Source organism: Streptomyces luteoverticillatus (assembly GCF_003970715.1).
GTDB classification, from domain to species: Bacteria; Actinomycetota; Actinomycetes; order Streptomycetales; family Streptomycetaceae; genus Streptomyces; species Streptomyces abikoensis.
The window spans coordinates 7,101,869-7,159,187 of record NZ_CP034587.1; the positions used below are offsets into that span (position 1 = coordinate 7,101,869).

45 protein-coding genes and 2 pseudogenes (2 of these 47 cut by a window edge) are annotated in these 57,319 nt (G+C 74.1%); 24 read left to right on the plus strand and 23 right to left on the minus strand.

What is annotated here, in order from left to right:
• Positions 1 to 1,132 carry the 5' portion of a lantibiotic dehydratase gene (locus EKH77_RS31640; RefSeq protein ID WP_126917603.1) on the minus strand. 2,066 nt of this gene lie to the left of the window's left edge, so the window shows 1,132 of its 3,198 coding nt (coding positions 1–1,132); the start codon lies at positions 1,130 to 1,132; its stop codon lies off the left edge, out of view.
• Between the two features lie 96 nt (positions 1,133 to 1,228).
• On the minus strand, positions 1,229 to 1,357 hold the full coding sequence (locus EKH77_RS34495; RefSeq protein ID WP_276319252.1) for a hypothetical protein: 129 nt from the start codon (positions 1,355 to 1,357) through the stop codon (positions 1,229 to 1,231).
• Between the two features lie 254 nt (positions 1,358 to 1,611).
• Between EKH77_RS34495 and EKH77_RS31645 the strand changes: the two genes are divergently transcribed.
• Together EKH77_RS31645 and EKH77_RS31650 are read left to right on the plus strand one after the other, a co-directional pair.
• On the plus strand, positions 1,612 to 2,526 hold the full coding sequence (locus EKH77_RS31645; protein WP_126917604.1) for a nuclease: 915 nt from the start codon (positions 1,612 to 1,614) through the stop codon (positions 2,524 to 2,526).
• Positions 2,527 to 2,650: 124 nt separating this feature from the next.
• Complete coding sequence (locus EKH77_RS31650) at positions 2,651 to 3,202, plus strand: hypothetical protein (protein ID WP_126917605.1); 552 nt, start codon at positions 2,651 to 2,653, stop codon at positions 3,200 to 3,202.
• On the opposite strand, the gene EKH77_RS31655 is transcribed toward EKH77_RS31650, so the two are convergent.
• The gene (locus EKH77_RS31655) at positions 3,195 to 4,433 is read right to left on the minus strand and encodes a hypothetical protein (protein WP_126917606.1); all 1,239 of its coding nucleotides are present in this window, start codon (positions 4,431 to 4,433) and stop codon (positions 3,195 to 3,197) included. The two genes, EKH77_RS31650 and EKH77_RS31655, sit on opposite strands and share 8 nt — an antisense overlap.
• Positions 4,421 to 5,281 (minus strand): alpha/beta fold hydrolase, encoded by an 861-nt coding sequence (locus EKH77_RS31660; RefSeq protein ID WP_126917607.1) that lies wholly within the window; start codon positions 5,279 to 5,281, stop codon positions 4,421 to 4,423. The genes EKH77_RS31655 and EKH77_RS31660 overlap by 13 nt, the downstream gene beginning before the upstream one ends.
• Before the next feature lie 225 nt (positions 5,282 to 5,506).
• Here EKH77_RS31660 and EKH77_RS31665 point away from each other — a divergent pair, with 225 nt between their 5' ends.
• The 13 genes and pseudogenes from EKH77_RS31665 (at position 5,507) to EKH77_RS33270 (ending at position 27,728) form a co-directional block, all read left to right on the plus strand.
• On the plus strand, positions 5,507 to 6,376 hold the full coding sequence (locus tag EKH77_RS31665) for a universal stress protein (protein WP_126917608.1): 870 nt from the start codon (positions 5,507 to 5,509) through the stop codon (positions 6,374 to 6,376).
• Between the two features lie 125 nt (positions 6,377 to 6,501).
• Complete coding sequence (locus EKH77_RS31670) at positions 6,502 to 13,464, plus strand: type I polyketide synthase (protein WP_126917609.1); 6,963 nt, start codon at positions 6,502 to 6,504, stop codon at positions 13,462 to 13,464.
• Complete coding sequence (locus EKH77_RS31675) at positions 13,461 to 17,978, plus strand: type I polyketide synthase (protein ID WP_276319253.1); 4,518 nt, start codon at positions 13,461 to 13,463, stop codon at positions 17,976 to 17,978. Before EKH77_RS31670 ends, EKH77_RS31675 begins: the two co-directional genes overlap by 4 nt.
• Positions 17,975 to 18,295 carry an acyl carrier protein gene (locus EKH77_RS31680; RefSeq protein ID WP_126917610.1) on the plus strand — a complete coding sequence of 107 codons (321 nt, stop codon included), beginning with the start codon at positions 17,975 to 17,977 and terminating at the stop codon, positions 18,293 to 18,295. Before EKH77_RS31675 ends, EKH77_RS31680 begins: the two co-directional genes overlap by 4 nt.
• A 35-nt stretch (positions 18,296 to 18,330) precedes the next feature.
• Positions 18,331 to 19,083, plus strand: a complete 753-nt coding sequence (locus tag EKH77_RS31685) for an alpha/beta fold hydrolase (RefSeq protein ID WP_126917611.1) — start codon at positions 18,331 to 18,333, stop codon at positions 19,081 to 19,083.
• On the plus strand, positions 19,080 to 20,273 hold the full coding sequence (locus tag EKH77_RS31690; protein WP_126917612.1) for a glycosyltransferase: 1,194 nt from the start codon (positions 19,080 to 19,082) through the stop codon (positions 20,271 to 20,273). The genes EKH77_RS31685 and EKH77_RS31690 overlap by 4 nt, the downstream gene beginning before the upstream one ends.
• 5 nt (positions 20,274 to 20,278) lie before the next feature.
• A complete protein-coding gene (locus EKH77_RS31695) occupies positions 20,279 to 21,349 on the plus strand; it encodes a class I SAM-dependent methyltransferase (RefSeq protein ID WP_126917613.1) in 1,071 nt (356 codons plus the stop codon).
• Between the two features lie 28 nt (positions 21,350 to 21,377).
• Positions 21,378 to 22,583, plus strand: coding sequence for an alcohol dehydrogenase catalytic domain-containing protein (locus tag EKH77_RS31700; protein ID WP_126917614.1), 1,206 nt, complete (start codon positions 21,378 to 21,380; stop codon positions 22,581 to 22,583).
• 377 nt (positions 22,584 to 22,960) lie between these two features.
• Entirely contained in the window at positions 22,961 to 24,181 is a 1,221-nt protein-coding gene (locus EKH77_RS31705; RefSeq protein WP_397614005.1) for an MFS transporter, read from the plus strand.
• Positions 24,182 to 24,359: 178 nt separating this feature from the next.
• The gene (locus tag EKH77_RS33265) at positions 24,360 to 24,518 is read left to right on the plus strand and encodes a hypothetical protein (RefSeq protein ID WP_164737672.1); all 159 of its coding nucleotides are present in this window, start codon (positions 24,360 to 24,362) and stop codon (positions 24,516 to 24,518) included.
• A gap of 23 nt (positions 24,519 to 24,541) precedes the next feature.
• The gene (locus EKH77_RS31710) at positions 24,542 to 26,293 is read left to right on the plus strand and encodes a glycoside hydrolase family 15 protein (protein ID WP_126917616.1); all 1,752 of its coding nucleotides are present in this window, start codon (positions 24,542 to 24,544) and stop codon (positions 26,291 to 26,293) included.
• Positions 26,294 to 26,475: 182 nt separating this feature from the next.
• Positions 26,476 to 27,333: pseudogene (locus tag EKH77_RS31715) on the plus strand (glycosyltransferase family 2 protein); the annotation flags it as partial.
• Between the two features lie 227 nt (positions 27,334 to 27,560).
• Positions 27,561 to 27,728, plus strand: a complete 168-nt coding sequence (locus tag EKH77_RS33270; protein WP_164737928.1) for a hypothetical protein — start codon at positions 27,561 to 27,563, stop codon at positions 27,726 to 27,728.
• Positions 27,729 to 27,737: 9 nt separating this feature from the next.
• On the opposite strand, the gene EKH77_RS31720 is transcribed toward EKH77_RS33270, so the two are convergent.
• The 4 genes from EKH77_RS31720 to ctaD form a co-directional block, all read right to left on the minus strand.
• On the minus strand, positions 27,738 to 27,980 hold the full coding sequence (locus EKH77_RS31720) for a Rho termination factor N-terminal domain-containing protein (protein ID WP_240667648.1): 243 nt from the start codon (positions 27,978 to 27,980) through the stop codon (positions 27,738 to 27,740).
• A 2-nt stretch (positions 27,981 to 27,982) separates the two neighbouring features.
• A complete protein-coding gene (locus EKH77_RS31725) occupies positions 27,983 to 28,954 on the minus strand; it encodes an SDR family NAD(P)-dependent oxidoreductase (RefSeq protein WP_126917618.1) in 972 nt (323 codons plus the stop codon).
• 93 nt (positions 28,955 to 29,047) lie between these two features.
• Positions 29,048 to 29,308, minus strand: a complete 261-nt coding sequence (locus EKH77_RS31730) for a hypothetical protein (RefSeq protein WP_126917619.1) — start codon at positions 29,306 to 29,308, stop codon at positions 29,048 to 29,050.
• Positions 29,309 to 29,335: 27 nt separating this feature from the next.
• Positions 29,336 to 31,021 carry an aa3-type cytochrome oxidase subunit I gene (gene ctaD, locus EKH77_RS31735; RefSeq protein WP_240667649.1) on the minus strand — a complete coding sequence of 562 codons (1,686 nt, stop codon included), beginning with the start codon at positions 31,019 to 31,021 and terminating at the stop codon, positions 29,336 to 29,338.
• Between the two features lie 179 nt (positions 31,022 to 31,200).
• Between ctaD and EKH77_RS31740 the strand changes: the two genes are divergently transcribed.
• On the plus strand, positions 31,201 to 31,647 hold the full coding sequence (locus EKH77_RS31740) for a pyridoxamine 5'-phosphate oxidase family protein (protein WP_240667650.1): 447 nt from the start codon (positions 31,201 to 31,203) through the stop codon (positions 31,645 to 31,647).
• Between the two features lie 28 nt (positions 31,648 to 31,675).
• Here EKH77_RS31740 and EKH77_RS31745 read toward each other — a convergent pair whose 3' ends face one another.
• Genes EKH77_RS31745 through EKH77_RS31755 form a run of 3 tightly spaced genes read right to left on the minus strand, consistent with a single transcriptional unit; the run spans position 31,676 to position 34,481 of the window.
• Entirely contained in the window at positions 31,676 to 32,893 is a 1,218-nt protein-coding gene (locus EKH77_RS31745) for a cytochrome P450 (protein WP_126917620.1), read from the minus strand.
• 15 nt (positions 32,894 to 32,908) lie between these two features.
• The gene (locus EKH77_RS31750; RefSeq protein WP_126917621.1) at positions 32,909 to 34,276 is read right to left on the minus strand and encodes an NAD(P)/FAD-dependent oxidoreductase; all 1,368 of its coding nucleotides are present in this window, start codon (positions 34,274 to 34,276) and stop codon (positions 32,909 to 32,911) included.
• On the minus strand, positions 34,266 to 34,481 hold the full coding sequence (locus tag EKH77_RS31755; protein ID WP_126917622.1) for a ferredoxin: 216 nt from the start codon (positions 34,479 to 34,481) through the stop codon (positions 34,266 to 34,268). Before EKH77_RS31755 ends, EKH77_RS31750 begins: the two co-directional genes overlap by 11 nt.
• 149 nt (positions 34,482 to 34,630) lie before the next feature.
• Here EKH77_RS31755 and EKH77_RS31760 point away from each other — a divergent pair, with 149 nt between their 5' ends.
• The gene (locus EKH77_RS31760; RefSeq protein WP_126917623.1) at positions 34,631 to 35,959 is read left to right on the plus strand and encodes a hypothetical protein; all 1,329 of its coding nucleotides are present in this window, start codon (positions 34,631 to 34,633) and stop codon (positions 35,957 to 35,959) included.
• A 400-nt stretch (positions 35,960 to 36,359) separates the two neighbouring features.
• Here the strand turns inward: EKH77_RS31760 and EKH77_RS31765 are convergent, their stop codons facing one another.
• Positions 36,360 to 36,902, minus strand: a complete 543-nt coding sequence (locus EKH77_RS31765) for a KR domain-containing protein (RefSeq protein WP_126917624.1) — start codon at positions 36,900 to 36,902, stop codon at positions 36,360 to 36,362.
• 142 nt (positions 36,903 to 37,044) lie between these two features.
• On the opposite strand from EKH77_RS31765, the gene EKH77_RS31770 reads away from it, so the two are divergent.
• From EKH77_RS31770 to EKH77_RS31780, 3 genes are all read left to right on the plus strand, one after another.
• Entirely contained in the window at positions 37,045 to 37,683 is a 639-nt protein-coding gene (locus EKH77_RS31770) for a DUF1707 SHOCT-like domain-containing protein (RefSeq protein WP_126917625.1), read from the plus strand.
• 184 nt (positions 37,684 to 37,867) lie between these two features.
• Complete coding sequence (locus EKH77_RS31775) at positions 37,868 to 38,233, plus strand: hypothetical protein (RefSeq protein ID WP_126917626.1); 366 nt, start codon at positions 37,868 to 37,870, stop codon at positions 38,231 to 38,233.
• A 275-nt stretch (positions 38,234 to 38,508) separates the two neighbouring features.
• Positions 38,509 to 38,748, plus strand: a complete 240-nt coding sequence (locus tag EKH77_RS31780) for a hypothetical protein (protein ID WP_126917627.1) — start codon at positions 38,509 to 38,511, stop codon at positions 38,746 to 38,748.
• On the opposite strand, the gene EKH77_RS31785 is transcribed toward EKH77_RS31780, so the two are convergent.
• The 3 genes from EKH77_RS31785 to EKH77_RS33275 all read right to left on the minus strand — a co-directional run bounded on the left by EKH77_RS31785 (position 38,724) and on the right by EKH77_RS33275 (position 40,858).
• Positions 38,724 to 39,290, minus strand: coding sequence for a TetR/AcrR family transcriptional regulator (locus EKH77_RS31785; RefSeq protein ID WP_126917628.1), 567 nt, complete (start codon positions 39,288 to 39,290; stop codon positions 38,724 to 38,726). The two genes, EKH77_RS31780 and EKH77_RS31785, sit on opposite strands and share 25 nt — an antisense overlap.
• A 76-nt stretch (positions 39,291 to 39,366) precedes the next feature.
• Positions 39,367 to 40,719, minus strand: coding sequence for an amidase (locus tag EKH77_RS31790; RefSeq protein ID WP_126917629.1), 1,353 nt, complete (start codon positions 40,717 to 40,719; stop codon positions 39,367 to 39,369).
• A complete protein-coding gene (locus EKH77_RS33275; RefSeq protein WP_164737929.1) occupies positions 40,706 to 40,858 on the minus strand; it encodes a hypothetical protein in 153 nt (50 codons plus the stop codon). The genes EKH77_RS31790 and EKH77_RS33275 overlap by 14 nt, the downstream gene beginning before the upstream one ends.
• A gap of 110 nt (positions 40,859 to 40,968) precedes the next feature.
• On the opposite strand from EKH77_RS33275, the gene EKH77_RS31795 reads away from it, so the two are divergent.
• The 3 genes from EKH77_RS31795 (at position 40,969) to EKH77_RS34200 (ending at position 44,773) form a co-directional block, all read left to right on the plus strand.
• A complete protein-coding gene (locus EKH77_RS31795; protein ID WP_126917630.1) occupies positions 40,969 to 41,877 on the plus strand; it encodes an MBL fold metallo-hydrolase in 909 nt (302 codons plus the stop codon).
• 135 nt (positions 41,878 to 42,012) lie between these two features.
• On the plus strand, positions 42,013 to 43,719 hold the full coding sequence (locus EKH77_RS31800; RefSeq protein ID WP_126917631.1) for an amidohydrolase: 1,707 nt from the start codon (positions 42,013 to 42,015) through the stop codon (positions 43,717 to 43,719).
• A gap of 55 nt (positions 43,720 to 43,774) precedes the next feature.
• Positions 43,775 to 44,773 carry a helix-turn-helix transcriptional regulator gene (locus tag EKH77_RS34200; RefSeq protein ID WP_240667651.1) on the plus strand — a complete coding sequence of 333 codons (999 nt, stop codon included), beginning with the start codon at positions 43,775 to 43,777 and terminating at the stop codon, positions 44,771 to 44,773.
• Between the two features lie 80 nt (positions 44,774 to 44,853).
• Here the strand turns inward: EKH77_RS34200 and EKH77_RS31810 are convergent, their stop codons facing one another.
• The 8 genes and pseudogenes from EKH77_RS31810 to EKH77_RS31845 form a co-directional block, all read right to left on the minus strand.
• Complete coding sequence (locus EKH77_RS31810) at positions 44,854 to 46,299, minus strand: glyceraldehyde-3-phosphate dehydrogenase (protein ID WP_126917632.1); 1,446 nt, start codon at positions 46,297 to 46,299, stop codon at positions 44,854 to 44,856.
• Positions 46,300 to 46,390: 91 nt separating this feature from the next.
• Positions 46,391 to 47,538: pseudogene (locus tag EKH77_RS31815) on the minus strand (substrate-binding domain-containing protein).
• Between the two features lie 49 nt (positions 47,539 to 47,587).
• A complete protein-coding gene (locus EKH77_RS31820; RefSeq protein ID WP_397613993.1) occupies positions 47,588 to 48,631 on the minus strand; it encodes an ABC transporter permease in 1,044 nt (347 codons plus the stop codon).
• Positions 48,628 to 50,247, minus strand: coding sequence for a sugar ABC transporter ATP-binding protein (locus tag EKH77_RS31825; RefSeq protein WP_126917633.1), 1,620 nt, complete (start codon positions 50,245 to 50,247; stop codon positions 48,628 to 48,630). The genes EKH77_RS31820 and EKH77_RS31825 overlap by 4 nt, the downstream gene beginning before the upstream one ends.
• Before the next feature lie 37 nt (positions 50,248 to 50,284).
• Positions 50,285 to 53,146 carry a SpoIIE family protein phosphatase gene (locus tag EKH77_RS31830; RefSeq protein ID WP_126917634.1) on the minus strand — a complete coding sequence of 954 codons (2,862 nt, stop codon included), beginning with the start codon at positions 53,144 to 53,146 and terminating at the stop codon, positions 50,285 to 50,287.
• Positions 53,147 to 53,212: 66 nt separating this feature from the next.
• A complete protein-coding gene (locus EKH77_RS31835; protein WP_126917635.1) occupies positions 53,213 to 54,133 on the minus strand; it encodes a cyclase family protein in 921 nt (306 codons plus the stop codon).
• Positions 54,130 to 55,266 carry a PP2C family protein-serine/threonine phosphatase gene (locus EKH77_RS31840; RefSeq protein ID WP_126917636.1) on the minus strand — a complete coding sequence of 379 codons (1,137 nt, stop codon included), beginning with the start codon at positions 55,264 to 55,266 and terminating at the stop codon, positions 54,130 to 54,132. Before EKH77_RS31840 ends, EKH77_RS31835 begins: the two co-directional genes overlap by 4 nt.
• Before the next feature lie 44 nt (positions 55,267 to 55,310).
• A complete protein-coding gene (locus EKH77_RS31845; protein WP_126917637.1) occupies positions 55,311 to 56,372 on the minus strand; it encodes an AI-2E family transporter in 1,062 nt (353 codons plus the stop codon).
• Between the two features lie 352 nt (positions 56,373 to 56,724).
• Here EKH77_RS31845 and EKH77_RS31850 point away from each other — a divergent pair, with 352 nt between their 5' ends.
• Positions 56,725 to 57,319, plus strand: the 5' portion of a protein-coding gene (locus tag EKH77_RS31850; protein WP_126917638.1) for a transglycosylase SLT domain-containing protein. 62 nt of this gene lie beyond the right edge of the window; the window shows 595 of its 657 coding nt (coding positions 1–595); it begins with the start codon at positions 56,725 to 56,727; the stop codon falls past the right edge of the window.

Genomic DNA, 57,319 nt, shown 5'->3' on the forward strand with positions numbered 1-57,319 from the left:
GGCGCAGATGAGCCGGGCCCGGCCGGGCCGCGGCCAGCCGCCACAGGGTCTCGGCCGCCCGTTCCGCCTCGGCGCGCACGGCGGGCGGCAGCCGGACGTCCACGTCGAGGCCCAGGTCGACCTGGAGGAGGTGGTCCGAGGGATGGAGGGCGGCCATCCGGTGGCCGGCGGCGTCGCGGGCCCCACGGCCGCGGCCGAGCGGCGTCGCCGCGTAGTCGGCCAGTTCCTTGTGAACCGCCGACAACTCGGCGGCGATGAGGGCCACGGGGCCGGGGAGCGGTTCGGCCGCGCGATCCCGGGCGGCCAGCAGGTCCAGCACATGGCCGAGCGGATCCGCGCCGTCCAGCGGCGGGCGGAGCTCCGTCAGCAGCACTTCCGATCCGACGAGGTCGACGAGGTGCCGCTCCACGGTGGCGGCCGACACCCCGGGGTAGGCGGCGAGGAGGTCGGCGACCAGATCACCGAACGGCACGGGCAGGGCGGCCCGCCGCATGACGTGGCGCACCACCGCGCCGGCCCGTACCGACACCTCCTGGGTGACCGGCCGGGTTCCCGCCCCGGGGGCCGGGACGTAGGGGACGACCAGCCGGTCACCCCGTACGAAGCACAGGTCGTTGAGGACGACGCGCAGCGGCCGCAGCACGGCCGGCTCGCGCTCCAGCCGCGCCACCACCTCGGTAAGCCAGCCCATGTCGGGCCGCACCGCCTTGCGGTGACGCTCGCCCCAGCGGACCCCGGCCGTCGCCGGCCCGTCGGCGAAGCCGATGGCGGCGACCCCCGCCATCGTGCCGAAGGGCGTGGCCCGGCCGGACATCCGCAGCCGGTACCGCGCCAGCGCCCGCACCGCGCGCCGCAGTTGCTTGGCGCGCACCGGCTCTCCGGCGAGCACGGCGTCGAGGGTCCGGCTCAGGGAAGGACTCGCCAGCGAGACCGCCTCCCTGAGCCGGTCGTCGGCCGCGGCGGTGCGCAGATGCTCCCGCAGTTCCGCCTCGTCGCCGCTGTCGCAGGGCTCCTGGGGGCCGCCGGACGGTTCCGGCGGCCGGATCGCGGCGCGGAACAGCAGGGTGTCCGCGCAACGGAAGGTCGACGGACCGGGGATGTCACTGCCCGGTTGGGCCGTGGGTGCCGCCACGGGGAGCCTCCAGAGTGGTGCGGGGGAACGAGTGAGGCGGCCCTTGGGGGTCGGGCCGCCTCACTCGTGGATCCTGTTCGGACGCAGGACCGACCGTCAGATGGTGGTCTTGCAGTAGAACGGCCAGGAGCCGGTCGCGGCCTGGACCGCGGCGGCCTGCTCGTCCTCGCCGGTGGCGGCGATCTCGATGACGTCCAGCTCGAACAGCTCGTCGAAGTTGTTCATGTCGACTCCATTCACTTCGTGTGCGACGCTCCCCGTCTCCGGGGCGGCCCCGGGGTTCTTCCCGGCGACTGACATCAACGTACGGAGCGCCTTTCTACGGCTTATCTACGTGGCGTCGACGCCACGTCCACGCCCCACCCGGTCTTCCAATGGCGGTCGCGCCGGAGCGGTCGCAGCATGGAAACGAGCCGGTTCGCTTCTTCCGCAAGCGCCTCGCGAGGCAATGGCCCGTCCCGGAGTCCATGGGAGACGCCATGCCCATGCTGCTGATCAAGGGAAATTTTCACCTTTCCGGCCACACCAGACCCGACGGGGACACCGTCCCGTTCATCCCGGACTACGTGGGCGAATGGAAGCTCGTCCAGGGATGCCACAAACCGGAGCCGGCGGCGGACGGCCACGTCGACGTGCGACTCGAGGGCATCGACGCGCTGGAGACCCACTACTCCGGCAACTATGGAACGGAGGAGCGCCAGCCGAGGAAGTTCGCCGACGCCGCCACGGACGCGATGCTGACGTGGCTCGGATTCACCGACATCCGGCGCACCCTGGACCTCCAGACCGGTCACGAGACCATCTCCGCCACTCCCGACAGGGTCCCGGGCTACATCCTCACCCGCGGCAGTGATGTCTTCGGCCGCTGCGTGGCCCTGGTCGTCCCCGGCCCCCCGGTGGGAGCCAGCGGATACGAGATCGACGTCAGGGCCACGCTCCTGGAGAAGACGGCCAACCAGCACCTGCTCGCCGAGGGACTGGCCTACCCCACCTTCTACTCGGGCTTCCCCGCCGAGCTGCGCCGCGCGATGACCGCCGCCGCCCTGACGGCGAAGGCCGACCCCGGCAAGGGCATCTGGAACATCACCTCCGACACGCTCGGCGATGTGACCCTCACCGGGGCGAAGGTCACCGGGATGGCCTCGATCACCGACAACGGCGCGGTGATCCTTCCCAAGCTGTTCCGCAGGCTGAAGGAGTACCTGTCGCTCGGCAACACGTCGCTGGCCTGCTTCCCCGCGTACCTGGGCGGCGCGGCGGACAAGTTCCGCGTCCTGTCGGCCGACCACGAGTCCAAGCTCATCACCGGCCTCCACAACGTCGTCGAGATCACCAACGGCGAGACCGTGAAGATGACCCACCCCTCGGAAGAGCTCCTCTTCGACGAGAAGTGACCGGCCGCGCGGGCCCTCGGGGCGGCGCTCGCCCTCTCACGGGCGCCTGCCCATGAACGGACCCCACTCCGGTCACTCCCGCACGCCCGTGTCGCGGGCGTCCGGGCAGGGGATGCCACGGACCATGACCGTTGAGAGATCACGCCGGCGTTCACGTACCCGTGCCCTGGCGGCGGCGACCGCCGCCCTCGCCCTGGCGGCGACGCCCATGGCGTCCGCCTCGGCGCACGGCCACGACCGGCGGTCGGTCCTCCTGCAGTGCCAGGGCACCGAGTCCGTCTCCTACAGCCCCGGAGTCACCTTCCGGCCACGGCACTTCGACGTCACCACCGACGGACGGTTCGTGTCGTGCGTCGACGTGGGAGGGAAGGTGCGGAGCGGGTCGTACCAGGAGACGTTCGGGCTGTTCGCCGGCTGCGACGACCTTCTTGAGGGCTTCACGGCGCGGCGGACCTTCCGCTGGAGCACCGGCGACACGAGCGTCGCCGACATCAGCGGCAGCAGCACGGAGGTGGCGGGCCAGGTCGTCACCACGATCACCGGCAAGGTCGTCAAGGGCCGGTTCAAGGGCCGGACCGCCGTCGAGATCATCACCCTCCCGCAACCGGGCGTGCTGCGGTGCCTCACCACCGGCTTCACGGGCGCCACGGGAGTGACGACGCTCACGATCACGTGAGGCCCCGGCCGCCCGGCCGGAAGATCCTGGCCACCACCGAGGAGACGGGCTCACCTCCGAGAACGTCCTGCAACTCCCTTACGCCGAGCCGTCGCTGCGTCGGCGTGAGCGAGAGGTACCGCTCGACGCGTTCGTTGAAGGAACGCCGGAACGCGGCATAGAGGTCCTCGTCGGTCCGTACCCGGCCCGCGATCCTCACCAGGGCCGCGGTGCCGGCGAAGTCCTCCTCCGGTACGTCGTCGTACGGCACGACGTCCGAGAACCGGTTGGCGGTCCGCCCGAAGAGCGTGCCGCCGAGACGTCGCACGGTGAAGACGTGGGCGTAGTGCTGCTCGTGCAGTGCCAGCGGCAGCCGGTCCAGGGCCAGCGCCTCGTGGAGCGCGGTCAGCCCCGGTGCCATCAGGTACGCGGGGGTGTTCGCCACCTGCCGCAGCAGCTCGCGCCGGGGCAGGCAACGGAAGGTGGTCTCCCGGCCGGCGGACGAGACGGTTCGCCCCCGCCGTCCGGCGAAGGGGCCGCCGCAGACCAGCACGCGCCGGAACCTCGGCCAGTCGCGCGGCAGGTCCTCGAGCCGGCGCTCCAGCAGCAACAGATAGTCGTTGTGCGACTCGAAATCCAGCAGGAAGTTCCTGAAACCGCCGACATTGACCAGCAGGTCGTACTCCGGGGGCGCCGCACCCGGCGCCGGCAGGCCGGTGTGATCGATGATCGCGCCGGTCAGGTGCACGGCGGGCCCCGATCCGAGCGCGGCGAACTCGGCAAGGCGTGCGTCGATCCCCGGGAAGTTCTGCACCACGCTGTCGGTGGCGAGCAGATGCGCGGCCACGATCCGCTCGTGCGGGGAGAGCTCACGGAGGTGGGCGTCAGCCGCCGCGTATCCGGAGCGCGGCAGCCCCTCGCACAGGTCGCGGATCCGGGCCAGTGGCCGCCCGAGCCGCCAGAAGCCGAACAGGCTGTCCACCATGACCACCGGCCGTCGCGCCACCACGGCCCGCAGGGCCAGGTCCGCGTCCATCGCCGACACCACATGATCGCTGGACTCCAGGAGCGCGCTGACGGCCCCGGACACCGGCCGGATGTCGTCGAAGGCGTCCGGGTTGGCCCGCGCGAAGGACGCCGCCACACCGTCACCCACGAACACCCGCTCGTGGCCGGCGAGCAGCCGTGAGACCGCGGCGAGTTCGGCGACCGGACCGAACCCGCAGTTCTGAGCCCCCATCACGATACGCATGCCGGCGCCCCCGGACCTCCGGCCCCGCCCCGGTCCGCGCCGCCGCCCGCCGGCCGGGCGGCGAAGACCTCGACGAGGCGCTCCGCGAACGCCCCCGGCTGTCCGGCGTATCCGGCGTGGCCGCCCGGGAACAGTGCGGGCCGGTGCCCCAGCCGGTGCGCCAGGGCCACCGCAGGGCGGTGGATGACATACGTACGCGAATCGTGGCCGCCCGCCATCGTGACCCGGTCCGCCACCGCCGCGAGCGCGGCGGAGTCGGGCACGAACCGTGTGGCAGGGCGCATGACATGAGTCAGGAAGAACGCGGAGTTGTCGCGCTCCTCGGGCAGCGCCGGCGCGGGACGGCCGCCGAAGAGCGCACTGAGCCTGTGCAGGGCCGACGCCACGCCCTCGCGGTGGAACGTCCGCAGGACGTCGTCGACGAGCGCGTGGTGCTCCTCGGCGTCCGGCAGCAGGCCCAGGGCGGGCGGCTCGTGCGCCACCACCGCCCGCACCCGCCCCGGATGACGTGACACGAGCTCCAGCCCCACGAGAGCACCCAGGCAACTGCCGAACACGAGGACCGGCTCGCCCGCCGGGAACAGACGCTCCAGCAGGCGGAACGCGTCGTCCGCGTGCACCTCGACCCGCTGCTCCACCGGCGGCCCCTCGAGCACACTGCGGGAGATGCCGCGCGGGTCGTAGCCGACGACGCGGAAGCGCGCGGCCAGCGCGGCGGCCAAGCCCTCGAACACGGCCGCGTCGCTGTTGCCACCGGTGATGAGCAACAGGGGCGGCCCCGCACCCCGTACCTCGTAGTACAGCCGAGCGCCCGGCACCGCTAGCGTCCCCGTCGTGAGCGTGTCCATCGCACTCCAGGTGAGTACCGACAGCGATACCGGGCCCCGGGCATGAGCCCGCTTCCACAGGGCAGGGCGTCGCCATAGGCATGCCCGGACGCACCGCTCCCATACCCCGGGCCCCCTGCCCCCAGGCCGCCCCGTGCGCGATGCCGGTGAAGGCCGCACGCTGGAGACAGAGCACTCTGGAGGCAGAGATAGAGCAGGCCAGGACGGACCGGAGGAGGTCTCCTGATGGTGGGAAGCCGGCAGGCCGTGCTCGTGGAGGTCTCCGACCGGCCCCTCGGCGAGCACGCCGTGCGCTGGGCGGCCGACGAGGCGGCCCTCCGGAGCCTCCCCCTGCGGCTGCTGTACGTCCAGGCGGGGGCGGCGATCACCCTCCCGGACGCGGAACCCGAAAGCCGGGCCCACACCTGGGCGACACATATCCACGCGCGGGGGGAAACGCTGCTGCGCGAAGCACGCGACCAGGCGCTGCGCCACCACCCCGGGCTGGAGATCGACACGGAGCTGGCCTCCGGGCGCCCCCCACGGGTCCTGCGGGAAGCCGCCCGGTCCGCGAGTCTCGTCGTCCTGCCCACACCACGCCACGCCGTGGCGGACTCGCTCTTCACGCCCCGGGACGAGGCCGACGCCCTGACCGGACACCCGGCCTGCCCGGTCGTGCTCGTCCGGGAGCCGCTCCCCGGCGTGCCGGACGACGCGCCCGTGGCGGTCGGGGCGGACGGCTCGCCCTCGGCCCGCCCAGCCGTCGACCTGGCCTTCGAGGAGGCGTCCCTGCGCGGGGTCGGCCTGGTCGCGATCCTGGTCCGCACGCCCCGGGACGCGGGGAGGACCGATGCCCTGGCGGAGGCCCGGGCGGACCTCTCGGAGTCCCTGGCGGCGCACCGGGAGCGGTACCCGGGTGTCGCAGTCCGGCAGGACGTCCTCGTCGGCGACCCCGCGGCGATGCTCGCCTCGGCGTCCCGCCACGCGCGCTGCCTCGTGGTCGGCACGCGCAGAAGAAGCGGACTCAGGGAAGCGCTGGTCGCTTCGACCAGCCGTAGCCTGATCCACGGCACCGACTGCCCGCTGATCATCGCCCCGGCCCCGTCGGCGCCCTGACGCGTCGTGAGGCCACGGGTCGCGGACGACCCGACGGGCGCCCGCCACCGCCTCGCGTCCCCCCGACTGCGGCCGCGCGCCCCGCCGGACGCCCTTACCGCCGACCGATCTTCCGTGCCACGGTGATGAGAGTCGACCAGTCGTGCGCGTGGTGGGGAGACGCCTCCGTGGTGCATACCGTCATCGGTGTCAGTCCCTTCGGCGAGCCCGACGCGCGCATCGCGGCCGCCGTCTGCGCGGCAGGCGGGCTCGGAGTACTCGATCTCGGACGCGGCGACCGCCGGGCACGGGAGGCACTGGGGCTGATGCGCCAATGGGCGCACGGCGCCTTCGGGGTGCGGGTCCAGGACGAGTGCGCGCTACGGCCGGAGGAGGTGCTCGGCCCGGACGCCGAGGGGGGACCGCGCACGGTCCTCCTGGCACCCGGCGTGCGATGGCCCGTGGACCGGGCGCGAAAGGTGACCGTGCTCGCCGAGGCACGCTCGCTGGCCGAGGCGCGCGCCGCCGTACGGGCCGGGGCGGCCGGCGTCATCGGCCGGGGGAGCGAGTGCGGCGGACCCACCGGCGAGCTGTCGACATATGTGCTGCTCCAACAGCTCCTGGCGGACGAGGACTTGGGCGTCCCGGTGTGGGCGTGCGGCGGGATCGGGCCCCGCACGGCCGCCGCGGCCGTGCTCGCCGGAGCCGCCGGAGTCGTGCTCGACGTACAACTGGCGCTGCTGGCGGAGGCGGCCACCCCGTCCTGGCTCGCCCGCCTGCTGCGCTCGTCGGACGGCACCGGCACCACCGTCCTCGACGGGCGGCGCGTGCTGGACCCCGGCCACCCCGCCCTTCAGGCCGCGCCGCGCGGGCGCGCCGTGCCGTTCGGGCAGGACGCGTTCCTCGCGGAGAGATTCGCCCGCGACCACCGGACCGTGGCGGTCGCCGTACGCTCCCTGCGCGCCGCCGTGGACGAGGCGCTCCAGGACCCCGGCGCACCACGGCTGCTGCGCCCCGGCTCGGCCATGAGCCGGGCGCTGGGCACCGCCCTCCCGGTCGTCCAGGGGCCGATGACGCGCGTCAGCGACCAGGCGCGGTTCGCGACCGCAGTGGCGGACGAGGGTGGGCTCCCGGTCGTCGCGCTCGCCCTGGCCGGCCCCGGCAGCACACGGTCGCTCCTCAAGGAGACGGGCGCCACGCTCGGCGGCCGGCCGTGGGGCGTCGGCATCCTGGGCTTCGCGCCCGAGCCGGTGCGCGCCGCGCAACTGGAGGCCGTGAAGGAACTGCGCCCCTCCCACGCCGTCCTCGCCGGCGGCCACCCGGCACAGGCGGCCGCGCTGGAGGCGCTCGGCATCCGGACGTTCCTCCAGGCCCCCTCGCCCGGACTGCTCGGGCAGTTCCTGGCCGCCGGCGCGCGGCGGTTCGTCTTCGAAGGCGCCGAGTGCGGCGGCCACATCGGGCCGCGCAACGCCTTCCCGCTGTGGGAGGCCCAGCTCGGCGTCCTGACCGACTTCCTGGACGCGCGGAAGGGCGACGGGCCGGCGGGCGTCGAGGTGCTGTTCGCGGGCGGAGTGCACGACGCCCGGTCGGCGGCCATGGTGGCCGCCCTGTCCTCGGGTCTCACCGAGCGCGGGGTGGCGGTCGGGCTGCTGATGGGCACCGCGTACCTCTTCAGCCGCGAGGCGGTGGAGTGCGGCGCGGTACGGCCGCTCTTCCAGCGCACGGTCGCCGCGGCGGAGCGCACGGTCCTGCTCGACGCCGCCCCCGGGCACGTCATCCGCTGCGCCCCCAGCCCGTACACCGACGCGTACGCCGCCCACAAGGAGGAGCTGCGCCGGGAGGGGGTCTCCGGGCGGGAGGCGTGGGACCGGCTGGAGCGACTCAACATCGGGCGGCTGCGCGTCGCCAGCAAGGGCGTCGAGCGGGTGGGCGAGGCGCTGCGGGAGGTGGACGAGCGGCGGCAGTTGGACGAGGGCCTTTTCATGGCCGGGGAAGTGGCGGTGCTGCGGCAGGCCGTCACCACCGTGGCCGAGCTGCACCGGGACGTGACGGACCGCGCGGCGGCCTTCTACGAGCGGAGGTCCGCATCCCCGGCCGGGGACCGGCCCCGCACGGCAGCCCCGTACGTGGCGGACAGGCCGCCCGTCCCCGAGCCGCTGGACGTCGCGATCGTCGGGATGGCCTGCATGTTCCCCGGCGCGCCCGACCTGCCGGCGTTCTGGGCCAATGTCCTCGGCGGTGCCGACGCCGTCACCGAGGTGCCCCCGTCACGCTGGGATCCGGCGCTGCACCACGGCGAGGGCGCCCGGGCAGCGGACGTCTCGGCGTCCAAGTGGGGCGGCTTCCTGCCGGGCATCGCCTTCGACCCCCTCCGCTACGGCATCCCGCCCTCCTCGCTCGCCTCCATCGAGCCGGTGCAATTGCTGGCCCTGGAAGCGGCCCGGCGCGCCCTGGCGGACGCCGGGTACGAGCACCGGGCGTTCCCGCGCGACCGTACGTGCGTCGTCTTCGGCGCGGAGGCGGGCAGCGATCTGTCCCACGCGATCACCCTGCGGACCGTCCTGCCGTCCTATCTCGGCGGGCGGCTCCCGAAGGAGCTGGAGGAACGGCTTCCGCGACTGACCGAGGACTCGTTCCCGGGAATGCTGGCCAATGTCGTCTCGGGCCGCATCGCCAACCGGCTCGGGCTCGGCGGGGCCAACTTCACCGTCGACGCGGCCTGCGCCTCCTCGCTGGCCGCGCTCGACGCCGCGTGCAAGGAACTGGTGACGGGAGCCGCGGACGTCGCCCTGTGCGGGGGAGCCGACCTGCACAACGGGATCAACGACTACCTGCTCTTCTCATCGGTGCGCGCGCTGTCCCCCACCGGCCGCTGCCGTACGTTCGACGCCGACGCGGACGGCATCGCGCTGGGAGAGGGCGTCGCGTGCCTCGTGCTGAAGCGGCTGGCGGACGCGCGCCGCGCCGGGGACCGGGTCTACGCGGTGGTCAAGGGCGTCGGCTCGTCCAGCGACGGCCGGTCGCTCGGGCTGACCGCGCCACGGCCGGAGGGGCAGCGCACGGCCCTGGAGCGGGCCTACGCGCAGGCCCGGATCTCCCCGGCCCGCGTCGGCCTGCTGGAGGCCCACGGCACCGGCACGGCGGTCGGCGACCGCACGGAACTGGGCGTGCTGTCGGAGGTGTTCGCGGCGGCCGGCGCGGAGCCGGGCGGGTGCGTGGCCGGTTCGGTGAAGTCGCAGATCGGCCACACGAAGTGTGCCGCCGGCCTGGCCGGACTGATCAAGACGGCGCTGGCGCTCCACACCGGGGTGCGGCCGCCGACGCTCCACCTGCGGCGGCCCGATCCGGCGTGGCGGCCGGACAGCAGCCCGTTCGTCTTCCACGACCGGGCGCTGCCCTGGGCGGCGGAGCCGGCCGCCGAGCGCGTGGCCGGGGTCAGCGCCTTCGGCTTCGGCGGCACCAACTACCACGTGGTGCTGGAGGGCGGCGACGACGTGCCGCCGCGGCGGCACGTCGGTGGCTGGCCGGCGGAGCTGTTCCTCTTCCGCGGCGACGCGGCGATCGAGGACCTGCTGCGGCTGGCGGAGACGAACGAGGCCCACGCGATCCGTGGCTCCGACGACGCGGAGGCGGTGTGGCGGCCGTGGCGGCTGCGCGATCTGGCGCTGACGGCGGCACGCCGGGCGGCGGACACGGCGGCCGGGCCGGTCACCGCCGCGGTGGTCGCGTCGTCCCCGGCCGAACTGCCAGGGCTGCTGCGGGCCGCGCTGGCCGGGCGGCCGGGGCCGGGCCTCCTCCTGCCCGGACCCGAACGGGTCACGGGAGAGACGGCCTTCCTGTTCCCGGGGCAGGGCAGCCAACGGCCCGGCATGCTGGCCGACTTGTTCGTCGCGTTCCCGGAGACACGCCGGCATCTGCGCGGCGCCCCGGTGGCCCGGATGTTCCCACCGGCCGCGTTCGGACCGGACGAGCACGAGACGCGGCGGCGCCGGCTCGCCGACACGCGCGACGCGCAGCCGGCCCTCGGCGCGGCCTGCCTGGCCGTCCACGACGTGCTGGCCGAGCTCGGGATCCGCCCGGCGATGGCGGCGGGGCATTCCTACGGGGAGCTCGTGGCGCTGTGCGCGGCCGGTGTGTTCCCCGCCGACGCCCTGCCGGAGCTGAGCGCGCTGCGGGCCGGGGCGATGGCAGCGGCGGCGGGTGACGAGCCGGGCACCATGGCGGCCGTGACGGCGGGAGCGGCGGAGGTCGAGACCGTGCTGGAGGCCGCCGGACTGGCCGGCCGGGTGGTGGTCGCCGCCCGTAACTCCCCGGCCCAGACGGTCGTCTCGGGCCCGGAGGAGACGGTGCGGCTCGGGGTGGCGGCGCTGGAGGACGCGGGCTTCGGGGCCCGCCGGCTCGATGTGGCGTGCGCCTTCCACAGCCCGGTGATGGAGGAGGCGGCGACCGCGTTCGGCACGGTGCTCGCCGAACGCCCCTTTCGAGCGCCGGAGTTCCCCGTGTGGTCCAACGAGACGGCGGCCCCTTACCCGGCGGACGAAGCCGGTGCGCGGGCCCGGCTGACCGGGCAGATCACGGCGCCGGTGCGGTTCGCCGAGCAGATCGAGGCGATGTACGCGGCCGGTGCCCGCGTCTTCGTCGAGGCGGGCCCGGGGACGGCCCTCACCGGGCTCGTCCGCGCCACGCTCGCCGACCGCCCGCATCTGGCCGTGCCCTTCGAGCCGCACGCCGACGCGGGGCTGCGCGGGCACCTGGAGTCGCTGGCCCGGCTTGCCGTGTCGGGCGGCGTACCGGTCGACGCGGCGGCCCTGTTCGCGGGGCGGGACGCGGTCGTGGCCGATCCGGAGCGGCTGCCGGAGCGGCCGGGGTGGATCGTGGACGGCCATCTGGTCCGGACGGCGGAGGGCGCGGTCCCGCCGGGAGGGCTCAGGCCGGCGCGGCGGCTTGGTGGTCCCGGGCCGGAGCCGGCGGCCGTGGGGCGCGCCGCGAGCTCCGGCCCGGAGGTCGGGGCCGGCGAGGCGTTGCTGAGGGAGTTCCTGCGCGGCAGCCGCGAGGCGGTGGCGGCGCAGCGGGACGTTCTGCTGGCGTACTTGGGGGATCAGCGGCGAGGCGACGGCGTGGTCCCCGTGACCGTCCCCGCGCCCGCGTCGGTGCCGGCCGTGGCCGATGTCCCCGCCGCGTCCGGGCGCCGGCTCGCGGTCGGCCGGCCCGACGTGCTGGGCACCGTGCTCTCGGTGATCAGTGAACGGACCGGCTACCCACGGGAGATGATCGAGCCCCATCTCGATCTGGAGGCCGATCTCAGTGTGGACTCCATCAAGCGGACCGAGATCGCGGGCGAGCTCGTGCAGCGGCTGGCACGGGCCGGGCTGGAGCTGCCCTCGGCCGCCGACACGGACGTGGAGGCACTGGCCCGGGCCCGCACCGCGGCGGAGATCGCCGAATGGCTGTCGGCGCGGGCGGGGGAGCGGCCCGCGTCCGGTCCCTCTGCCGGGCCGGTGGAGGCAGGTAGTACCAGTACGGCCGGTACCGCTCCCGGGCGGTACGTCCTGCGCTCCGTGCCCCTGGACGACGCGCCTGCGGCGGACGGCTCCACGGTGCTGCGGGACAGCCGTTTCCTCGTCCTGGACAGCGAGAACGGCCCCCTGGCGGGGCCCCTCGCCGAGCGGCTGGGGCATCTGGAGGCGCACGTCACGCTGTCCGGGGGCGACACGGCGGCTGAGGATTCCGGACGGACGGACGGGGTGATCCACCTCGTCGGCCCCGGCGAGGAGGCGGCGGGCTCCGTGCTGCCGGACACTTTCCCCCGCTACCAGGAGCTGCTGCGACGCGGGCCGCGCTGGCTCCTCTGCGTACGCCGGGCGGACCCCGGCGACAGGGGTGACGCCGGACTGGGCGGCTTCTTCCGTACCGTGGCGCGCGAATACCCGGCGACGACCGCCCGCGTCGTGTCCGTCCCCCGGGGATGGGCCGCCGCGCAGGTCGTCGACGCGGTCGTCGGCGAGCTGCTCGCACCGGACCGCGCACCCGTCGTCGAACGCGCCGAGCGCGGGCGCCGCCTGGCCGTCGCCGAGCCCCGGGAGGCCACGCCGGGCTTGTCGGCGGCGCGGAGCGCGTCGGAGGCGTCGGGCGTGCCGGCGGCGTCTGACTCGCTCGCCGCGCCGGGCCCGGTGGCCACGCCTGACGGGTCGGCCGCCGATGGGCCAGCCTCCGCCCGGCAGGAGCCTGCCAAGTCGGCCGTCGGTCGGCTCGGGCTCGGGCCCGAGGCCGTCGTGTTGTTCGCGGGCGGTGCGCGTGGGATCGGGTCGCGGTTCGCTGTCGCCCTTACCGCCGCCTCCGGGTGCCGGGTGGAGCTGCTCGGCCGTACCGGCGACATCGACGCCGCGGAGCCGCCGGGCACGGCGGGCGTCAGCGGCCGGACGGCGCTGCGAGCGGCACTGGCCGCGCACGGCGGACTCGAGCCGGCCGAAATCGAGCGTGAGACACGCCTGATCACGGCCCGGCGCGAGACCGCCGCGACCCTCGACCGCATCCGCGCCGGAGGCGGACAGGCCGGCTACCGCACCATCGACCTGCGGGACGCGGAGGCCGTCGAGCAGGCGGTCAAGGAGACCCACGCCCGCCACGGGCGGATCGACGGCGTGGTGTACGCCGCCGGGATCGTCGAGGACAAGCTCATCGCCGACAAGGACCCGGCCTCCTTCCGCCGCGTGTACGAGACGAAGACGGAAGGGGCCCGCGCCCTGCTCACCGCGCTGCGCCGGATCCCCGAACCACCCCGGTTCGTCGTGCTGTTCGGATCCGTCGCGGCCGTCTCCGGCAACCGCGGCCAGGCCGACTACGCCGCCGCCAACGACGCGCTCGCCGTCCTGGGCCGGCGATGGCGGCGGGCCACGGGCGCCCGCGCGCTCACGGTGCACTGGGGGCCATGGGCCCCCGACGCCGAACACGGCGGGATGGTCGGCCCCGAGCTCGCCCGTGAGTACGCGCGGCGCGGCATCGGCCTGATCGCCCCGGAGGAGGGCGTCGCGGCACTGCTCGGCGAACTCGCGTGGGGCGACGACGACACGGACGAGGTCGTCCACGCCGCCCCGGGGTGGCAGCCGTGACAGCGGAACAGACGAAACAGACGCCCGTGGCCATCGTCGGCATGGCGGTGACCCTGCCCGGCGCGGACGGCCTCGAACAGTACTGGCACAACCTCGTCACCGGCGTCGACGCCGTCTCCCAGGTCCCCGAGGGCCGCTGGGACCAGGAGGCCTACGGGCCGGACGCCATCTACTGCCGGCGCGGCGGGTTCGTCGACGACCGGCTGGCCGGCTTCGACCCCGCCGCGTTCGGCATCATGCCCGGCGCCGTCCCGGCCACCGAACCCGACCAGCTCATCGCCCTGCACACGGCCGCCGCCGCCCTCGCGGACGCGGGCGGCCTGGCCGCGACCGACCGGACCCGCGCCGGGGTGGTGCTGGGCCGCGGCGGCTATCTGACGGCCGGTCTCGCGCGACTCGACCAGCGGGTGCGCACGGCCGGGCAGCTGGTCCGCACGCTGCGGGAGCTGCTGCCCGAGCTCGGCGAGCAGCGCCTGGCACGGGTCCGCGCCGCCTTCGAGGAGGCGCTCGGACCGGACGACCCCGGCTCGGTCATCGGGCTCGTGCCCCACTTCGCCGCCTCGCGCGTCGCCAACCGCCTGGACCTGCGCGGCCCCGCGTACACGGTCGACGCGGCCTGCGCCTCGTCGCTCCTGGCCGTCCGGCAGGCGATCACGGAACTGACCGCCGGACGCTGCGACGTGATGCTGGCGGGCGGCGTCCACCACTGCCACGACGTGACGCTGTGGTCCGTCTTCGCCCGGCTCGGAGCGCTGTCCCCGACACAGCGCATCCGCCCCTTCCACCGGGAGGCGGACGGGGTGCTCATGGGCGAGGGCACGGGCATCGTCGTCCTCAAACGGCTGGCGGACGCCGTACGCGCCGACGACCGGGTGTACGCCGTGGTGAGCGGGGCCGGGGTGGCCGGTGACGGGCGCACCGCGAGCCTGGTGACGCCGGACCCCGACGGCCAGGTGCGGGCGGTGCGGCTCGCCTGGGAGGCGGCGGGCATGGACCCCCGCGCCCCGGGTTCGATCGGCCTCCTGGAGGCCCACGGCACGGGGACGCCGCAGGGGGACGCCGCCGAGATCGCCACGCTGCGCCGGGTCTTCGGCCCGCCGGACGGCGCGGACGCTCCCGACTCTCCCGGCGCTCCCGACGCGGTGATCGGCTCGGTCAAGTCGATGATCGGCCACACCATGCCGGCGGCGGGGGCGGCGGGCCTGATCAAGGCCGCGCTGGCCCTCCACCGGCGGACGCTCCTGCCCACCCTCCACTGCGAGGACCCCCACCCCGACCTGCTCGCCACCCGCTTCCGCCCGGCCGCCGAGGCGCGCCCCTGGGAGGCGGAGACCAGGCGGGCCGGGGTCAACGCCTTCGGCTTCGGCGGCATCAACGCCCACGTGGTGCTGGAGGAGTTCCGCCCGCCGGCCGGTCCGGCCCGCGCCCCGCTCGCCCCTCGCGCCGGTGCGGTGACCACGGCCGTGACCGAGCCCGAACCGGTCCTGCGCCTCGCCGCCGGCACCCCCGAGGAGCTGCGCGCGCTGCTCGACGCCGACGACCCGAGTCTGCGCGTCCCGAGCACGGGCACGGGAGGCGCGCGGCTGGCGGTGGCCGGGCCGAGCGCCGAGCGGCTCGCCCTGGCCCGGAAGCTGGTCGCGCGCGGCCGGGCGTGGGGCGGCCGGCGCGACGTGTGGTTCGCGCCCCGGCCGGTGCTCGGTCCGGCCGGCGGTGGGCGCACCGCCTTCCTCTTCCCCGGCCTGGAAGCCCGTTTCACGGACCGGGGCGACGACCTCGCCCGCCACTTCGGGCTGCCCCGCCCCCGCTGGGGGACGGCCCGCGTCGGTGACGTGGCGGAGCACGGCGCCGCCGTCGTCGACAGCGGACGGCTGCTGGCCGCCGTGCTGCGGCGATGCGGTATCGAGGCCGAGGCCCTGGCCGGCCACAGCGTCGGCGAATGGGCGGCGATGGGCGTCGGCGGCATCTTCGCCGATGGCGAAGTGGAAGGGTTCCTGCGGACGTTCGACCCCGGAGCGCTACAGGTCCCGGACCTGGCCTACGTGACCTTCGGAGCGTCCGCCGCCCGGGTCGCGGCGGCCCTGGCGGGGGTGCCGGAGGTCGTCCTCTCCCACGACAACGCGCCCCACCAGACGGTCGTCTGCGGCCCGGCGCGCCACGTGGCGACCGTGACCGAAAGGCTGCGTGCCGAGGGCGTGACCGGCCAGGCGCTGCCCTTCGCTTCCGGTTTCCACACACCCATGCTGGCGCCCTACCTCGGGCCGATCCGGGAGACGATGGAGCGCTTCACCCTCCACCGGGCCACGGTGCCGGTGTGGTCGGGCACGACCTGTGCCCCCTTCCCCGACGAGCCCCCGGCGGTGCGGGACCTGTTCGTCCGCCACCTGCTGGAGCCGGTCCGTTTCCGCGGCCTCGTCGACGCCCTCCACGCCGCCGGGTTCCGGGCCTTCGTCCAGGCCGGCGAGGGCCAACTGCCCGCCCTGGTGGGCGACACGCTCGGCGAGCGCGAGCATCTGGCGGTCACGGCGGTGCACGCCCGCCGGGGCGCCCTGCCCCAGCTGAGCCGGGTCGTGGCCGGGCTGTGGGCGTTCGGCGCGGACCCCGACTTCCGCGCCCTGCCCACCGGCGGACGGACCGGCACACGAGCCGATGTACGAGCCGGGGTGCGGCTGGCGCTGGACGCCGGTCCCGTGTCCCTGAAGCCCGCGACACGGGACCGGCTGCGTACGGCCCTCAGCGGATCCCTCGGCGGACCGGGCCGGCTGGACGCGGTGGCCGGGCGTTTCCCCGAGGCGGGGGAGCTGCGGGACCTGCTGGCCGAGACGGCCGACGCCGCCACGGCCGTCTTCACGGCACTGGAGACGCCCCGCGCCCCGGCGATCCCCGCTCCGATGCCCGCTCCGAGCGCGGAGCGCGACACGACGGACAACCGCGATGCGGCGGACGTCGTCCACCGCCGCTCGATACGGGTGAGCCTGGACACCATGCCCTACCTGGTGGACCACTGCTTCTTCGCCCAACGGCCCGGCTGGCCCGACCTCGGCGACCGCTGGCCCGTCGTGCCCGCCACGACGCTCGTCCGGCACATGACCGACGCGGTGGCGGCGTCCGGAGGCGGCACGCCGGTGGCCGTCCGGGACGCCCGGTTCCTCGAGTGGCTCGCCGCCGAGCCGCCCGTCGACGTACCCGTGAACGTGGCCCCGGACGGGCGACGAGCGGACCGCCGGCACGTCGAGCTCGGCCGGTACGCGCGCGCCGACGTCGAGACCGCGCCCCGCCACCCGGCACCACCCCCCGCCTGGCCCGTACCCGCAGGCGAATCCGTGCCCACGGTCTCGGCCCGGCGGATGTACGAGGAGCGGTGGATGTTCCACGGCCCGCTCTTCCGTGGCGTCACCGCCGTCACCGCGCTCGGCGACCGGCACGTACGCGGCGTACTCACCGCCCCGCCGGCCCCCGGCGCGCTCCTCGACAACGCGGGGCAACTGCTGGGCTACTGGCTCATGGCCACCCGTGCCGACCGCACCGTCGTGCTGCCCGCCGGGATCCGCGACATCCGCTACCACGGCCCGGAACCGGCCCCCGGCACGCGCGTCGACTGCCACATTCGCATCACCTCGCTCACGGAGACGCTACTGGCGGCCGACCTCCAGCTCGGTCGCGACGGCATGGTCTGGTGCGAGATCCGGGGCTGGGAGGACCGCCGGTTCGACTCGCCGGCCGTCACCGAGGGCATCCGACGGCGGCCCGGGCACAGCACCGTGGCCCAGGCGCGGGACGGCGGCTGGCACCTGGTCTTCGACCACTGGCCCGATCCCGCCTCCCGCGAGCTGACGGTCCGCAACCTGATGGGCGCCGCCGAGCGCCGGGCCTACGCGGACCGGCCGCCGCGCGGCAGACGGCAATGGCTGCTCGGCCGGATCGCCGCCAAGGACGCCGTCCGCCACCACCTGTGGCAACACGGCGCGGGGCCGGTCTTTCCCGCCGAGATCCGCGTCCGCAACGACGCCGACGGACGGCCGCACCCCGAGGGCGTCCACGGCCGGGAGCTCCCGCCGCTCGATCTGTCGCTCGCCCACTGCGAGGAGGCCGCCGTCGCCCTCGTCCGCCCCGTCGGCGCCGCGCCCGTCGGCATCGACATCGAGGAGATCACCGAACGGCCGGCGGCCACCCGCGACGCCGTCCTCGCCGACGACGAACGGGCGCTCCTCGACCGGCTCGGCGGCGGGCCGCGGGCCCTCACCCGCGTCTGGGCGGCCAAGGAGGCCGCGGCCAAGGCGGAAGGCACCGGGCTGATGGGCCGGCCGCGCGACTTCCGGGTGCGCGTGGACGAGGCCGGCCGGACGACCGTGCGCGCGCCCTCCGGCCGCGTCCACTCCGTGTCCTTCGCCGAGACGGCCAACCCCTCCGGCCTGCGTCCCCGGCGGTACGTCGTCGCCTGGACCGAGGACGCCGCCCGGACCGGGGACGGGGCCGACGACCACCGCCGGCAGCACCAGGAGGAGAACCCCCCGTGACCACCACCCCCACCCCCGACGCGTCCGCCCCGGCCCACGGCCCGGACGAGGCCGAGGTCCTCACCGCGCTCACCGAGGCCATGTCCGCCGTGCTCGACCCGGTCGAGTTGGAGGCCACGCCCCTCACCATGGACACGCGGTTCGTCGAGGACCTGGACCTGGAGTCGATCGACCTGGTGACGCTCACCGGCCTGCTCGGGAGCCGGTACGGCGACCGCGTCGACTTCCCCCGGTTCTTCGCCTCCCTCGAACTGCCGGAGATCATCGGGCTCTCCGTCGGGCAGGTCGTCCGCTACGTCGCCGGTTGCCTGCGGTGACGGCGGTCCGCTCCCCACGGCTGAACGTGACCCGCATGGGGCGGCCCGGCGGGGACACCGTCGTCCTGGTGCACGGCATCGCGATGGACAACCTGGCCAGCTACTACTTCACCGTCGCCCCCGCCTGCGCCGCCGCCGGGCACCAGGTGGTGATGTACGACCAGCGCGGGCACGGCCGCAGCGAACGCCCCGCCAGCGGCTACCGCCTGGAGGACTTCACCGGCGACCTCGCCGCCCTCCTCGACGGCCTGCACCCGTCCGGCGACGTCCACCTCGTCGGCACCTCCTTCGGCGGCACCGTCGCCCTCGACTACGCGCTCCACCACCCGGGCCGGCTCGCCAGCGTCCTCGTCGTCGAGTCGGAACCCCCCACCCCGGCCTGGGCCGAGAAACTCGGCGGAATCCTCGCCGACGCGGCGCGGCGGCTGCGCGACGAGCGGGCCCTGCCCTGGCTCGCGGAGCACTACGGCGGGCACGAGGCCAGGCTGGGCCGCCGCTCCTGCCCGCTGCTGCACGGAACCACGGCCGCCGAGGACATCGCGGCCAGCCGCGTCCCCGCCGAGGACCGCTGGCGCACCCTCGGCGTGCCCGTCCTCGCCGTCTACGGGGGCACCTCCGACCTCGCGGAGACGGCGCCCCACCTGGAATCCCTGCTTCCCGACTGCCGCACCGTGCGCGTCGACGGGTACGGCCACTCCGTGCTCGTCGAAGCGCCCCGGACGGTCGCCGGAATCCTGGTGGACTGGCTCGGCTCGGGGCACCGGGCCGGGGCGGCGGTAAGGACATGAGCGGCCCAGGGGAGAGGCGCTTTCTCTTCGTCGTGCCGCCGCTCGTGGGACACATCAATCCGGCCGCCGGCGTCGCGGCCGAGCTCGCCGGGCGCGGCCACCGGGTGGGCTGGGCCGGCTGCCCCGAGCTCATCGAGGAGTGGGCCGGGCCCGACGCGCGGACATACCCCTGCGCGACCCTCCGCGAGGTGCGCAGACCGCCGGCACTGCGCGGCTTCGCCGCGCTGCGCTTCCTGTGGGAGGACTTCCTGGGGCCGCTCGCCACGGCCATGGCGCCCGGGGTGCGGGAGGCCGTCGCGGCCTTCCGCCCGGACGTCATCGTCGCCGACCAGCAGGCCCTGGCCGGCGCCCTGACCGCCGAACGGCTCGGTGTCCCGTGGGCCACCTCGGCCACGACCCCCGCCGAGTTCTCCGCCGCGCTCACCACCACGCCCAAGGTCGAGGAGTGGATCGCGGGGCTGCTCGGCGGCCTGCGCGCATCCCTCGGCGACCCGGCGCACACCCACGACCCGCGCTTCTCCCCGCACCTCGTCCTGGTCTTCACCACCGGAGCGCTGGCGGGCGAGCCCCCCGTCCACCGGCCGCAGAGCCGCTACGTGGGACCCGCCCCGGCCACCCGCACCCCCGGCGTCCCCTTCCCCTGGGAGTGGCTGGACCCGGGCCGGGCCACCGTGCTCGTCTCCCTCGGCACCGCCAACACCGATACCGGCGACCGTTTCCTCACCGAGTGCGCCGCGGCCGTACGCGCGCGGGCCCGCACCGCCCAGGCGGTGATCGCGGACCCGGGCGGGGCACTCGGCGGGATGTCCGACGGCGACGTGCTGGCCGCGCCCCGGCTGCCCCAGCTCGCCCTGATGGAAAGAGCATCCGCCGTCGTCTGCCATGCCGGGCACAACACCGTCGCGGAGTCCCTGTGGCACGGGGTGCCCCTCGTCGTCGCGCCGATCCGGGACGACCAGCCCGTGGTCGCCACCCAGGTCACGGCGGCGGGCGCCGGCGTCCGGGTGCGCTTCGGCCGCGGCGACCGCCACACCATCGGTGCCGCGCTGGACGACGTCCTCACTGACCCCCGGTACCGGGCGGCCGCCCACCGCGTCCGCGACTCCTTCCACGCGGCCGGAGGCAGCCGGGCGGCGGCAGCGCACCTCGAACGACTGGCGGCCCGCGCCGCACGACCCGAAAGACGGTGAAACCCATGGACCGACGCGCCGAGGCCGCCCGCCTCCGCCCCGCCTACCAGCGCGAACTCGCCCAGGGCACGGAGCGCTTCCACCACCCCCGCCGTGCCGACTGCCCCTGGTGCGGGTCAGCCCGGCTGCGTACCCGGCTGCGCACCGTCGACCTGCTCCAGCGAAAGCCCGGCACCTTCGTCCTCGACCAGTGCCGCGACTGCGCCCACTCCTTCCAGAACCCCCGGCTCACGGCGGACGGCCTCGACTTCTACTACCGGGACTTCTACGACGGCTTCAGCGGCGAAGCCCTGAAAGGCTTCGCCGACGCCGGATTCACCCGCAACCGCTACCTCGCCGCCGCCCGCTCCGTCCTCCCCTTCTGCCGCCCACGGCGCTGGCTGGACGTCGGCACCAGCAAGGGCCACTTCCCGCAGGCCGCCCGCGAGATCCATCCGTCCACCGTCTTCGACGGCCTGGACATCGGCGAGGGCGTGGAGCACGCCGAGCGCCTCGGCCACGTCACCGAAGGACACCGGGGCCGGCTCACCGACCTCGCGCCCAAGCTGGCGGGCCGCTACGACGTGGTCAGCATGTTCCATTGCCTCGAACACACCCCGGACCCGCGTCAGGAGCTCGCCGCCGCCCTCGCGGTTCTCGAACCGGGCGGCCACCTGGTGATCGAGGTGCCCGACCCCGAATGCCTCACGGCCAGGATCCTCGGCCGCTGGTGGGTGCCGTACTTCCAGCCGCAGCACCTCCACCTGATCCCGGCGGCCAATCTGCGCGACGAACTGGAGTCACTGGGCTGCACCGTCGTGGCCGTCGACCGGCGGGAGCCCCACATCCCCGTCGACCTGGCCGGCGCGGTCCTCCTCGCCCTGAGCCGGTTCCTGCCCCGGGACGACGCCCCCTGGCACCCCGCCCCGCCCGGTCTGCTCCGGCGGGCCCTGCGCCCCGCCCTCTTCTGGGCGGCCGTCCCCCTGCTGCTCGCCGCCTTCGCCGTCGAGCAGCTCACGGCCCCGCTCGTCCGCCGCACCCGGTTCTCCAACGCGTACCGGGTGGTGGCACGCGTGGGAGGCGCCGACGGCGGCTGACCCGGGTTGCGGCCGACGGGCGCGGGGCGTGAGCTGGAGAGGCCGGAGTTCCGGCTTCCGAACGCGCACGAGGCAGCACGAGGGGATCGAGGAACCCACGGATGTGATCGTCCGCGTTACCTCGACCGGGATCTGCGGCTCGGACCTCCACCTCTACGAAGTCCTCGGGCCCTTCCTGGAGGCGGGCGACATCCTCGGTCACGAGCCGATCGGCATCGTCGAGGAGACCGGCCCCGACGTCACCGCCGTCGCCGCCGACGACAGGGTCGTCGTGCCCTTCAACATCGCGTGCGGGAACTGCTTCATGTGCGACCAGGGCCTCCAGTCGCAGTGCGAGACCACCCAGGTGCGGTCGCACGACAAGGGCGCCGCGCTGTTCGGCTACAGCAGGCTCTACGGCCAGGTCCCCGGCGCGCAGGCCGAGTTCCTGCGCGTCCCCTTCGGCGACACCATGCCCGTCAGCGTGCCGCAGGGGCCGCCGGACGAGCGGTACGTCTACCTCTCCGACGTCCTACCCACGGCCTGGCTGGCCGTGGAGTACACGGCCGTCCCGCCCGGCGGCAGCCTGACGGTCCTGGGCCTGGGACCGATCGGCGACATGGCCGCCCGGATCGCCCTCCACCGGGGCGCCGGCCTGGTCATCGGCGTGGACCTGGTGCCCGAGCGGATCGCCCGGGCCGCCGCGCGCGGCGTGACGACGCTCGACCTGCGTGACCACACCGGCGACGACGGTGGCCTGGTCGCCGCCGTCCAGGACCTGACCGAGGGCCGGGGGACCGACGCGGTCATCGACGCCGTCGGCATGGAGGCACACGGCTCACCCGGCTGGAAGGCCGCCCAGCAGTTCACCGGGCTGCTGCCCGGTCCGTGGGCGCGGAAGCTGATGGAGCACGCCGGCGTCGACTCCATGGCGGCGCTCCACACCGCGATCGGGATCGTACGGCGCGACGGCACCGTCTCCGTCTCCGGCGTGTACGGCGGCATGACCGACCCGATGCCGATGATGACGCTCTTCGACAAGCAGGTGCAGCTGCGCATGGGCCAGGCCAATGTCCGGCGCTGGGTGGGGGAGATCCTCCCGCTGCTCGACGACGCGGACCCGCTCGGCGTGGAGGGCTTCGCGACACACGTCCTCCCGCTGGAGGACGCTCCCGAGGCGTACCGGACGTTCCAGGCCAAGGGGGACGGGATGGTCAAGACGTTGCTGACGCCGGCGTCGGCGGCGGCCGCGTGACGTGGGGCACCCTGCTGCGCCGTGAGCAGGGGGTTTCCAGGGTGTGATCCACCGCATAGCGGACGCGCTTCCCCGGGTGGGGAAGCGCTTGTGACCATGTCCGGGATGCCGGATCTGCCCTTTTAGTGGGCGGGCCCGGTGTTTCCGGCCCGCGCCTCGCGGGGTGCTCGCTGCCCGGTTTGGGGTGCGTTGGTGGCCGGCCCGCTGTTCCCGACCTCCGGACCGGACCTTTGCGCCTCCCTTTCCGCAGTTTCCGCCGTCATGCCGGCCTTGCCACGCCCGAAACCGCTGTCGTGCGGCCTGTCCGCGCGCTCCTCGCCCGTCGTGGGGCGGCCTCTGGTGACAGGTCGCCGTGGCGTTGTCTGCGCGGTCGGAGTATGCGGTGGTGGTCGGCGGCGAATCTGGTGTCGAATCTGGGCACGTGGATGCAGCTGACCGTGCAGAACCTGCTGGTTCTGCAGCTGACGGGCTCGGCCGCCGCGACGGGTCTGTCGCTGTCGGTGCAGGCCGCTCCGGGCCTGCTGTTCGGGCTGCTGGGTGGCGCGGTCGTCGACCGCTGGCCGCGGAAGCTGACCGCCGCGGTGAGCCAGGCGCTGCTGGCGTTGGTGGCCTTCACCACGGCGGCGCTGGTGGCCTTCGGTGAGCTGTCGCTGCCGGTCCTGATGGGCCTGTCGGCGGTCACCGGCCTGATCGCCACCGTCGACGGGCCCGCCACGTCGCTGCTGGGCAACGATCTCGTCCCGGAGCGGGACGTTCCCTCCGCGATCGCGCTCGGCTCGGTCGTGCACAGCGTCGGCCGGCTGGCGGGTACCGCGCTGGCGGCCGTGGGTATCGCGGTGATCGGTACGGCGGGGGCGTATGTGGTCAACGGTCTGTCGTTCCTCTTCGTGACCGCCGTCATCCCCTTCCTCCGCCTGCATCCCCAGGCCGCCGCCGCTGCGGTGGTGCCTGCCGAGCGGGAGTCGGATGCTCGTGGTGGTCTGGCGTTCTTCTTCAGCCGTCGGGCGCTGGTGGCGCTGGCCGTGATCGGCGCGGTGAGCGCGGTCCTGGGCCGTAACTATCAGCTCACCCTGGCCACGCTCGTGACCGGCCCGCTGCACGGCGGCGCCGGCGCGTATGGCCTGGTCTCGGCCCTGCTCGCCGTCGGCGGCATCGTCGGCGCGGTGGTGGCCGGGCGGCTGCGGCGGCCCACGGTGCGGCTGGTCGCCCTGCTGGCGGCGGCGGGTGCGGTGCTGCAGATCGTGGCGGGGCTCAGCCCCGTCCTGGGCATGCTGTTGCTGATGGTGGTGCCGATGGCCATCGCCGAGTCGGTGGTGGACACCGCGACCGCCACCGTGCTCCAGACCGATCCTCCCGCGCATATGCGGGGCCGGGTCCTGGGTGTGTGGCGCAGTGTGAGCACGGGGTGGAGTCTGGCGGGTCCGCCGATGCTGGGCCTGCTGGTCCAGGGCGCCGGTGAGCGCGGCGCTCTCGTGATCGGTGGTGTGGTGATCGTGGCCGTCATCGGTGCCGGCACCCTTGCCCGCCGTCGCACCACGGCAGTCCCTGCCGTGGCCGGCGTCCGGGCCGCCGAGCCCGCCTTCCAGACAGCCGCGTAAAGGGGACCGCGCCGAGCCGCGATCACACGATCGCGGCCCGTATTGGTTTGACCGGGGGGCCATTCTGGAACCCATGGCGCATGGTCCCCTCTCAGGTCGACGCCACCCTCCCGGAGCCGGCGGCGTTCGCGCACGCCGTGCGGGCGCGCGGGCCCCGCGACGGCACGTGGTGCGAGGCGTGACCGAGCACCGCGTGGTGTCGGTCGCCATCGAGAGCGACGCGGCCGTACGGGTCCTGCTGCCGTGGGGACGGCGCCCCGCCGACCCGTCGCGCCGGCACAGCGCCGCCGGGCCCGAGGCCCTGCGCCGGGTGCGAAGCCTCCTGGGCGGCTACTGAGGCCGGGAGGGGAGTCGGACCGCATGCCAGGTGAATTCCCGCCTCAGCCGCTGGACCGGTACGCCTTGCTCGCGGACGGTGAACGCGGTGCCATGGTGGGTCCTTTCGGCGACGTCACCTGGATGTGCGCGCCGCGCTGGGACTCCGGTGCCGTCTTCTCCACTCTGATCGGCGGCAGGGGTGTCTACGCGGCCACTCCGGTGGCCCGCCACGTCTGGGGCGGCCGCTACGAGGAAGGGTCGCTCATCTGGCGCACCCGCCGGATCACCGAAGAGGGCGTGTTCGAGTGCCGTGAGGCGCTGGCCTTCCCCGGCGACCCGCACTGCGCGGTCATCCTCCGCCGGATCATCGCCTCACCGGACCGCGCGCGGCTGGCCGTGGTGCTGGAACCCCGCGCGGATTTCGGCGAGGGCCCGCTGCGTGCCACGCACGAGCACGACGGGGTGTGGACCGGGGCCGTCGGAGAGCTGCGGATGCGCTGGTCGGGTGGGGCGAACGCCCGCCCGGAGGGCCCGGAGGGCCACAGGCTGACCATGGACCTGACGGTCGAGCCGGGCACCCGCCACGACCTGGTGCTCGAGATCAGCGACCGGGAACTGCCGCCGCGGCCGCCCGAGGCCGCCCGGTGCTGGGCGGAGACCGAGACGGCGTGGGAACGGGCGGTGCCCCGCCTCCAGGGCACCGTCGCCCCCCGGGACGCCCGTCAGTCGTACGCGGTCCTGCGGGGACTGACCGCCCGGTCCGGGGGCATGGTGGCGGCCGCCACGACCAGCCTGCCCGAGCGGGCCGGGGAGGACCGCAACTACGACTACCGGTACGTGTGGATCCGTGACCTGTGCATCGCCGGTCAGGCGGTCGCCGCCGACGAGGCCCACCCCTTGCTCGACGACGCGGTCCGCTTCGCCACGGCCCGGCTGCTCGACGACGGCCCCGGCCTGGCCCCCGTCTACACCGCCGAAGGACGCGACGTCCCCGGTCAGCACCGGCTCGAGCTTCCCGGCTATCCGGGGGGCCACGACCTGGTGGGAAACCGGGGCGGCGAACAGTTCCAGCTCGACGCCTTCGGCGAGGCCCTGCTCCTGCTGGCGGCCGCCGCGCGTCACGACCGGCTGGACGACGACGGCCGACGGGCCGCGGAGACGGCGGCCCAGGCGATCGACCGGCGCTGGAGGGAGCCCGACTCCGGCATGTGGGAGCTCTCCCCCCGGCACTGGGCCCACAGCAGGCTGATCTGCGCCGCCGGACTGCGGGCCATGGCGCGAGCCGGCCCGTCGACCGCCCGGACGGCACGCTGGACGGAGCTGGCGGACGCGCTGATCGCCGACACCGCCGCGCACAGCCTGCACCCTTCGGGCCGCTGGCAGCGCTCTCCCGGTGACCCCGGTCTCGACGGAGCCCTGCTGATGCCCCTCGTCCGGGGCGCCCTGCCGGCGGACGACCCGCGGAACGCCGCCACCCTGCGCGCCTACACCCGTCGGCTGACCGACGACCACTTCGCCTACCGTTTCCGCCACGACGGACGCCCGCTCAACGAGGCGGAGGGCGCGTTCCTGCTGTGCGGATTCGCCGTGGCCCTGGCGCAACACCGGCAGGGCCACGAAGTGGAGGCGTACCGCTGGTTCGAGCGCAACCGCGCCGCTTGTGGACCGGCCGGTCTGTACTCCGAGGAGTACGACGTCGGTCTGCGGCAGATGCGCGGCAATCTGCCGCAAGCCTTCGTCCACGCCCTGATGCTCGAATGCGCGGTTCGGCTGAACCGGCCGTGGGGCGCGTAGCGCGAGCGGACGCGGCGTCGCGGCTCGCGAGGCACCGAGATGTGGGGCGCCCCGTCGTATGCCAGCCTGCTGAAGAACGACGACACTGGCGGCGGGGCCGGCGGCGGGAAGGAGCAGCCCCTCATGCGGCGTCCGGAGCCGGAACGGCACGAGCGGGCGGGACCCCCGGCCGGAGGCGTTCCGTGACCGCCGGTCACCCCTCCGTCGGCGTCGTCGTCGCCACCCGCGACCGCGCCGACCGGCTCGCCACCACCCTCGGCCGGCTCACCGCCCTCCCCGAGAACCCGAGATCGTCGTGGTCGACAACGCCTCCACCGACGGCACCGCCGCCATGGTCCGCGCCCGCTTCCCCCACGTCCGCCTGCTGCGCCTGTCCCGCAACGAAGGCGCCCCGCCCGGACCCACGGCGTGCTGAGCCTGACCACGCCCCTCGTGGCCTTCAGCGACGACGACTCGTGGTGGGCACCCGGCGCCCTGGCCCGCGCGCCGCCCGCCTCATGCGCGACCACCCCCGCCTGGGCCTGCTCGCCGCCCGCACGCTCGTCGGCCCGGGCGAGGAGCCCGACCCCCTCAACGACGTGCTGGCCCGCTCCCCGCTCGGCCGCGACCCCGACCTGCCCGGACCCAGCGTCCTCGGCTTCCTCGCCTGCGCCGCCGTCGTCCGCCGCGAGGCCTACCTACGGGCGGGCGGCTTCCACCCCGTCCTGTTCTTCGGAGGCGAGGAGGGTATCCTCGCCTACGACCTGGCCGCCCACGGCTGGGGAGTGGCCCACTGCCCCGACGTCGTCGCCCACCACCACCCCGGCACCGGCCCGCCGAAGGCCGGCCGCCGCACCCGCCAGCTGCGCAACGAACTGCTCACCGCCTGGCTGCGCCGCCCCCTGCCCGTCGCCCTGCGCCTCACCCTCGCCGTCGCCGCGACGGCCCACCGGGACCCCGAGACCCGCGCGGCCCTGACCGAGACCCTGGCCCGTCTCCCGGCCGCCCTCGCGCGCCGCCGCCCGCTGCCACCCGGCCTCGAGGCCGACATCCGGATGCTGACGGCCCGCCCGCCCGAGTGCCGGAGACCGCCATGGCCGATGACCGGACGACCGTCGTCGTCATCACCCACAACCGCCGCGATGAACCTGCTGCGCACCCTCGACCTGCCGGCCGCCGGCCCGTTTCGCCGCCGCGCCGCCCGGGCAGGCGCCGCCTAGGCTGGGGAAGAGGGAAGCCCCCGGCACCCCTGGACAAGGAACGGTCCTGGACAAGGAACGGTGTGGTCATGGAGCGCAGCAGCAAGCACGGCCCCAAGAAGGACGACGAGCTGAAGAAGGCGATGGAGCACCAGGCCCGCACGGGCCGCATGACGCGATCGGAGGAATGGCGGGACCCCGAGGCGCTGGAACACGACGAGGACTCCCCGCGCAAGCAGCACCCCCGCAAGACGTGAGTCGAGGCCTCAGCGACGGGCCTCGGCGGTCGCCCGCGCGTTGGCCTTGCGGATCGCGTCGACGAGCTCACCCTTGTCCATGTGCGAGCGGCCCTCGACGTGCAACTCCTTGGCCACCTCCCGCAGATGACGCTTCGTGGCCTGCGTGTCCACGCCCTCGGCCGACTTGTCGCTGACGCCGCGCGGGAGCCGCGCCCGCTCGTCCGACAGACCCTTGCGCCCGTGCTCCTTGGGCTGCCAGTGGTCGCCCACCTTCAGGCGGCGTGCTGGTTGTAACGGTCGGCGGCGCGGTCGTTGAGGACCGTCAGCCGTCCCAGCGCCGCCGAGCCCGTCTCACGGGCGGCCTCGTGCCCGGGCACGAGGTGCCGCGGGTCCGGCCCGGGGCCGGGCAGCAGCCGTGCGGCCAGCGACAGCGCGCGGGTCGTCGTAGCCGGCGCCACGCCGTGCAGTCGCACGCCCACCTTGGCCAGGGCAGTCAGCACCAGCTCCGGCCGGCCGCGCTCGGCGGCGCGGACGATCGCCCGCGCGGCCCGCTCGGCGTCCATCGACAGCAGAGGCAGTGCCGCCGCGGCCGCGAACCACGCGTACTCGCGCCCCGCCTGACCGCTGAAGCGCGCGCCCCGGTGCGAGCCGGTGCGCATCAGCCCCGGCAGCACGGTCGTCACGCTGATGCCCTCCTGCGCCAGTTCCGCCCGCAACCCCTGGGACAACCCGGCGGCGGCGAACTTCGCGGCGTCGTAGGGCAGCAGGTGGGGCGCGGGGATGCGGCCGCCGACCGAGGAGATGTTCACGATCCGGCCGTGGCCGCGCTCGCGCATGCCCTCCAGCGCGGCGAGGGTCAGCCGCAGCGGGGCGAAGTACATGGTCTCCATGGCGGAGCGGAAGTCGTCCTCGGTCATGGCGCCAAGCGGCCCCACCTGGATCACGCCGGCGTTGTTGACCAGCACGTCAAGGCCGCCGAACGCCTCCGTGGTGGCGTCCACCAGTTCCAGGGCGACACCGGGCCCGGTCACGTCCGCCGTGACCGAACGCACCCGCGTGCCGTTCCCGCAGCTCTCGCGGACGAACGCCTCGGCCCGCTTCAGTTCCGCCGCGTCACGGGCGCACAGCATCACGGAACAGCCCCGGCGGGCCAGTTCCCGCGCGATGAGCAGGCCCAGGCCGCGCGAGGATCCGGTGACCAGTGCCGCCTGCCCGTCCAGCCGTCCTTCGCGGTGCACAGCCATCGCGTCCTCTCCGCTGGGGATTCACCTCCTGCGCGCCCCTTTTCCAGTCTCCTCCGGGTGGGCCGGTCGTGCTTCCCGGCGGTCGTGCACCGATCACGCGGTGGCGGGCCGGGAGTCCGTGTCGGTGGCGGCCCGCGACAGCAGGCGCTCCAGGTGGGGGAGCCACGGCGGTGCCAGGAGCAGCGGGACGGCGCCCGCGCAGGCGCCCCATCCGGTGAGGCACCCGGCCGCCGAGACCCGCCGGGACAACGGCCGGTCGGCACCGGCCCGCAGCTCCGCCACGGCCGGCAGGTACCAGACGGTTCCGGCGACGGTGAGGGCCGCCGCGGCCAGGGCCAGGACCAGGTTCGACATCTCTCTCCCCTCGGGGCGCGACGGCGGTCAGACGTGCGAGGCGATGCCCGAGGCGACGTCCGGGGTGGCGTCCGGGTGGTGGAGGTCGAACGCCGGGGACTCGGAGCGGACGCGCGGCAGCGAGGTGAAGTTGTGCCGCGGCGGCGGACAGGAGGTGGCCCACTCCAGCGAGCGGCCGTAGCCCCACGGGTCGTCGACCTCGACCTTCTTCCCGTACTTGGCGGTCTTCCAGATGTTGTAGAAGAACGGCAGGATCGACAGGCCCAGCAGGAACGAGCCGATGGACGAGACGGTGTTCAGCGTCGTGAAACCGTCGGAGGCGAGGTAGTCCGCGTAGCGGCGCGGCATGCCCTCGGCGCCCAGCCAGTGCTGCACCAGGAACGTGGTGTGGAAGCCCACGGTGAGCGTCCAGAAAGTGATCTTGCCGAGCCGCTCGTCGAGCATCTTGCCGGTGAATTTGGGCCACCAGAAATGGAACCCAGCGAACATGGCGTACACGACGGTGCCGAAGAGCGTGTAGTGGAAGTGGGCCACGACGAAATACGTATCCGAGACGTGGAAGTCGAGCGGCGGCGCCGCGAGGATCACGCCCGTCAGCCCGCCGAAGACGAAGGTGAGCAGGAATCCGGTGACCCACAGCATCGGGGTCTCGAAGGACAGCGACCCCTTCCACATCGTGCCGATCCAGTTGAAGAACTTCACCCCGGTCGGGACCGCGATCAGGAAGGTCATGAACGAGAAGAACGGCAGGAGCACTCCGCCGGTGACATACATGTGGTGTGCCCACACGGTCACGGAAAGACCGGCGATGGAAATCGTCGCCGCGATCAGGCCCCAGTAACCGAACATCGGCTTCCGGGAGAACACCGGCACGACCTCGGAGACGATGCCGAAGAACGGCAGGGCCAGTACGTACACCTCCGGGTGGCCGAAGAACCAGAACAGGTGCTGCCAGAGCAGCGCCCCGCCGTTGGCGGAGTCGAAGACGTGCGAGCCGAACTTCCGGTCCATCTCCAGGGCGAGCAGCGCCGCCGCCAGCACGGGGAACACGAGCAGGATGAGCACGGCGGTCAGCAGCACGTTCCACGTGAAGATCGGCATGCGGAACATCGTCATACCCGGCGCGCGCATTCCGATGATGGTGGTGATGAAATTGACCGCGCCCAGAATGCTGCCGAATCCCGACAGGGCCACCCCCATGATCCACATATCGGCGCCGACACCGGGGGAGTGGTTCGCGTCCGACAGCGGCGCGTAAGCGAACCAGCCGAAGTCCGCCGCCCCCTGCGGCGTGAGGAACCCGGCCGCCGCGATCAGCGAGCCGAAGAGGAAGAGCCAGAAAGCGAGCATGTTCAGCCGCGGGAACGCCACGTCCGGCGCGCCGATCTGCAGCGGCATCAGCCAGTTGGCGAAACCCGTGAACAGCGGCATGGCGAACAGCAGCAGCATGACCGACCCGTGCATCGTGAAGGCCTGGTTGAACTGCTCGTTCGACATGATCTGCGTGCCCGGACGGGCCAGCTCGGCGCGCATCAGCAGCGCCATCAGGCCGCCGATGACGAAGAAGGCGAACGCCGACACCAGATAGAGCGTCCCGATCCTCTTGTGGTCCGTGGTGGTGAGCCAGTCCACCACCGAACCCAGGGGACTCCGGGCGGGATCCGCGCCGGCCACCGGCGCGCGCCGCTCCCCGGTCCTCTCGTCCGCTCCCATGCCGATACCGTCCACGGACCACCAACTCCACACGATTTCCGGTCAATGACGGGATCATGATCGGCCGCCCCGGCGGGCGGCCGACAGGGCCGTGGGCCCCGACGTGGGCGGCCGAGGGGCCCTGGTCCGGGACCGTTCAGCCCTAGGAGCCCGACCGGCGATTGGGTCTACTTGAGGACATGGCCCGTATCACAGACATGGCCCGTATCACCGAATCGCTCTCCCGGTACGAGGCGCTCGGACTGCTGAAGGGCGCGAAGATCGGCCGACTGGTCTTCAGCCATCAGGCACTGCCCGCCGTCCGTCCCGTCAACCACGTCCTCCTCGACGACCGCGTCATCATCCGAGCCCACACCGGCGCCGCCCTGCTCGGTCCGGCACGCGACGGGGCGGTGGTGGCGTACGAAGCCGACGAGTTCGACACCGAGCGGCGCACCGGGTGGAGCGTGGTGGTGACGGGCGAGGCCCGCCTCGTCCGGGATCCGGACCTCCAGCAGCGCTACCACGAGGCCCTCGAACCCTGGATCGGCGGCGACATGACCCATACGGTCAGCATCAGCCTCGATCTGGTCACGGGCTGTCGCATCACCTCACGGACGACGACAGATGGGCGGCCAGAGCGCTGATCGTGGGTGGTCGAGGACGTGGGGAGGGTCAGCGCGGCTCCTGCGCGAGCGGCAGGTGGCGCGGGCCGCGCAGGACGGGGCTGCTGCGGTACTCCGGCGGATCCTCCAGCAGCCGGGGGTTCCCGAGGCGGTCGATCAGTGTGGTGAGGGCGATCTGCGTCTCCAGCCGGGCCAGGGGCGCGCCGAAACAGTTGTGGACGCCGCTGCCGAAGCCGAAGTGGACGTTGTCCTCGCGGTCGGGGACGAAACGGTCGGCGTCGCGGAAGCGCAGCGGGTCACGGTTGCCGGAGGCGAGGACGAGGACCAGCGGGACGCCCTTGGGGATGGTGACCCCCGCGACCTCGATGTCCGCCAGCGGGGTGCGCTGGGGCAGGAACTGCACGGGAGGTTCGAAGCGCAGCAGCTCCTCCACGGCGACCGGCATCAGCTCGGGCTCGGCACGCAGCCGTTCGAGGGCCTCGGGGTTGCGGAGGAGGGTGAGCATGCCGTTGGTGATGAGGTTGACGGTGGTCTCGTGCCCGGCGATCAGGAGCAGGACGGTGGTGACCATCAGCTCCTCCTGGGTGAGCAGCCCGTCGGGGCCGCTCTCGTTGGCCAGGGCGGAGAGCATGTCGTCGGTGGGGCGACGACGCCGCTGCTCGGCGAGCCCGCCGAGGTACAGGCCCATCGCCGTCCGCGCCTCGTGCGCGGCGCGCCGGCGGGGCCCCGGGTCCTCGCCGGGGGTGAAGTCGAGCCCCGAGACGACCGTGTCGGCCCAGGTGTGGACCTGGGCGATGTCCTCGGACGGTACGCCGAGCAGGTCGCAGATGACGGTGACCGGGAGCGGGAAGGCGAAGTCCTCGACGAGGTCGAAGCGCTCCTTGTCCCGCAGCCCGTCCGCCAGCTCCCCGGCGACGCGGGCGATGTCGCCGCGCAGCGCGTCGACCCGGCCGGGGGAGTGGGGCGGGCCGAAGGGTCGCATGGCCAGGCGGCGCAGGCGGTCGTGCTCGGGGTCGTCGCGCCCGATGAAGGCGGGCGGCAGTCCCTCCTGCGGCAGGAGGTCCGGGTCGGGCTCGGTGCGGTTGCGCACGTCGGAGCTGACCCTCGGGTCGTGGAGCAGCGCGGCGATCTCGTGGTACGTGCCCACCAGGTACTTGCCGTCCTCCTGCCGTGCCACGCCGTGCTCGCGGAGCTCGGCGTAGCGGGGGTAGGGGTCGGGGCGGTGGGCGTAGTCGGTGATCCGGCGGAAGAGGGTCTCGGAGGACATGGACGGGCTCCTGTGTCAGCCGGCGGGCCGGATCAGGGTCAGGCGGCGGTCGGGCAGGTGCCCGGTGAGGGCGACGGTCGGGCCGTGGGTGAGCATCCGGGGATCGGGCACGTCGGAGGGGACGGGTTCGCGGTCCGCGAGGTGGTCGGCGGCGCCGGGGCCGGGCGGGAACGGGGCGGCGGTCTCGATCAGACGCTGGTAGTGCTCCAGCCACTTGGCCCGGTTGACGGTCACGGCGGCCGTGACGCGCCCGCGATAGCCGTACACCGCCACCAGCCGGCGTTCGTCCGTCGAGCCCTGGGCGATGACGACCTGGTCGGAGAAGGTCGGCACGCCCACCGACTTGATGTTGAGGCCGAACTGGCTGGACCAGAACGTCGGTACGGCCAGGTGGGGCCGGCGCAGCGGACCGGGGCTGATCATGTTGTGGGCGGCCACCTCGGCCTGGGCCACCGCGTTGCCCCAGTGCTCGAGGGCGACCATCTGGTACTCGAACAGCGGGTGGGGGAAGCGGGCCACGTCACCGGCGACGAAGACGTCGTCCGTGACGATGCCGTACATGGTGAAGACGCGGCAGCCCGCGTCGCAGGCCACGCCGCGGGGGCCGGCCGCGAGGCCGGTGTCGGCCAGCCACTCGGTGTTGCGGACCGCGCCCAGGCAGACCACGGCGACGTCGGCCTCGATCCGGCCGCCGTCGGAGAACTCGGCGCCGGTGAGCCGCCCATTGGCGCTGGTGAGGGTGGTGACCGTGACGCCGCAGCGCAGGTCGACGCCGTGGGCGCGCTGGAGCTTCGTGGCCCAGTCGCCGACCGTGCCGCCCAGCGCGCCGATCAGGGGTGCCCGGCCGCGCTCGGCGACGGTCACCTCCAGGCCGCGCTCCCGGCAGGCCGAGGCCACTTCGGAGCCGGTGAACCCGGCGCCGATGACCAGGACCCGCCGGGGCCCGGCGTCCAGGGCCGCGGCGAGGCGGCCCGCGTCGTCGCTGGTACGGACCGTGAAGACGCCCTCCAGCGCGGCCTCGTCGGGGTTCGGCCAGGGCCGGGCGCGGGTGCCGGTGGCGATCAGCAGCCGGTCGTAGGGCAGCCGCTCCCCGTCGGCGAGCAGCACGTTCTTGCTCGTCGGGTCGAGCCCGGCGGCGGCCACGCCGAGCTTCCACCGCGCGTCCAGCTCACGGCGGCCCGGCAGCCCGCAATCCTGGGCGCCCGCCTTGCCGAGCAGCACCTGTTTGGACAGCGGCGGCCGGTCGTAGGGCCGCCGCGGCTCGTCCCCGACCAGGGTCAGCTCGCCCTCGAACCCCCCGTCGCGGAGCGCCTCGGCCGCGCGCAGCCCGGCCAGCGAAGCCCCGACGATGACGATCCGCCCGTCCCGCCTCTCACCCGACACCGGCGTCGCCCCCCGCCTGCTCGCCGACCGTGATGGCCTGCACCGGGCAGGCCGCGGCGGCCCGCCGCACATGCCCGTCCTGGCCCTCCGGCACCGTGGGCACGTACAGCAGGGCCTCCTCACCGTGCAGTTCGAACACCTGCGGGGCGAGGAACACGCATTGGGCGTACCCCTGGCACCGATTGAGATCGACCACGATCTGCATCCGGTCAGCTCCTCCTGGCACGCCGTCGACCGCCCACCCCTTCCTATGCCCGCCCGGGGCCCGGCGCCAGAGGACGCTGCTCCGTCCGGGGTACGACGGGGGAACGACGCGGGTACGACGGGGCCGAACCCCCCGGCTAGCGTGGGCACATGCCTGCCACCGCCCGGATTCCGTCACTGCTCTACTACGCGGGCTCGTACGAGCTCCTGAAGGAGGTCGCCGCACGGCTGCGACTGCTCACCACGCCCAATGGCCGGCTGCCCGGCGACCGGCTGCCCGAGGGCCTGTGGGCGAAGAGCCGCGCCATACGCCGCGACGCGCGGACGGCGGCCGAGGACAGCGAGCGGGCGGAACGGGGACGGGACTCGTTCGAGGGCCTGCTGTGGGACCCCCGGCAGGCGTGGGCCCGCCCGACCACGCTCGTCAGCCCCGGCTCGTCCGCGCTCTTCGCCCGCCCCGACCTGCCCCCGTTCCTGACGGCCTGGCGGGACGGCGAAGCCGCCTGGCCCTTCGCCGACGCCCCCTTCCCCCGCGATTTCCTGCTGGCCGGACATCCACTGCTGCGCCTGCGCGCCCTGCTGCCCGACGGGCCCGCCCCCGGCTACGAGCGCGACCGCATCCATCTGGACGCCGGCGAACAACTGGCCGCCGGCCTGCTGCTGGCGCGCGCCGGCCGCTACGACCTGCTCGCCCACGTGGTGGCGGCAGGCGACCGGGCACTCCTGGACGAGGTCCGCCCCGCCTTCGGTACCGCCACGCGCGAAGACACCGCGCGGGCCCTGCGCGACGCCCTCGCGGACGACCGGCGCCGCCGCGACCACCTCTTCGGCCAGTACGCCGTGGAGCCCGACCCCGAGCCCGACGAGCGGTGGATCGACCTCGACTGGGACGCCGTCCGGCGGTCGCTGGACGCCGACAGCCCGGACCTGCGCCGACAGGCGGCCGAGCTCGTGACCCACCCCCGGTGCCCGGCGGAGCTGCGCGCCCTGGTCGCCGGCCGGTGGACCGACTCGTTCGTCTGGTCCCGGCTCCTCTCCGACCGGCCCACCGGACTGCACCTGCTGCGCGCCCTGCCGATGCGGCCGGACCGCTCCCTCGCGGCAGCCTTCTCGTACACGGCCTGGGACGGCGTCGGCGTCGACGACATCCTCGATCTGGCCCACCCCGCGGACCTCGTACTGCGCGACGCCGCCGGGCTGCCCGGTATCGCGCGATGGCACCCGCGGCAGTGCGTGATCACCGCTCAGGACCAGCAGGGCGCGATGCGGCTGGCCCGGGCCGTCACGGAGGCGGCCGATCACCACTTGGGGGACGACCCCGGCGCCTGGACCATCGGCTGCCGCCTCGTCGAGGGCCCCCGCTTCACCGGATCGGTGAACGAGCTGCTCAAGAGAGCGGCGGCGGGAAGGCCCCGTCCCGGCGCAGCTCCTCGTGCGGATGACCCGCCGGCTCCCGCGCGCTCGGACGATCGAAGATGACGGTCACGGACAGGGCCAGCCCCGTGCACGCGCTCAGCCGGTTGCGCAGCAGCACCCCTGTGAGGGAGCCGGAACCCCGCTCCAGGGAAGAGCCGGTCGGGTGCCACGGCCGACCCGTCGGGGTGGGCGAGCACCTCGGCGATCTCCGCACGGACCAGTTCCAGCAGCGCCGACTTCCGCCCGGCGTCGTCCGGCAACGCGCGGAGCCGATGCCGCCATGCCATGGCAGGGGTCGCGTCGGAGCCGTGGTCGTCTCCGTGTCCGTGTCCGTAGCCGTAGCCGTAGCCGTGGCCGTGGCTGCCGTCGGCTGGGAAGTGCGCGGTCGGGCGGGCCGGGCGCCGCGGCTCCCGCAGGAGCGGCGGGACCCGGCCGGGGGCCTCGCCGATGCGCGGTGGGGCGATCAGGAGCGGCGCGAGCACAGGGCCGTCCGTGGCCAGGGCGGTGTCGAACAGGTCCAACGCCCGGGCGGGAGGCATCGGCCGCAGCACCCCGCCCGCCCTGTCTGCCCTGTTCGCTCTCTCCAGCGCCGCCCTGCCGACGCGGCCGGCTCGCGTGGCCGCCATTCCGTCGTCCCCGCCCCACGGGCCCCAGGCGAGGGACAGCGCCGGTAGGCCGAGGGCGGCGCGGTGGTGGGCGAGGGCGTCGAGCAGGCCGCGTCCGCCTTCGGCCGGAGCACGACCTCCAGCCGTTCGGGCGTGAGGGCTTCCAGGATGCCGTCGTCCAGCACACCGGCCGCGTGGACGACGGTCGTGAGCGCGGCGGCGTACTGGGCGACGACGTCCGTCAGCCGGGCACGGTCGGTGACGTCGCACGCGAGGACGTCCACGCACGCCCCGCTCCGCTCCAGCGCGTCCTCGTAGGCGGTGTTCCCGCCACGGCGCGCGGCGTGCTGCTTCAGCGCGACGGGCAGCGCGCGCAGCAACTCGCTGTGGCTCCTTGCCATGGCTTCCCCCTTGGACCGCGGCCCGGCACCCTCACTCTACGGCGGACACGACGGTGGACGGGTCCCGTAGGGGTCGGGATCAGGGTCGCCCCAGGGGCTTCCCGGGGTCGGCCGGGCAGGCGCCGTCCCTAGGCTCGTAGCCATGACGACAGGGTTCCCGGAAGCCGCCCCCTGGGGCGAACAGCGCGCGTCCCACGCCGACCGCGAGACGGTCGTGCGGCGCCTTCAACAGGCCGCGGTCGAGGGCCGCATCGACTTCCACGAGCTGGACGAGCGACTCGAGCGGGCGCTCGACGCGAAGACGCACGGCGAGCTGGCCGTACTGACGGCCGATCTCCAGGGCGCGGGCCGTGGAGGTGCGGCTGGCTCGGTGCGGGAGCTGGTGGAGGACCGCCCGCTGGTCCTCAAGGGCGGTCTGCACGGTGTCGTCCGCAAGGGCCCGTGGACGGTCCCGTCTCGGGTGACCGCCCACGGTGGCCTGGGCGGAGTCGTCCTCGACCTCACCCGGGCCGAGTGCCCGTCGCGTGCCGTCGACCTGGAGATCCATGGCCAGATGGCGGGCGTCACGGTCGTCATACCCGACGACTGGGCCGCCGAGACCAGCGGCATTGAGCCCGGCCTCGGCGGAGTCACGGACAGGACCACCCCCGACCACGCCCCGGACGCCCCGCTCCTCCGCGTCACCGGCACCGGCGGCATGGCCGGCGTCGTCGTCCGCCACCCGAAGGGGAGGGAGCGGCGCCGGCTGGAGCGCGAGTCGAAGGCACTCACCTCTCGGTAGTCGCGCTTCCCGGTGGTCGCGGCGGCGGTGCGTCCGCGACGACTCCGCTTACGGGGGCATGGACTCAGGGCAAACAGGACGTGTACGGAGCGGCCGGGCAGGGGACGATGGCTCCGGGGCCGGGGCCGGGTCCGCCGCCGCCGCCCGGCGGACGGACGGCGGCGTCCTTAGGAGGTCCTGAAGGATGGACGAGAAGCCGCTCGCGCCGCCCGAGGTGAACGGCGCGAGGAACGGCGCGATCACGGCACTCGACGGCGCGGCGCCGCTCGTCGTACGCGTCGGCCCGTATGCGGGCATGTCGGCCGGGGACGAGGTGTGCCTGCGCTGGGACACTGGGGTCCTGCGCACTTCACTGGTCGACACCCGGCTCGTCGCCGCCTCAGCGGTGGGGGCGAGCACCCTCTTCCACCTCCCGTGGCCCGCGCCGGGCACGGTTCGGGTCAGCTATGTCGTCGGCCGCGCCGATGGCCGGTGGAGCGTCTCCGAGCGGATGACCGTCACGGTCACGGAGGGGGCCGCGCACGGGACGCCGGGTTCCGGTGGGCCCTGACCGCCCTGACCGCCCTGCCCTCAGGTCAGGTCCCCGGCGCCGCCGCTGCGCGTCCCGTCCGGTCGCCCGATCGCGGGATCTCAGCCAGCAGCCGGGCGCGCTCCGGGCCTCCGGTCATCCCACCGCTGCCGGTTCCGCCGCCGCTCCCGCCGCTCCCGCCGCTCCCGCGGCTTCCCTCGCTCCCGGGTCCCTCGGCTCCGTCGGGTTCCGACCACCACGACAGCGGGCCGGGCGCGGACCACGGGTCGGACAGCGACTCCGACACCGGCTCGGACATGAATGACGCCCACTCGGACACCGACACCCACACCCACATGGACTGCGGCTCGGACGACGAGGCCGACCACCAGCCGGGCCCGGGCAAGGACGGCCAGGGCCGAGGCGGCGGCAAGACCCAGCCGGGTGGCGGTGGTTCCGACCCGGTGGCCGAGACGCACAACCCCGCCGACGGGCCCGGTGTCCGCCCCAACAGGCACCGGGGCCGCATCCGTTACGGCAACGGCATGAGCCGGTAGAAGACGGTGGCGACCAGCTCCCGGGCGTAGGCCGCGTCGAGCGGACCTGGGCGGAAGAGGACGCGGTACATCATCGGGGCGACGACGTGGTCCATCACCGTCTCGGCCTCCGGCACGTGCTCGCCGCGCCGCGCGGCGCGGGACAGGACCGCCTCGACCTGTTCGCGCGCGTACGCGGAGCACCGCCCGGCGTTGGGCCCCTCCGGGTCGCCCGCGAGGGCGTCCCGGATGTAGGACCGGCCGGCCGGGGACGACATCTCCTCCAGGAACGCCGAGGCCCAGTGCTCCAGATCCGCGCGCAGGTTCCCGTGGTCCGCCGGGGGCGCGTCGGGGCGCAGCCGCTCGACCGCCACGTCCGAGAGCAGCTCCTGAAGATCGCCCCAGCGGCGGTAGACGGTCGACGGGGTCACTCCCGCCCGTGCCGCGACGAGCGGCACGGTGAGAGCGGCCCCTTCCGCCTGGAGCTCGCGTACGGCCCGGTGCACCGACTCCTGGACGCGGGCGCTGCGTCCGCCGGGGCGGACGGCTGGTCTGGCGCTCATACCACCCACCTTAACGCACAATCATTGCGTGAAGGTGGGCGGGGTATCGGGCCGGGTCATCGGGCCGGGCGGTGGGTCAGGCCGCGAGCGGAGCGGGCCGCGCGAGACTCGCGTAGGCCTCCTCGACGGCCCGGCCGACATCCAGGACCGTCGCCTCGCCGAACGGCCGCCCGATGAGCTGCATCCCGATGGGCAGCCCGGCGCCGTCGACGCCGACCGGCAGGGACAGCGCGGGCGCGCCGGTGATGTTCGCCGGGGCGGACAGCCGCACGTAGGCGTCGGACACGGTCTCGATGGTGCCGTCCGGCCATGCCACGGCCGGCTGGTCGGCACGGGCCGCGACCATGGGCACGGTCGGCGCCGCGACCACGTCCACCTCGGCGAAGAGCCGCGCCCACTCCTGTCGCATGAGGGCGCGGGCGCGCTGGGCCCGCAGGTAGTCGCCGGCCAGGACGTGTTCGCCGGCCTCCAGCAGCAGGCGGACGTCCGGCGTGTACAGCTCCAGGGATGTACGCAGGGTCTCCTCGTGCACGGAGGACGCCTCCGGCACCATCAGCCCCCACTGCGTGCCCTGGATGTGGTCGGCCATGGGGATCTCCACGTCCACGAGCCGCGCCCCGAGATCCGCCAGGCGCGCCGTCGCCGCCCGTACCGCCTTCGCCGCCTCGGGCGTGACCCGCTCGAAGTAGTGGTTGCGCGGGACGCCCACCCGTACCCCCGCCACACCGCCCGGCGCGGGCGCCTCGCGCCCGGTCAGCGCGGCGAGCACGAGCCCGGCGTCGCCCACGGTGCGGGTGAGGGGGCCGACGTGGTCCAGGGACCAGGAGAGCGGGACCACCCCGTCGACGGGGACGAGCCCGTACGTCGGCTTCAGCCCCACCACTCCGTTCAGCGCCGCCGGGACCCGGATGGAGCCGCCGGTGTCCGTGCCCAGGGCGAACGTGGCCGTCCCGGCGGCGACCGCCACCGCCGAGCCCCCGCTGGAACCGCCCGCCACCCGGTCGGCGGCCCGGGCGTTCCGCGTCTGAGGGGTCGTGAGCCCATAGGCGAACTCGTGGGTGTGGGTCTTGCCCAGCAGGACGGCGCCGGCCTCCGCGAGACGGGCGGCGACGGTACTGTCCCGCTCCGCCACATGGTGCTCCCGCACCCGGGAACTGGCCGTGGTCGGCAGCCCCGCCACGTCGATCAGGTCCTTGAGGGCCATGGGGACGCCGTGCAACGGGCCCCGTCGCCGCCCCGCAGCGATCTCCCGCTCGGCGGCCGCCGCGTCGCGCCGCGCGGCGTCCGCGAGGACCTCGACGTAGGCGTTCAGGCGCGGCTCCACCGCGTCGATCCGGGCGAGGACGGAGCCGGTCAGCTCGGTCGGCGAGAGCCCGCCGGCCGCGATCGCCCCGGCCGCCTCGGCGAGGCTCAGCTCATACGGTTCCATCGGTCCGCTCCTCTCCCGGGTGGTACGCCGCGGCGGGCGCGGTCGTGCCCAGGTCCAGTTCCCGCAGGGTGCCGATCACGTTCCGGATGTGCCGGGCCGTGGCGGCCACGGCGGCTTCGTGTTCCTCTGAGGTGATCATGGGGCGTTCGGCCTCTCGCTCAAAAGCTCATTCTTTGCGTTAGCGGAGCATACGGGCTACGATCAGCAAACGCAAAGAATGAGCTTTTGGGTCGATGGAGGGGCTTTCCGATGGACCGGACCGAGCAGACAGAGCAGACCGAGCAGACCTGGACGGTGGGCGACATCGTCGTGCACCGCGTCGACGAGATCGCCCTCCCGCCGGAGACCGGCGCCTGGCTGCTGCCCGCCGCCACCCCCGGGGTCGTGACCGGACAGCCCTGGCTCCGGCCCGGCTTCGCCACCCCCGAGGGCACCCTCCGCCTCGCCAGCCACAGCTTCGCCTTCGAGACGGGCGGCCTGAAGGTCGTCGTCGACACCGGCATCGGCAACGGCAAGACCCGCGCCAACCCCGCCTGGGACCGGCTGGACACCGGCTACCTCCAGCGGCTCACCGCCGCCGGCTTCGCGCCCGAGACCGTCGACCTCGTCGTCCTCACCCACCTCCACACCGACCACGTCGGCTGGAACACCCGGGCCGCCGCCGACGGAACGTGGATCCCCACGTTCCCCAACGCCCGCTACGTCACCTCCCGCACCGAATGGGACCATTGGGCGGGCCAGGCCGACACCATGGACGAGAACCGCCGCCAGATGTTCCGCGACTCCGTCGACCCCATCCGCGACGCCGGGCTCGTCGACCTCGCCGACGTCCAGGGCGGCCCCACCGAGATCGCCCCCGGCCTCCGGCTGCTCCCCACCCCCGGGCACACCCCCGGTCAGGTCGCCGTGGAAGTCCACAGCGCCGGACGGACGGCGGTGATCACCGGTGACTGCGTCCACCACCCCGTGCAGCTGGCCCACCCCGCGATCACCAGCTGCGTCGACAACGACCCCGAACAGGCCGTCCGCACGCGCCGCGACCTCCTCGCCGCGCTCGCCGGCACGGACACCCTCCTGCTGGGCACCCACTTCCCGCCCCCGACCGCCGGACACGTCACCGCCGACGGCGACGGCTACCGGCTCGTCCCCGCGTCCTGACCTCCTGATGTCCTGACGGCCGGGCATCGGTTGGATGACCGATGTGCGCGTACCCGGACCGGACGCACAGTGCTGACAGCTCCCGCCCGATCGAGCGGGAGCCCCGTCAGCGATCCCGTCAGATAGGACATCACTGTGCCCGCCGCCCCGGCAGATCTCGTCTTCGTCAACGGCTCGGTCCTCACCGTCGACTCCCGCTTCACCGTCGCCTCCGCCCTGGCCGTCACCGGCGGCCACATCAGCGCCGTCGGCGACCGGGACGAGGTCATGGCGCACGCCGGCCCCGCCACCCGGATCATCGACCTCGGCGGCGGGACGCTCCTGCCCGGCATCAACGACTCGCACCTCCACGGCTGCGCCCTCGGGCTGACCATGCCCCCGCTGTCCGTCGACGTCTCCCACCCCGCCGTGCGGTCGCTCACCGATGCGGCCGAGGCCGTGCGGAAGGCCGCCGAGACGACCCCCGCCGGAGAGTGGATCACCGGGCACGGATGGGACGCGGGCTACCTCGCCGAGTGCGTCGCCGACCCCTCCCGGCTGCCCACGCGGCACGACCTGGACGCCGTCAGCCCCCACCACCCCGTCCTGCTGTACTCCGCCACCGGGCACGCCACCTGGGTCAACTCCGCGGCCCTCGCCCGCGCCGGGGTCGACCGCGACACCCCCGTCCCGCCCGGCGGGGTCGTCGTCACCGACGCGGCGGGCGAGCCCACCGGCCTCCTCCAGGAGGGCGCCCAGGATCTCGTCCACGGGGCGCTGCCCATCCTCTCCGCGGAAGTGCGCGCCGACGCCATCCGGGCCACCTTGCGCACCCTGGCCCGGCTCGGCATCACCAGCTACACCGAGCCCGGCCTCGGCCCGGGCGGCGACGCCCTGATGCGCGGCGCCCTCGCCCACAGCACCCTCGACGTCTACCGGCGCCTGCTCGCCGACGGCGAACTGACCGCCCGCGTCGGCGTCCTGCTCCTGCCCACCGGGATGACCAGCACGGCCGAGGACTTCATCCGGAACCTGTCCGCCATGGACGAACTGCCCTCGACCGACCCCCGCCGCCTCGCCGTCCTCGGCGTCAAACTGTTCGCCGACGGCATCCCGGTCAACAAGACGGCCTGGATGCACGATCCGTACATCGGCGGCGGCTGCGGCTCGCTGTGCGTCGGCGGGGACACCGACGACGAACGCGTCGCGCAGATCACGGAGATGATCCGGTACACCCACGCCGCCGGGTACCAGGCCGGTGTCCACGTCACCGGCGACCGGGCCATCGACACCGTCGTCGACGCCTTCGCCGCGGCCGCCGCCGAGCGGCCCCGCCCCGACGCCCGCCACTACGTCATCCACGGCGACTTCCTCACCGCCCGCAGCATGCGGACGCTGGCGCGGCACGGCTTCGGCGTCAACATGAACCCCACCATCAAATGGACCGTCGCGGACCTGGAGGAGGAGTTCGTCGGCGCGCAGCGGGCGGGCTACGAGTGGCCCTACCGGGACGCGATCGACGCCGGCGTGACCGTCACCAGCGGCTCCGACGCGCCCGTCACCCTCCCCGACTGGCGGCAGGGCGTCTCCACGATGATGCTCCGCGAGTCCCGGGCCAGCGGCCGCGTCAGCGGACCCGACCAGCGCATCCGGCTCGCCGAGGCCCTGCGCACCTACACCTCCGACGCGGCCTGGCAGGACTTCGCCGAGGACTGGAAGGGCACCCTGGAGGTGGGCAAGGTCGCCGACCTGTGCGTGCTCTCGGACGATCTCCTGACCGCCGACCCGCACGACATCCCCGCCATACCCGTGGTGTTCACCGCCGTCGGCGGCGAGATCGTCCACGACCAGCTCACCGTCTGACGCCCGGAACGACGCCCGGATTGACGTGCGGACACCCGTTGATCATTCTGACCGGATGACAGCACAGCCGAGCACGACGGACCTCCTCGGAGCCGCCCTGGGCGTACGCGAGGCCGCGCGCCACGCCGTGCGGGGGAAGGGCGACGCCGACGCCGTCCTGACGGCGCTGTCCGCGCTGATCGACCACGACCACGCGGCGCTCTCCCGGTGGGACCCGCTGCTCCGCCGCCATGTGACGCTGGCCGGCAGCTACCCGGCGGGCACCACCCGCTACATCGAGACCCGGCTGCACGACGATCCGGCCTTCGCGCTCATCCGGCACACGCCGGGCACGACGAGCTGGTGGCACGACGTGCCCGCGCCGGTACGCGGGGCCTCCACCGGGATCCAGGAGGTCCTCGAACCCCTGGGCGTCCAGGACGGCGTGGCCCAGTGTCTGTTCTCCACCGACGGCCGGTACGTGGGCATCCTCAACCTCAGCACCACCCGCGCCCGGTGCGACCAGCCGGCCGTCCGGGCCGTGCTGACCCTGCTGGGGGAGTGCCTCGCGGCGGTCGCCGACCCGCTCGCCGGGCACCGCTCCCAGGGGCCCGGCGGCTCCGGCCACACCTGCGCCGTGCTCCTGCCGGACGCCGACGGCGCGGGGGAAGCGGCTCCGGTGCCGTTGAGCGGGGAGCCGCTGCCCGGCCTCACCGAGGCCGGCTCCCCGCTCGTGGCCCTGCTGCGACGGACGGCCGCGCGGCGCACCCTGCCGGCCACGGTGCTGGTGCCGTACCGGCAGCGGATGCTCGAGCTGCACCTGACCCGTCAGGGAGACCGCACGGTCGTCGTGTGCCGCACGGTCGCCCGCCCGGCGGCGCTCTCCCCGCGCGAGCTGGAAGTACTGGCCGAACTCACCCAGGGGCGCACCAACCGCGAGATCGCCGACCGCCTGTACGTCAGCCCGCGCACCGTCGCCACCCACATCGAGCACATCCTCGCCAAGCTCGACGTGCCCAACCGCGTGGCGGCCGCGGGCCGGGCCGTGGCCTGGGGCCTCGAACCGGCCCCCTGACCGGAATGGCAAAGGCTGTGGCCTCCGTTTCCCTGTGCACACAGGGGAACGGAGGCCGCGGTCACGGGGATTGCCCCGGATCAGGCCAGCGGGGCCGGGTAGGTGGGGTACTCCACCCCGGAGACGTGCTGGACGACGCGGATGACCTGGCAGGAGTAGCCGAACTCGTTGTCGTACCAGAGGTAGAGGATCGCGTTGTCGCCGTCGACCTTCGTGGCGCCGGCGTCGACGATCGACGCGTGGCGCGAGCCGATGAAGTCGCTGGAGACCGCGTCCGGAGCCGTGGTGAAGTCGATCTGACGCTTGAGCGGCGAGGTCAGCGAGACGTTGCGGAGGTAGTCGAGGACCTCCTCGCGAGTGGTCTCACGGCCGAGGCGCAGGCTGAGGATCGCTATCGAGACGTCCGGGACCGGGACGCGGATCGAGCTGCCGGTGATCGGCGCCTTGAGGTCCGGCAGGGCCTTGGCGACGGCGGAGGCGGCACCGGTCTCCGTGATGACCATGTTGAGCGGCGCCGAGCGGCCCCGGCGGTCGGCCTTGTGGTAGTTGTCCAGCAGGTTCTGGTCGTTGGTGAACGAGTGGACGGTCTCCACGTGGCCGCGCAGCACACCGTACTCGTCGTCCATCGCCTTCAGCGGCGGGACGATCGCGTTGGTGGTGCAGGAGGCGCAGGACAGGATCTGCTCGTCGGGCTTGATCGTGTCGTGGTTGACGCCGTGGACGATGTTGGGGACGTCGCCCTTGCCCGGCGCGGTCAGGACGACCTTGTCGATGCCGGGGCGCAGGTGCTTCGACAGGCCCTCGCGGTCGCGCCACTTGCCGGTGTTGTCGATGAGGATGGCGTCCTTGATGCCGTACGCCGTGTAGTCGACCTCGGACGGGTCGCTGGCGTAGATCACCTTGATCGCGTTGCCGTTGGCGACGATCGTGCTGTTCGCCTCGTCGACGGTGATCGTGCCCTGGAACTGGCCGTGGATGGAGTCGCGCCGCAGCAGCGAGGCGCGCTTCACGATGTCCTGCTCGCCGCCCTGACGGACGACGATGGCGCGCAGCCGCAGGCCGTTGCCCGAGCCGGCCTTCTCGATCAGCAGGCGGGCGACGAGGCGGCCGATGCGGCCGAAGCCGTAGAGGACGACGTCGCGTCCCTCGCGGCACTCGATCTTGTTGGCGCCCGTGGCCCCGGCGACGGCCTCGGCGGTGAACGCCTCCACCGACAGGCCGCGGTCGTCGGTCCGGTACGTCGCGGCCAGCATGCCGATGTCGATCTGGGAGGGACCGAGATCGAGCGTGGTGAGAGCCTGCAGGAAGGGCAGCGTCTCGGTGACCGAGAGCTCCTCCCCGGCGATCTGCCGGGCGAATCGGTGGGTCTTGAGGATGCTGACCACCGACTTGTTCACCAGGGAGCGGCTGTGCACCAGAACGGTGACGTCCCGCTCGCGGTGCAGCTTCCCGATGATGGGGATCATCGACTCCGCGATCTCCTCGCGGTTCTTCCAGTTTGTGAACGAGTCGTCGTTGACAGTCACAGGCTTCTCTTTCGAGCTAGGAGGCGCTCACATGCTAACCCGATGCTCTTTCGAGCCTTCAAGGGGTGTCCACTGCGAGATGTGCCACTCTTCACCGCCAGTTTCCCTTCGATTCGCTGGCATCACCGCCCCAGATCCTCCGGTAGGCCTCCCGGTACCCGGGGGGATCCCAGGATGTGGCGTCGTCACTGTTCGCCGCCGTGGCGATGTGGACGGGCATGACATAGCCGCTGGCGGGGGCACCGGAGAAGGCGCGGTTGAACTCGTCGACGGCCTGCCAGCCCTGCTGGGAGAGCGGCTCCGGCACGGTGGCCGCCTGGAACTGCCGGCTCTCGACGCGCTCGAAGGCGGAAGGGTCGCCGTCGCCCGCGCCGATGTTGTACGGGGCGCCGCCGCCCTTCCTGCGGGCCGCGCGGAGGGCCGGGGCGGCGTCGGCGAAATAGACGTCGTTGATGGCGACGGAGTGGGTCCAGGCGTCCCCGAAGCGGGCGAGGAGCGAGGAGACCTCCTGCGGGGTGCGGCTGCTCGTGTCCGGCAGGGGATGTTCTCCTCCGCCAGCAGCCGGGCCCCGGGGCAGGTGGCGAGCCGCTTCTTGATGAGGTCGGACTTGTGCCGGGCGAAGGGGATGGAGGCGTCGGTGAACACGACGACCCCGGCGTCGCCCCCGGAGTGGTCGATCACCCAGTCCGCGCTGATCCCGGCGACGTCCTCGACCTTGGTGGTGATGTTGGTGAAGAGCCGTGGACGTTCGCTCGGGCCGGGAGCGGCGACCGCGTGCCAGCCGACGAGCGGGATCCGCGCGGCGTCGGCCCGGGCCACCTGGCGGGAGGTCAGCCGGGGGTCGAAGCCGCCGACGACGATGCCCGAGGGGCGCAGGGTGACGGCCTGGCTGAACGCCGCCTGGATGCCGGACGGCGTGCCCTGGCCGTCGATCACCCGCACGCTCCAGCCGATGACGCGCGCGGCGTCCCGTACGCCCGCCACGGTGCCCGCGACGCCGGGGTTGGTCATGGACTGCGCCACGTACACGAGGGACTTGCCGGGGACCGCCCGGGGGCCGGTGGTCGGGCCGTTCCAGGCGGGGTCGGCCGACTGGGCCCGGCGGACGGCCGCGCCGGCCCGGGCCAGGGCGCCGGGACAGCCGGCGGTCGCCGTCCTCGGGGGCGGCGGGGGCGCGGGACGGGTGGAGGAACCCCGCTCGCAGCCGGTCGGCGCGGCGAGCAGCAGGACGAGCGCCATGGCCGTTCCGGTCGTCCCGCCGCGCGCGCCTCTCACGGAGCGACCCCTCTCACGGAGCGACCCCGGACGGTTCGGCGCGGCGGCGGCGCAGCTGGCGGCGCGCGGCGTAGCCCGCCACGCCGACGGCGACGAGCAGGGTGCCGCCGTTGAACAGTGGCGTGACCCAGAAGCGGGCGCCGAGCTGGCCGATGCCGGCGAGGCCGACGGCGAGGACGGTGACGGCGACGAGCGTGCCCAGGGCGTTGGCCCGGCCGGGCCGGATGGCGGTGGAGCCGAGCAGCGCGCCGACGAAGGCGGGCAGCAGGTAGTCCATGCCGACGCTGGGGTTGCCGATCTGCTGCTGCGCGGCCAGGAGGACCCCGGCGCCGCCGACGACCACGCCCGAGACGGTGAAGGCGTGGATGACGAAGCGCCGCGAGGGGATGCCCACGAGCTCGGCCGCGCGGGGGTTGGAGCCGATGACGTACAGGTACCGGCCCAGGGGGAGCCGCTCCAGGAGCAGCCACAGGACGGCGGTGAGCGCGAGGACGTAGAAGGCCGGGACGGGCAGGCCCAGGAACCGGGAGTCGTAGAGGTCGGTGAAGGCGGCCGGGAGGCCGTGCGGGCCGGGCACGACCCTGGCGCCGTCGGTGATCCAGCCGGTGACGGCGTACATGACGCTGCCGGTGCCGAGGGTGGCGATGAACGAGTCGATCCTCGCGTATTCGACGACGACGCCGTTGACACCGCCGACGGCCGCGCCGCCGAGGACCACCACGAGGCAGGCGAGCGGCCAGGGCCACCCGTGGGTGACGATCAGCCGCATCGTCATGACGTGCGCGAGGCCGAGGCCGTAGCCGATGGACAGGTCGAACCGGCCGGCGGCGATGGGGATCGTCGCGCCGAGCGCGAGGGCGGCGGGGATGGACTGGTTGGACAGGACGGCGGAGATGTTGTCGAGGGTGGGGAAGGTGTCCGGCAGGGCGAGGGAGAAGGCGATGAACAGCAGGACGGTGAGGGTGAGGAGGCCGTAGGCGCCGAGGAGGTGGCCGAGGTGCCCGAGGCGGTCTGGGCGGCCGGCCAGGAGCCGTCGGCCCGGGCCCGGCGGGGTCACTCCGGCGCCCCGGTGGCGCGGTTCCCGCCTGCGTCCCGGCCGTTGTCCCCGCCGGAATCTCCCTCGCCGAGGGCGTCTCCGTCGAGGCGCGCGCTGGTTCCCGCGCCGGGGTCTTCGCCGGGGTTCCCGGTGAGCGGTGGCATGGCCGAGGCGGCGCGGGTGAGCGCGGCGGCGGTCAGGGCCGCTCCGGCCGGCTCCGCCGCCACGGCCCCGCGCACGAGGACGAGGGCCCGGTGGCACACGTCGGCGACCTCCTCGAAGTCGCTGGAGACGAGCAGCACGGCCAGCCCGTCGGCCAGCGCCTCCCGGAGCAGCCGGTGGACCGCCGCCTTGGCGCCGACGTCCACCCCGGCCGTCGGCTCCTCCAGGACCAGCAGGGTCCGGGGCAGCCGCAGCCACCGGCCGAGCATGACCTTCTGCTGGTTCCCGCCGGACAGGGTGGCGATCGGCCGTTCGCTGTCCCGGGGCCGTACCGAGAACCGTTCGATCAGAGCGACGGCCTCGGCGCGCTCGGGGCCGGGGCTGATCCAGTGGGTGCCGGGCGTTCCGCCCGCCCGGGGGTTGGCCAGGAAGTTCTCCCGTACGGACAGGTCGGGGGCGCAGCCCTCGCCCTGCCGGTCGCTGCTGACGAAGCCGACGCCGGCGGCGACGGCGTGGGCGACGGTGTCCGGGCGGTAGGGCCGGCCGGCCAGCAGCATCCGGCCGCCGAGGACCGGCCGCGCCCCGGCGAGGGCACGGCCCAGGGTCGTGTGCCCGGCGCCGGTGAGCCCCACGAGCCCGAGGGCCTCGCCGGCGCGCAGCCGCAGGCTCACGGGCGCGGTGTGCTCCGTCCGGACGCCGTCGGCATCGAGGACGACCGGCCCGGTGGCGGGCGCGGGGGCGTGGTGGCGGCCGGGGTCGTGACCCACGACGTCGTGCACCAGCCGGCTGGTGGGGTAGCCGGCGACCGGGCCGTGGCTGACGACGCGGCCGTCGCGCAGGACGGCGAACGTGTCGGCGACCTCCCGCACCTCGTCCAGCCGGTGGGTGACGAGGACGACGGCGTGGCCGCGGTCGCGCAGGGCGCGCAGGACGGCGAAGAGCCGCGCGCGGTCCGCCGCCGGGAGGCTGGCGGTCGGCTCGTCCAGGACGATCAGCGCGGCCCGGACGGACAGGGCGCGGGCGATGGCCACCAGGGAGCGTTCGGCCCGGGTGAGGTCGGCGACGACGGCGTCCGGGTCGAGGTGCGCGGCGACGACGCCGAGGGCCTCGGCGCACCGCCGGCGGACGCGCCGCCAGGAGATCAGTCCGGCGCGGCGCGGATAGCCGGTGCCCAGGGCGATGTTCTCGGCGACCGTCATCCACGCGACCAGGCCCAGGTCCTGGTGGATGAAGGACATGGCGCTGCGGGCCGCGTCGGTGCCCAGCGGGTGCCCGGCGACGGTCACTTCGCCCGCGTCCGGGCGGTGGACGCCCGCGAGCACCTTGATGAGCGTGGACTTCCCGGCGCCGTTGGGGCCGAGCAGGGCCAGGACGCAGCCGGCCGGGATGTCGAGGTCGACCGCGTCCAGCGCGAGGGTGCCGCCGAACCGCTTGCTGAGGCCGCGGATGCGGACGAGATACCGCATGTCCGACATGCTACGTCCCCCTTCGGCCCCGGCGCCGGATGGTCCGTCAGATCGCGGGGATGTCGTCGAAGGAGCCGAGGGACCCGAAGGAGTCCAGGGCGGGCCCGGCGGCCTCGCCGGCCTTCCCCGAGGGCATCTCCAGCGCGCACTCCGCCCAGATGACCTTGCCCTCGGCGGTGTAGCGGGTGCCCCAGGCCTGGGAGAGCCGCGCCACGAGGAACAGACCCCGGCCGCCCTCGTCGGTGGTCGCGGCGTGGCGCAGGTGCGGGGCGGTGCTGCTGGTGTCGGACACCTCGCAGGTCAGGGTGCGGTCGTAGAGCAGCCGCACCTGGATGGGGCCGCTGCCGTACCGGACGGCGTTGGTGACCAGCTCGCTGAGCAGCAGCTCGATGTCGAAGCAGATCTCGTCCAGCCCCCACGCGGCCAGTTGCCGGGCGACCGCCGCGCGCACGGTGGAGACGAGCGACGGGTCGGCGGGCAGGTCCCAGGTGGCCACACGGTGCGGGTCGAGGGTGTGGGTACGGGCGACGAGCAGGGCGATGTCGTCGGCGGGGTGCTCGGGGACGACGGCCTCCACGACGGCCTGGCAGGTCTCCTCGGGCGGCCGGTTCGGGTGGGCCAGGGCCCGGCGCAACTGCTCCAGGGCGGTGTCGAAGTCGCGATCGCGGTCCTCGATGAGCCCGTCGGTGTAGAGGACCAGCTGGCTGCCCTCGGGCAGGCGGAACTCGGCGGTCTCGAAGGGCAGGCCGCCCAGCCCCAGCGGTGGTCCGGCGGGCAGGTCGGGGAAGGTGACGGCGCCGTCGGGGAGGACCAGAGCGGGCGGGCAGTGACCGGCCCGGGCCATGACGCACCGCTGCGAGGTCGGGTCGTAGATGACGTACAGGCAGGTCGCGCCGATGATGCCGGTCATGCCGGAGAAGGGGTCGTCCCCGCACTCCTCCCGGTCGAGGCGGCCCACGAGGTTGTCCAGGTGGATGAGGACCTCGTCCGGGGGCAGGTCCAGCTCGGCGAAGTTGCGCGCGGCGGTGCGCAGCCGCCCCATGGTCGCGGCGGCGTGCAGCCCGTGCCCGACGACGTCCCCGACGACGAGGGCGACGCGGGCGCTGGAGAGGGGGATGACGTCGAACCAGTCGCCGCCGACGCCCGATTCTGCGGGCATGTAGCGGTGCGCGACCTCGACGGCGTTCTGCTCGGGGAAGCCCTGCGGCAGCAGGCTGTGCTGGAGGGCGAGGACCATGGCGTGCTCACGGGTGTAGCGGCGCGCGTTGTCGATGCAGATGGCGGCGCGGGTGGCCAGCTCCTGCGCGAGCGAACGGTCGTCGTCCCCGAAGGGGGCGGGGTCGCGCGCGCGGTAGAAGCTCGCGATGCCCAGCGCGATGCCGCGGGCCAGGAGCGGTACGGCGATGAGGGAGTGGACGTTGTGGGCGAGGATGCGCTGGGCGTTCGCGCGGCTCTGGGCGATCCACCCCGCGGCGGACCTGAGATCGGGCTCCAGCACCGTCCGCCCGCCGGTCAGGCAGCGCAGCTGGGGCGTGGTCGGCTGGAGGTGGACCCGCTCGCCTTCGGGGTAGAAGGGGCAGTCGTCACGGATGCCGTGCACCACGGTCCGGTGGAGGTCCCGGGTGGGGTCGGTGGGCTCGTCGCCGCGCAGCACGGCTTCGGGGAGGTCGATGGTGACGAAGTCGGCCAGGCGCGGCACGGCCATCTCGGCGAGCTCCCGGGCGGTGCGGCTCACGTCCAGGGTGGTGCCGATGCGGGTGCTGGCCTCGGACAGCAGCTCCAGGCGGCGCCTGGCCGCCACGGCGTACTTGCCCACCCCCGCCTCACCCACGAGCACGAGCCCACCGGCCCCCGTGCCGTCAGGCGTGCCGCCGGGCGTGCCGGACGTACGCGCCGTGGTACCGGGGACGAACGCCGTGGCGACGGCGCGGGCGGGCGTCCGGGCATCGGCGAGCGGTGCGGGCGTGGTGGAGTACGGGGTACCGGTGACGATCTCGGTGGGGGCGGTGAGGCGCGTGTCCGAGGTGGGCACGACCGCCTCGACGACGACGCCCTCCACGCCGGAGGAGCTCGTCACCGTGCGGCTCACCAGGGTGACCCGCCGGCCGCTGGGCAGGGCCACCTCCACGGCGGCCCGCTGGGCGGCGGAGATCAGCTCGGTGGCCCGTTCCTCCAGGATCATCCGGTCGCGCGGGTCCAGCCGGCTCGTGACGGGCTCGACCGGTTGTCCGTCGGCGGCCGGCAGCCGGCGCCGGATGTCGAGGTACGCCTGGAGCAGGGAGCGTTCGCGCGCCGAGCTCTGGTCCAGCAGCCGCTGCTCGATGACCCCCGCCGCCTTGCTCATGACGATGTCCAGGGCCACGGCCACGTCCGTGTGCGGATAGCCCAGGCACAGCACCCCCTCGATGCGTCCGCTGAGCGGGTCCCGGACGGGTATCGCGGAGCAGGCGTTGGCCTGGGAGCGTTCGGCGAAGTGCTCGGCGCCGTAGACGTGGATCAGCCGCCGCTCGGCCAGTGCCAGGCCGATGCCGTTGGTCCCCGCGAACCTCTCGTCGAACACGAAGCCGGGCACGGTCTGGATCGCGGGCAGCCGGCCGGCCATCGAGGCATCGCCGAAGCGGCGCTGCAGCACGGCCCCGCGCCCGTCGGCGAGGGACACGTTCACGCTCCGCCCCGCGAACCGCTCCCGCAGCCGGTCCAGGACGGGCCCGGCCGCGCGGGCGAGCCGCCCCTCGATGTCGAGGTCCTGGACGAAGGGGAGCTCACAGCCGTCCGGGGAGAGCCCCAGGGACACGGAACGCTGCCAGGAGTTCAGGATCGGGTTGCGGACGGCAGCCTCGACGGACTCGCCCCGGAGGAACTGGTCCCGGGCGAGCACGGGGCCGATGTCGTCCGCCAAGAGCCCCATCCGGATCACCGCCCTCACTGGTGCGCCGATGTTCCATTTTAGAACTTTGTCCAGATGACGGAGGCGTCAGAGCACGGCGACGGGGTTGACGGGCGAGCCCGTGCCGCCCGGGATGTTCAGCGGTGCCACGACCAGCAGGAACGTATGACGTCCCGCCGCCGCGCAGGCCGCCGAGAGCTCCTCCAGATCGAGGTTGTCGAGCAGCGGCACCCCCATCGCGGCGATGGCGAGGGCGTGCACGGGGGAGTGCACGCCCTCGACGGGCGACGGCCGGACGTCGCTGTCGCCGTCGCCGCCCAGCAGCGCGATGCCGTGCTCGGCCAGCAGGGGCACGGCGTCCACGTGCAGCCCCGCGCAGGCCGCGTCGGCGTCCCAGGGGCCGAGCTCCGCGCGCCTGCGGTACCGGCCGACGCGCACCAGCACCGCGTCGCCCTCGCCGATCCGCGCGCCGAGCGCCGCCTCGGCGGCGGCGAGGTCCGCCGGGCCCGCGGCCTCCCCGGGCTCCAGCCAGGGCAGGCCCCGGACGGCCGGCAGATCCAGCAGAACGCCCCTCGTCACCAGCGGACCGAGCGCCGAGACACCGCCGAAGCGGGCCCCCGCCGCGCCGACGAGCTCCCGGGCGGCACCGCCGTCGTAGAGCCGCCCCCGGTAGGCGATGTGGGACAGCGCGTCCAGGTGGCTGACGGCCTTGCCGTGGTAGTCGGCGCCGAGGAAGTCCTTGTGGGTGGCGGGCTCGGGGGCCTCGACGTCACCGAGGCCGGACATGTAGTGCAGCGCGGGCCTGGCGTTGTCCGGCCCCGAGACGGTGTCCCACGGCCGTCCCATCGGCACCACGGTCCCGGACCGTACCAGGGACACGGCCCGCCGCACATGCTCGTCCGTCACCCGGTTCCAGGCCCCCCGGTCGGGCGCCTCCTCCCAGCGCCCCCACGCGCGGACCGCGTCGAAAAGCGTGTCGAACTCCTGGCGCGAGACCCTTCTGCTCATCCGCCACCCGTCCCTTCGGTCGCCGTGCGCTGAACGGCGACCAGGGCGGCGTCGTCGCCGAGAGAACCTCCGGAGTGGGCCAGCAGGTCCTCGCGCAGATACCGCAGGAGCGCCTCGGGCCCGCCGCCCGGCCAGGACGCCAGACGCTCGGCCAGCGGATAGAACCGCCCGGCGGCGTCGCGCGCCTCCACGACCCCGTCCGTGTACAGCAGGACGAGATCGCCGGGCCCGAAGGCGAAGGACTCCACGGCGAAACCGGTGGGGGAGAACTCGGCGAGCCCCAACGGCAGCCCGGGCTGCTCCACCTCCAGCGCGCTGACCCGCCCGTCCCGCAGCAGCAGGGGCGGGGGATGCCCGCAGTTGACCATGCTCAGGGCTGGCCCGGTGTCGGGCACGTCCAGCACGGCGGCGGTGACGAACGCCTCCTCCCGGTGCGGCCGCTCCTCCCGTGCCCCGTCCGGGTCGCCGAGCCCGGAGGAGAGCGCTCCCTCCAGGTCGGCGACCAGCACCGGCAGCTCGGCCTGCCGGTGCGCGGCGGCCCGGAAGGCGCCGAGCACGAGCGCGGCGTCACCGATGGCCTCCAGACCCTTGCCGCGCACGTCCCCGATGACGAACCGGGTGCCCCGCGCCGTGCGCGCCACCGCGTACAGATCACCGCCGATCCGCGCCTCCGCCTCGGCCGCGTGGTACACGGACCCGATGCGCAGCGGGCCCGCCCGCCGGGGCAACGGCCGCATCACCACGCCCTGGGTCGCCTCGGCGACCGACCTGAGCTGCGTCATCTCCTTCTCGCGCCGCTCACGACGGTGGGCGAAGAGGGTGACGATCACCGAGATCAGGATCAGGGCGCTGATCTGGAGGGTGTGGTTGAGGTCGGTGAGGCTGGTGCGGACGACGGCGACGACCGACTGGGCCACGACGGCGATCACGCCGACGGCCCCCGTCAGCCGGGGGCCCGCGAAGGACGCCGTGATGGCGGGCGCGGCGACGAGGAAGGGCCCCAGGTGCACGGCGGGCGGGGCGAGGACGTCGACCACGGTGACGGCCACGACGACGATCAGCGGAACGGCGATCAGCGCCCGGCTCGGCCGCCCCGGCGATCGGGGCGTCCCGGGTGCTCGCCGAAGGTGCATGGCTCCTGCTTACACCACCCGCCCCGGCCGCGCTTCCCGCCTGGTCAGGCGCGGTCGATGCGCGGGAAGACCGCGTCGTCGAGCACGATGCCGATGCCCACGGCGACGGGGATGGCGATGAGCGCCCCGACGATACCCAGCAGCGCCCCGCCGACCACCACGGCCACGACCGTGACGATGGGGTGCACATTGACGGCGAAACTCATCGCCTTGGGCATGATCAGGTAGTCCTCGGCCAGCCGGAAGGCGATGTAGAAGCCCGCGGTGCCGAGGGCGACGGGAAAGGACACCGCCAGGGCGACGAGGCTGACGACGATGCCGCCGATGGTCGACCCCACGATCGGGATCATGTCCATCAGGGCGACGAAGACACCGAGCGCGGCCGGGTAGGGCACGTCCATCCCGGCGCACCAGGCGAACGTGGCGAGACCCGCGATGGCGGACGTGACGACGTTGCCGAGCATGTACCGGCCGACCCGCAGCAGGATCTCCTCGGTCAGCTGGATCACGCCCGGCCTGCGGCTGAGCGGGACGAACCGGTAGGCGAACCGCTTCAGCTGCTCCATCCCGACCATGAAGTAGACGGTCATGACGATGACCAGCCCCGCGCCCGTCACCGCGCTGACGACGATGTGCCCGGCGCCCAGCAGCCCGCCCACCACCGTGGTGCCGAGGTGCGGCCCGAATTCCCGGCGGGCCCGGTCCAGCAGGTGATAGCGCTCTTCCAGCCGCCCGAGGAACGAGCGGTGGTCGTGCAGCTGCTCCACCCACTTCGGCACCGCGTCGACGAGCGCGGCCGCCTCCTCGGACACGGGCGGGATCACCATCGCGAGAAACCCCGCCAGCAGCACCAGCAGCCCGGCGACCGCGAGGGTGACCGCCCAGCCCCGGCGGATCCGTCGCCTGGTCATCCAGGCGATCACGGGCTCCAGGCTGATCGCCGCGAAGAGGGAGAGAAGGAGGAGGGTGAGGATGCCGCTGATGCGCAGGACGGTGTCGAGGACCGTATAGGCCAGCGTCAGCCCCAGCCCCACGCTGAAGCCGGCCGTGAACCACGACGACGTCGGCCGCACCCGCAGGCCTCGCCGCGGACCGTCGCTCGGCACATCCCGTCCTCTCTCCAGGGGTCGCGGCTCTACGTACCCCTTCGCGTGAGCGTGCGATCACATCGGGTGGGTGAATCGGGTGCCGGATGTGAGCCCGCCCATGAGAGCCGGCTCACATACGAAGCGGGGTAGTGGCACGACATCCGTCCGATGCGGGAAATCCTGGCATTCGGCTTCTGGTCTGAACCTGGTTTTCTTGGGTGTGGCGTAGTAGGTCACACCTTTGCCAGGGCGTTTTTCCGCCGCTAACAATTGCTGAGTCGCACGGCGCCGCTGACCGAGAAACGGCGCTCTTTGTTCGCGCCAATGACGGCCACTGCGACGCAAGCGATTGGAAGGGTTCAGCTCAGTTATGCGCTCCACCATCTCCGGCTATACCGCTCTGCCCAAGGCTCACAAGATCTCCGCCACCGCTGTCCTGGTGGCCGCCGGCGCCGCTGTCGCCCTGGCCGCCGTCCCGGCCACCGCCGCCGAGACCACCGGTGTGAAGACGGTGGCGCAGAACGCCGGCTCCTTCGGTGAGACCCAGCAGGCCGAGCTGGACAAGGCCACCGACGCCGCCGTCGCCCAGGCCGCCACCACGGCCGCCGCCAAGGTCAAGGCCGGTGACGAGCGCGCCAACCGTTCCACCGAGCGCGCCGCTCTGAAGCCCGCCGCCAAGCCGGCCGCCCCGGCGAAGAAGGCCTACGCGGACAACCTGGACGGCTGGATCAAGCAGTCCATGGACATCCTGAGCGCCAAGGGCATCCCGGCTTCCTACGACGGCATCAAGCGCAACGTCATGCGTGAGTCCACGGGTAACCCGCGTGCGATTAACGACTGGGACGTCAACGCCGTCAACGGTGTGCCGTCGAAGGGTCTGCTGCAGATCATCGACCCGACGTTCAAGGCGTATCACGTCGAGGGCACCTCCTGGGACATCTACGACCCGGTCGCCAACATCACCG

Bases quoted from the DNA above. Each gene is read 5' to 3' on its own strand.
- EKH77_RS34495 (WP_276319252.1), bottom strand. From the start codon at position 1,357: ATGAACAACTTCGACGAGCTGTTCGAGCTGGACGTCATCGAGATCGCC.
- EKH77_RS31645 (WP_126917604.1), top strand. From the start codon at position 1,612: ATGCCCATGCTGCTGATCAAGGGAAATTTTCACCTTTCCGGCCACACC.
- EKH77_RS31765 (WP_126917624.1), bottom strand. From the start codon at position 36,902: ATGGCAAGGAGCCACAGCGAGTTGCTGCGCGCGCTGCCCGTCGCGCTG.
- EKH77_RS31655 (WP_126917606.1), bottom strand. From the start codon at position 4,433: ATGCGTATCGTGATGGGGGCTCAGAACTGCGGGTTCGGTCCGGTCGCC.
- ctaD (WP_240667649.1), bottom strand. From the start codon at position 31,021: ATGGGAGCGGACGAGAGGACCGGGGAGCGGCGCGCGCCGGTGGCCGGC.
- EKH77_RS31740 (WP_240667650.1), top strand. From the start codon at position 31,201: ATGGCCCGTATCACAGACATGGCCCGTATCACCGAATCGCTCTCCCGG.
- EKH77_RS31795 (WP_126917630.1), top strand. From the start codon at position 40,969: ATGGACCGGACCGAGCAGACAGAGCAGACCGAGCAGACCTGGACGGTG.
- EKH77_RS31660 (WP_126917607.1), bottom strand. From the start codon at position 5,281: ATGGACACGCTCACGACGGGGACGCTAGCGGTGCCGGGCGCTCGGCTG.
- EKH77_RS31780 (WP_126917627.1), top strand. From the start codon at position 38,509: ATGAATGACGCCCACTCGGACACCGACACCCACACCCACATGGACTGC.
- EKH77_RS31825 (WP_126917633.1), bottom strand. From the start codon at position 50,247: ATGTCGGACATGCGGTATCTCGTCCGCATCCGCGGCCTCAGCAAGCGG.
- EKH77_RS31670 (WP_126917609.1), top strand. From the start codon at position 6,502: ATGAGAGTCGACCAGTCGTGCGCGTGGTGGGGAGACGCCTCCGTGGTG.
- EKH77_RS33270 (WP_164737928.1), top strand. From the start codon at position 27,561: ATGGAGCGCAGCAGCAAGCACGGCCCCAAGAAGGACGACGAGCTGAAG.
- EKH77_RS31760 (WP_126917623.1), top strand. From the start codon at position 34,631: ATGCCTGCCACCGCCCGGATTCCGTCACTGCTCTACTACGCGGGCTCG.
- EKH77_RS31790 (WP_126917629.1), bottom strand. From the start codon at position 40,719: ATGGAACCGTATGAGCTGAGCCTCGCCGAGGCGGCCGGGGCGATCGCG.
- EKH77_RS31705 (WP_397614005.1), top strand. From the start codon at position 22,961: ATGCGGTGGTGGTCGGCGGCGAATCTGGTGTCGAATCTGGGCACGTGG.
- EKH77_RS31745 (WP_126917620.1), bottom strand. From the start codon at position 32,893: ATGTCCTCCGAGACCCTCTTCCGCCGGATCACCGACTACGCCCACCGC.
- EKH77_RS31830 (WP_126917634.1), bottom strand. From the start codon at position 53,146: ATGGGGCTCTTGGCGGACGACATCGGCCCCGTGCTCGCCCGGGACCAG.
- EKH77_RS31650 (WP_126917605.1), top strand. From the start codon at position 2,651: ATGACCGTTGAGAGATCACGCCGGCGTTCACGTACCCGTGCCCTGGCG.
- EKH77_RS31725 (WP_126917618.1), bottom strand. From the start codon at position 28,954: ATGGCTGTGCACCGCGAAGGACGGCTGGACGGGCAGGCGGCACTGGTC.
- EKH77_RS31665 (WP_126917608.1), top strand. From the start codon at position 5,507: ATGGTGGGAAGCCGGCAGGCCGTGCTCGTGGAGGTCTCCGACCGGCCC.
- EKH77_RS31835 (WP_126917635.1), bottom strand. From the start codon at position 54,133: ATGAGCAGAAGGGTCTCGCGCCAGGAGTTCGACACGCTTTTCGACGCG.
- EKH77_RS31710 (WP_126917616.1), top strand. From the start codon at position 24,542: ATGCCAGGTGAATTCCCGCCTCAGCCGCTGGACCGGTACGCCTTGCTC.
- EKH77_RS31840 (WP_126917636.1), bottom strand. From the start codon at position 55,266: ATGCACCTTCGGCGAGCACCCGGGACGCCCCGATCGCCGGGGCGGCCG.
- EKH77_RS31695 (WP_126917613.1), top strand. From the start codon at position 20,279: ATGGACCGACGCGCCGAGGCCGCCCGCCTCCGCCCCGCCTACCAGCGC.
- EKH77_RS31730 (WP_126917619.1), bottom strand. From the start codon at position 29,308: ATGTCGAACCTGGTCCTGGCCCTGGCCGCGGCGGCCCTCACCGTCGCC.
- EKH77_RS34200 (WP_240667651.1), top strand. From the start codon at position 43,775: ATGACAGCACAGCCGAGCACGACGGACCTCCTCGGAGCCGCCCTGGGC.
- EKH77_RS31685 (WP_126917611.1), top strand. From the start codon at position 18,331: ATGGGGCGGCCCGGCGGGGACACCGTCGTCCTGGTGCACGGCATCGCG.
- EKH77_RS31755 (WP_126917622.1), bottom strand. From the start codon at position 34,481: ATGCAGATCGTGGTCGATCTCAATCGGTGCCAGGGGTACGCCCAATGC.
- EKH77_RS33275 (WP_164737929.1), bottom strand. From the start codon at position 40,858: ATGATCACCTCAGAGGAACACGAAGCCGCCGTGGCCGCCACGGCCCGG.
- EKH77_RS31775 (WP_126917626.1), top strand. From the start codon at position 37,868: ATGGACGAGAAGCCGCTCGCGCCGCCCGAGGTGAACGGCGCGAGGAAC.
- EKH77_RS31785 (WP_126917628.1), bottom strand. From the start codon at position 39,290: ATGAGCGCCAGACCAGCCGTCCGCCCCGGCGGACGCAGCGCCCGCGTC.
- EKH77_RS31770 (WP_126917625.1), top strand. From the start codon at position 37,045: ATGACGACAGGGTTCCCGGAAGCCGCCCCCTGGGGCGAACAGCGCGCG.
- EKH77_RS31690 (WP_126917612.1), top strand. From the start codon at position 19,080: ATGAGCGGCCCAGGGGAGAGGCGCTTTCTCTTCGTCGTGCCGCCGCTC.